General features: G+C 59.5%; 43 protein-coding genes, 1 riboswitch and 1 other annotated feature (2 of these 45 cut by a window edge). Of the genes, 5 read left to right on the plus strand and 38 right to left on the minus strand.

Annotation, left to right across the window (positions count from 1 at the left end; genetic code table 11):
• From CBW65_RS22730 to CBW65_RS22820, 20 genes are all read right to left on the minus strand, one after another.
• Positions 1-378, minus strand: the 5' end (the start) of a protein-coding gene (locus CBW65_RS22730; RefSeq protein WP_087458835.1) for a DUF4129 domain-containing protein. It extends 906 nt beyond the left edge of the window; the window shows 378 of its 1284 coding nt (coding positions 1-378); the start codon lies at positions 376-378; its stop codon lies beyond the left edge, outside the window.
• A complete protein-coding gene (locus CBW65_RS22735) occupies positions 375-1532 on the minus strand; it encodes a DUF58 domain-containing protein (RefSeq protein WP_087458836.1) in 1158 nt (385 codons plus the stop codon). Before CBW65_RS22735 ends, CBW65_RS22730 begins: the two co-directional genes overlap by 4 nt.
• Positions 1529-2497 (minus strand): AAA family ATPase, encoded by a 969-nt coding sequence (locus tag CBW65_RS22740; RefSeq protein WP_087458837.1) that lies wholly within the window; start codon positions 2495-2497, stop codon positions 1529-1531. Before CBW65_RS22740 ends, CBW65_RS22735 begins: the two co-directional genes overlap by 4 nt.
• Positions 2498-2642: 145 nt before the next feature.
• Positions 2643-3524 carry an NAD(P)-dependent oxidoreductase gene (locus CBW65_RS22745; protein WP_087458838.1) on the minus strand — a complete coding sequence of 294 codons (882 nt, stop codon included), beginning with the start codon at positions 3522-3524 and terminating at the stop codon, positions 2643-2645.
• Between the two features lies 1 nt (position 3525).
• Positions 3526-4347, minus strand: a complete 822-nt coding sequence (gene nadE, locus CBW65_RS22750) for an NAD(+) synthase (protein ID WP_157722139.1) — start codon at positions 4345-4347, stop codon at positions 3526-3528.
• 74 nt (positions 4348-4421) lie between these two features.
• The gene (locus tag CBW65_RS22755) at positions 4422-5282 is read right to left on the minus strand and encodes a metal ABC transporter permease (RefSeq protein ID WP_087458840.1); all 861 of its coding nucleotides are present in this window, start codon (positions 5280-5282) and stop codon (positions 4422-4424) included.
• Positions 5279-6565 (minus strand): metal ABC transporter permease, encoded by a 1287-nt coding sequence (locus CBW65_RS22760; RefSeq protein WP_087458841.1) that lies wholly within the window; start codon positions 6563-6565, stop codon positions 5279-5281. The genes CBW65_RS22755 and CBW65_RS22760 overlap by 4 nt, the downstream gene beginning before the upstream one ends.
• Positions 6534-7331 (minus strand): metal ABC transporter ATP-binding protein, encoded by a 798-nt coding sequence (locus CBW65_RS22765; protein ID WP_087458842.1) that lies wholly within the window; start codon positions 7329-7331, stop codon positions 6534-6536. Before CBW65_RS22765 ends, CBW65_RS22760 begins: the two co-directional genes overlap by 32 nt.
• A 29-nt stretch (positions 7332-7360) precedes the next feature.
• Positions 7361-8293, minus strand: a complete 933-nt coding sequence (locus CBW65_RS22770) for a metal ABC transporter solute-binding protein, Zn/Mn family (protein WP_087458843.1) — start codon at positions 8291-8293, stop codon at positions 7361-7363.
• A gap of 202 nt (positions 8294-8495) precedes the next feature.
• Positions 8496-8711: a ferredoxin gene (locus tag CBW65_RS22775; protein WP_087458844.1), complete on the minus strand. Its 216-nt coding sequence runs from the start codon at positions 8709-8711 to the stop codon at positions 8496-8498.
• Positions 8712-8973: 262 nt separating this feature from the next.
• A complete protein-coding gene (locus CBW65_RS22780; RefSeq protein WP_087458845.1) occupies positions 8974-9576 on the minus strand; it encodes a hypothetical protein in 603 nt (200 codons plus the stop codon).
• A gap of 121 nt (positions 9577-9697) precedes the next feature.
• Positions 9698-9856, minus strand: a complete 159-nt coding sequence (locus tag CBW65_RS24460; protein WP_157722140.1) for a hypothetical protein — start codon at positions 9854-9856, stop codon at positions 9698-9700.
• 47 nt (positions 9857-9903) lie between these two features.
• The gene (locus CBW65_RS22785) at positions 9904-11274 is read right to left on the minus strand and encodes an anti-sigma factor family protein (protein WP_087458846.1); all 1371 of its coding nucleotides are present in this window, start codon (positions 11272-11274) and stop codon (positions 9904-9906) included.
• On the minus strand, positions 11271-11801 hold the full coding sequence (locus CBW65_RS22790) for an RNA polymerase sigma factor (RefSeq protein WP_087458847.1): 531 nt from the start codon (positions 11799-11801) through the stop codon (positions 11271-11273). Before CBW65_RS22790 ends, CBW65_RS22785 begins: the two co-directional genes overlap by 4 nt.
• A gap of 150 nt (positions 11802-11951) precedes the next feature.
• Complete coding sequence (locus CBW65_RS22795) at positions 11952-12170, minus strand: hypothetical protein (RefSeq protein ID WP_087458848.1); 219 nt, start codon at positions 12168-12170, stop codon at positions 11952-11954.
• Positions 12167-12673, minus strand: a complete 507-nt coding sequence (locus CBW65_RS22800; RefSeq protein WP_087458849.1) for a hypothetical protein — start codon at positions 12671-12673, stop codon at positions 12167-12169. Before CBW65_RS22800 ends, CBW65_RS22795 begins: the two co-directional genes overlap by 4 nt.
• Before the next feature lie 104 nt (positions 12674-12777).
• Positions 12778-13035: a hypothetical protein gene (locus CBW65_RS22805; protein WP_087458850.1), complete on the minus strand. Its 258-nt coding sequence runs from the start codon at positions 13033-13035 to the stop codon at positions 12778-12780.
• 107 nt (positions 13036-13142) lie between these two features.
• Positions 13143-13394, minus strand: coding sequence for an alpha/beta-type small acid-soluble spore protein (locus tag CBW65_RS22810; protein WP_087458851.1), 252 nt, complete (start codon positions 13392-13394; stop codon positions 13143-13145).
• On the minus strand, positions 13394-15835 hold the full coding sequence (locus CBW65_RS22815) for a ComEC/Rec2 family competence protein (protein WP_198299700.1): 2442 nt from the start codon (positions 15833-15835) through the stop codon (positions 13394-13396). The genes CBW65_RS22810 and CBW65_RS22815 overlap by 1 nt, the downstream gene beginning before the upstream one ends.
• Positions 15836-15856: 21 nt before the next feature.
• Positions 15857-16438 (minus strand): helix-hairpin-helix domain-containing protein, encoded by a 582-nt coding sequence (locus CBW65_RS22820; protein WP_232463570.1) that lies wholly within the window; start codon positions 16436-16438, stop codon positions 15857-15859.
• A 178-nt stretch (positions 16439-16616) separates the two neighbouring features.
• On the opposite strand from CBW65_RS22820, the gene CBW65_RS22825 reads away from it, so the two are divergent.
• From CBW65_RS22825 to CBW65_RS22835, 3 genes are all read left to right on the plus strand, one after another.
• Positions 16617-17141, plus strand: coding sequence for a YqeG family HAD IIIA-type phosphatase (locus CBW65_RS22825; RefSeq protein WP_332457826.1), 525 nt, complete (start codon positions 16617-16619; stop codon positions 17139-17141).
• A gap of 71 nt (positions 17142-17212) precedes the next feature.
• A complete protein-coding gene (mntR, locus tag CBW65_RS22830) occupies positions 17213-17659 on the plus strand; it encodes a transcriptional regulator MntR (RefSeq protein ID WP_087458854.1) in 447 nt (148 codons plus the stop codon).
• Positions 17660-17746: 87 nt separating this feature from the next.
• The gene (locus tag CBW65_RS22835) at positions 17747-18841 is read left to right on the plus strand and encodes a D-alanine--D-alanine ligase (protein ID WP_087458855.1); all 1095 of its coding nucleotides are present in this window, start codon (positions 17747-17749) and stop codon (positions 18839-18841) included.
• Positions 18842-18978: 137 nt separating this feature from the next.
• Here the strand turns inward: CBW65_RS22835 and CBW65_RS22840 are convergent, their stop codons facing one another.
• The 14 genes from CBW65_RS22840 to CBW65_RS22905 all read right to left on the minus strand — a co-directional run bounded on the left by CBW65_RS22840 (position 18979) and on the right by CBW65_RS22905 (position 31799).
• Positions 18979-20016 (minus strand): hypothetical protein, encoded by a 1038-nt coding sequence (locus CBW65_RS22840; RefSeq protein WP_087458856.1) that lies wholly within the window; start codon positions 20014-20016, stop codon positions 18979-18981.
• Between the two features lie 138 nt (positions 20017-20154).
• Complete coding sequence (gene leuS / locus CBW65_RS22845) at positions 20155-22614, minus strand: leucine--tRNA ligase (protein ID WP_087458857.1); 2460 nt, start codon at positions 22612-22614, stop codon at positions 20155-20157.
• Between the two features lie 83 nt (positions 22615-22697).
• Positions 22698-22945: a binding site (T-box leader), on the minus strand.
• Positions 22946-23033: 88 nt separating this feature from the next.
• On the minus strand, positions 23034-24320 hold the full coding sequence (locus CBW65_RS22850) for a LysM peptidoglycan-binding domain-containing protein (protein ID WP_087458858.1): 1287 nt from the start codon (positions 24318-24320) through the stop codon (positions 23034-23036).
• A 124-nt stretch (positions 24321-24444) separates the two neighbouring features.
• Positions 24445-25206 (minus strand): class I SAM-dependent DNA methyltransferase, encoded by a 762-nt coding sequence (locus CBW65_RS22855; protein ID WP_087458859.1) that lies wholly within the window; start codon positions 25204-25206, stop codon positions 24445-24447.
• Positions 25207-25221: 15 nt separating this feature from the next.
• Positions 25222-25569, minus strand: a complete 348-nt coding sequence (gene rsfS, locus CBW65_RS22860; RefSeq protein WP_087458860.1) for a ribosome silencing factor — start codon at positions 25567-25569, stop codon at positions 25222-25224.
• Positions 25570-25629: 60 nt separating this feature from the next.
• Positions 25630-26205 carry a bis(5'-nucleosyl)-tetraphosphatase (symmetrical) YqeK gene (gene yqeK / locus CBW65_RS22865; protein WP_087458861.1) on the minus strand — a complete coding sequence of 192 codons (576 nt, stop codon included), beginning with the start codon at positions 26203-26205 and terminating at the stop codon, positions 25630-25632.
• Positions 26186-26797: a nicotinate-nucleotide adenylyltransferase gene (nadD, locus tag CBW65_RS22870; protein WP_157722141.1), complete on the minus strand. Its 612-nt coding sequence runs from the start codon at positions 26795-26797 to the stop codon at positions 26186-26188. Before nadD ends, yqeK begins: the two co-directional genes overlap by 20 nt.
• 38 nt (positions 26798-26835) lie before the next feature.
• Positions 26836-27129, minus strand: a complete 294-nt coding sequence (gene yhbY, locus CBW65_RS22875) for a ribosome assembly RNA-binding protein YhbY (RefSeq protein ID WP_087458863.1) — start codon at positions 27127-27129, stop codon at positions 26836-26838.
• A gap of 55 nt (positions 27130-27184) precedes the next feature.
• Positions 27185-28024, minus strand: a complete 840-nt coding sequence (locus tag CBW65_RS22880) for a shikimate dehydrogenase (RefSeq protein WP_087458864.1) — start codon at positions 28022-28024, stop codon at positions 27185-27187.
• Between the two features lie 65 nt (positions 28025-28089).
• Positions 28090-28311 (minus strand): hypothetical protein, encoded by a 222-nt coding sequence (locus tag CBW65_RS22885; RefSeq protein ID WP_087458865.1) that lies wholly within the window; start codon positions 28309-28311, stop codon positions 28090-28092.
• A gap of 115 nt (positions 28312-28426) precedes the next feature.
• Positions 28427-29548 carry a ribosome biogenesis GTPase YqeH gene (gene yqeH, locus CBW65_RS22890; RefSeq protein ID WP_087458866.1) on the minus strand — a complete coding sequence of 374 codons (1122 nt, stop codon included), beginning with the start codon at positions 29546-29548 and terminating at the stop codon, positions 28427-28429.
• Between the two features lie 7 nt (positions 29549-29555).
• On the minus strand, positions 29556-30071 hold the full coding sequence (locus CBW65_RS22895) for a YqeG family HAD IIIA-type phosphatase (RefSeq protein ID WP_087458867.1): 516 nt from the start codon (positions 30069-30071) through the stop codon (positions 29556-29558).
• Positions 30072-30303: 232 nt separating this feature from the next.
• Complete coding sequence (locus CBW65_RS22900) at positions 30304-31056, minus strand: alpha/beta fold hydrolase (RefSeq protein WP_087458868.1); 753 nt, start codon at positions 31054-31056, stop codon at positions 30304-30306.
• 65 nt (positions 31057-31121) lie between these two features.
• Positions 31122-31799, minus strand: a complete 678-nt coding sequence (locus CBW65_RS22905; RefSeq protein WP_198299701.1) for a C40 family peptidase — start codon at positions 31797-31799, stop codon at positions 31122-31124.
• A gap of 7 nt (positions 31800-31806) precedes the next feature.
• Positions 31807-31941: riboswitch (cyclic di-AMP (ydaO/yuaA leader) on the minus strand.
• A 119-nt stretch (positions 31942-32060) separates the two neighbouring features.
• On the opposite strand from CBW65_RS22905, the gene CBW65_RS22910 reads away from it, so the two are divergent.
• On the plus strand, positions 32061-32609 hold the full coding sequence (locus tag CBW65_RS22910; RefSeq protein WP_087458870.1) for a DUF3231 family protein: 549 nt from the start codon (positions 32061-32063) through the stop codon (positions 32607-32609).
• 14 nt (positions 32610-32623) lie between these two features.
• On the opposite strand, the gene CBW65_RS22915 is transcribed toward CBW65_RS22910, so the two are convergent.
• Entirely contained in the window at positions 32624-33439 is an 816-nt protein-coding gene (locus CBW65_RS22915; RefSeq protein WP_087458871.1) for a serine hydrolase, read from the minus strand.
• Positions 33440-33567: 128 nt separating this feature from the next.
• Here CBW65_RS22915 and CBW65_RS24465 point away from each other — a divergent pair, with 128 nt between their 5' ends.
• Complete coding sequence (locus CBW65_RS24465; protein WP_157722142.1) at positions 33568-33729, plus strand: hypothetical protein; 162 nt, start codon at positions 33568-33570, stop codon at positions 33727-33729.
• A 45-nt stretch (positions 33730-33774) separates the two neighbouring features.
• Here CBW65_RS24465 and CBW65_RS22920 read toward each other — a convergent pair whose 3' ends face one another.
• The 3 genes from CBW65_RS22920 to CBW65_RS22930 all read right to left on the minus strand — a co-directional run.
• The gene (locus CBW65_RS22920) at positions 33775-34992 is read right to left on the minus strand and encodes a threonine synthase (RefSeq protein WP_087458872.1); all 1218 of its coding nucleotides are present in this window, start codon (positions 34990-34992) and stop codon (positions 33775-33777) included.
• A gap of 93 nt (positions 34993-35085) precedes the next feature.
• On the minus strand, positions 35086-49455 hold the full coding sequence (locus CBW65_RS22925; protein ID WP_087458873.1) for a hybrid non-ribosomal peptide synthetase/type I polyketide synthase: 14370 nt from the start codon (positions 49453-49455) through the stop codon (positions 35086-35088).
• Positions 49456-49655: 200 nt separating this feature from the next.
• Positions 49656-57671, minus strand: partial view of a hybrid non-ribosomal peptide synthetase/type I polyketide synthase gene (locus CBW65_RS22930; protein WP_087458874.1) — the 3' portion only. Its footprint extends 1485 nt past the window's final position; only the last 8016 of its 9501 coding nucleotides appear in the window; its start codon lies off the right edge, out of view — the gene reads right to left on this strand; the stop codon is at positions 49656-49658.

Consider the following 57671-nt stretch of genomic DNA (forward strand, 5'->3'; position numbering starts at 1 on the left):
GTATTGGCTGAGCAGGGCCTGACGGATGTAGCGCATGTCGTCGATCGTCTGGCTCATCCGCAGGAGCAGGAACACGCCCAAGCCGCCAAAGATCAACAACGGCACCAGCATCTGTGACGGATCGATCCACACCATCGCCGCCACGCCAAGCGCCAGCACCACCGTGCCGCCGATCATGAACTTGCGGCGTTCGGCGAGCTCGTTGCGGCGGTAGATGAACAGAGCGACCGCCAGCAGCGCCGCCGCCATGCCCGCAAAGGCCGGGAGATAGCGGGTACCGGTTGGGACTAGGCCGATCAAAATGGTAAACATCGTCGTGACAGCCAAGGCCTGGCTGGCCAGTCCGAAGAGGATCACTTTGCGGTACTGCTTGTTCATGCCGGCACCTCCTCGCCGCCGGCGAGCTCTTCGAGCTGCTCGACTTTGGCGTGTTCAACGTGAAGAGGCAGTACTGGAATCGCCGGTGACAAGCCGTGCAGGGAGTCGGCGATCGTATCCATCGCGATCAGGAGCAGCTGATGCCCTTCAGAACGCAGCATTTCGATCTCCATCGCGATGTTCTCATCCCAATACGGGGTGATCACGACCAGCGTCGAGCGGTTGTGCAGGCGACCGCGCAAGTTGCGCAGAACGTCTTCGAACGGCGCGTTTGGCTTGTAGGACAGGTCGCCAAGCGCCATGAGCATCGCGTCCATCTGGCAGGGCAGGTTCTGGAGCGGAACGTTAAGCGATCCGGCGCCCGACCAGGAAGCGTTGGTGTAGAGGCCAAACGGAAAGCTCTGCGCTTCGGCGTCCTGGAACATCTTCGCCGTGATCCGGCACTGCTGTTCGACAACTTCGCGGATCGTGCCCCACCAGTAGGTGGCGAAAAACTGCACGTTCATCACGACGTAAAAATCGGTCTCAGACGTGGTGTCGAACTGCTTGATCATCAACTCCCCCGTCCGGGCGGTCGCCCGCCAGTGGATCGCTTTGTACGGGTCGCCTTGGATGTAGGAGCGGATGCCGATCAAGCGCGAGGCGTCTTCCTGGTACCAGCGCACGACCGAGCGTTCGCCGACCAACTCCTGCAGGCGCAGGTTGACTTCAAAATCCTCGGCGATGCGCGGGCGGACCAGAATGCGGCCGAAGATGTGCATCTGCTCAAACAGCCCCTTCAGGCCGATGCCGTCGCCATACTGGATCTCCGCTTTGTTCAGGCGGTGCATGCCGCGCTTGACGCGGATCTTGTGCATGCGCTGGACACGCTGTCTCGGGAGCAGGAAGGTGCGATAGGCAACTTCTGTCCTTTCCTCGTCGCCTTCGAGGACGCGCAAGGCGGAAGGCAGTCCCATCACCAGCTCCAGCCAGGGGATCGGCAGCCAGGACTCATTTTCCAGCACCGTCCAGACTTCGACCTCTTCCCCGTCGTAGATGTTTTCTTCTGCGATGCGGATCGTCAGCTTGATTTTGCCTGCCGTGTAGCGCTCCCACAGTTTGGAGTAGCCGAAAACGACGAGGGCGAGGGCGACGACCCAGATCAGCGCGCTCATCTGGCCGCAGCCGGCGCTGCATCATCTTCGACCGGCACGGAAGCGTCGTTCAAAATGTCGTTCAGCACATCGTACGCTGTCTTTTGCTTCATCCGCATGGAGGAATCCAAGACGAGGCGATGCGCGAGGACTTTCGGAGCCAGGTATTTGATATCGTCCGGAATCACGTAGTCGCGGCCGCGGATGACGGCCAGCGCCTGTGCCGCAGCGCCGAGCGCGATCAGGCCGCGCGGGGAAACGCCAAGCGCGACGCCGTCCCAGCTGCGCGTTTTGCGGACCAGCGAGATCAGGTAGTCTTCCACCTCTTGGGTCATGTTGACGAGGCGGACTTCATCCTGCACTCCAATCACGTCTTCCGGCGACACGACCGCTTCGATCGCCGCGCGGGTCGCCTCTTGGCGCGACAGGCGGAAGATCGTGCGCTCTTCTTCGTGGGTCGGATAGCCAAGCGAAATGCGCATCAGGAAGCGGTCGAGCTGTGCTTCCGGGAGCGGGAACGTGCCGTGCGACTCGATTGGGTTCTGCGTTGCGATCACAAAAAACGGCCGGTCCAGCTTGCGCGATACTCCGTCCGAAGTGATCTGCCCTTCTGCCATCGCTTCGAGCAGTGCGGACTGGGTGCGCGGGATGGCGCGGTTGATCTCATCGGCCAGCACGAGCTGGGAGAACAAGGGGCCTTCGCGGAATTCGAACTCGCCCGTCTTTTGGTTAAACACGGTGGTGCCGACCACATCGGACGGCAACAGGTCGGGCGTGCATTGGATGCGGGTGAATTTGGAGCCGATGCTGGCGGCCAGCGCCTTGGCCAGCACCGTTTTGCCGACGCCCGGCACGTCTTCGAGCAGCATGTGGCCGCCCGAGAACAGGCCGACGAGCAAGAGATCAAGCGTTTCTTCCTGGCCGACGATCACTTTGCCAACCTCGGCGCGAATTTTTTGCGCCACTTCATTGATTTTTTTTGTCATGACGAAATCTCCCCCATTGCTTTGAATTGCGGTGAACTACTTTCCTGTTTGGATTATATAAAATTTATCGAATATTCTGCTAGTGGTTTTCCAATTTGTTACTTAATCGTTATCTTTGTGTAATCTTGTCGATAAAAAAGCGGCCTTAACGCAGGCCGCTCATCTTTTCCAATTGCACGAGGATTGCTGCGATATCATCGTCACCGTGTCCGTTCGCTTTCGCCGCCACAAAAGTCTGGTGCGCCGCTGCGGTCGCCGGCAAGGATGCTTCCGCCTGTTTCGCCGCATCGAGCGCGAGGCCGAAGTCTTTTTCCATGTGCTTGAGCGCAAACGCTGCTGCGAAGTTGTCGTCTAGGATGTTTGGAGTTTTCATCGCGATGATCGGCGACGCGCAGGCGGTGGCGCCCACCATCTCGAGCAGGGTCGCACGGTCAAGCCCGGTCTTCGCGCCGAGCACCAGCGCTTCGGACAGGCCTTGCATGGTGATGCCAAGCAGCATGTTGATCACGAGCTTGGCATTGGCGCCTTGCCCGTTCTCGCCGAAGTAAAACGTCTTTTTGCCAAGCACGTCGAAGATCGGCAGGTGCTGTTCATACAGGTCGCGCGGTCCGCCGACGAGGATGACCAGCGTGCCGTCGGTGGCCGGCTTGACCGAGCCGGAGACGGGTGCGTCGAGGAAGCCTGCCCCTTTTTCCTGCAGCCGGGCTGCCGCTTGCCGGGACGCTTCCGGAGCGATGGTGCTCATGTCGATCACCGACTGCCCGGCGCGGACGCCGTTCAAGAGCCCGTTCTCGCCTTCCAGCACCGCTTGGAGCGCGGCGGAGTCGGACACCATCGTGATCACGACATCGACCGTCTCCGCCAGCGACTTCGGCGAGTCGGCGAGCTTGGCCCCTTTTTCCACAAAAGGAGCTGCGGCAGACGCCGTGCGGTTGTAGACGGTGACGTCGTAGCCTGCCGCGAGCAGGTTGGATACCATCGGACGGCCCATGTTGCCAAGGCCGATCCAGCCGATTGTTGGCTTCATCTTAGTTCACGCCTCCTTCGCCCGGATACTTCGGTGGGGACACCAAAGGCATCGGGTTGCGCTTGTGTGCGCTGAGCTGGTACAGGCGGTCGATCTTGGCGATCGTCTCCGCGTCGCCCTCGCCCGTGCAGAGGTAGGTGTCGAGATCCTTGTAGGAGATGCCGATCTCCGCTTCGTCGGTGTGGCCTTCCCAGAGGTCGGCGCTTGGCGCTTTCGTCACCAACTGCTCCGGCATGCCGAGGTGCTTGGCGAGCAGGTAGATCTCCGCCTTGACGAGGTCGCCGAGCACGGAGAAGTCGCCGGCCGCATCGCCGTATTTGGTCTCATAGCCGATCGCCGTTTCCGACCAGTTGCAGGTGTTCGCCACGCGGTAGCCGAGCAGGGCGGCCATCCAGTATTCGGCGTTTTTGCGGAAACGCGGCTTGAGGTTGCCTTTGACCAGCGGGTTGTCCTGCCCCACGCGCAGCTCGGCAGGCAACGCTTCTGCGCTCTGCGCCATCACGCCGTGGAACTGGTTGACGATCTCGCTGAAGTCAACTTCGATAAAACGAAATCCATATGTATCGGCGACGAGCTTGGCATCGCGGTGATGCACGGAGCTCGATTCGGCACCCATCCAGAGCGCAACGACTTTGTCAGGACCAAGCGCGCGGGCAGCCAGCGCGGCCGTCACCGCCGAGTCGATGCCGCCCGACAGGCCAAGCACGACGCCTTGGCCGCCTGTGCCCAGCACCTGGTCGCGGATAAACGCTTCGCGTTTCGCAATCTCTTCGTCCATTCTCGCTTCGAACCCACGCAAATGCTCTTCCATGCGCAAACTCATGTTGTTCTGTCTCCTTTTGCCATCAAAGTATTGGCTACATTGTAACATAGCGCAACAAAAAAGGCTGTCGCATTTCACGACAGCCTTCTTCTGGCGAGCAGTCCATATCTTGGCGAAAAACAGAACACGAGCAGGAACAGAAGCCCGGCCACCGAGGTCATCGCCCCGGCGATGGAAGCGTTCAGCGCCGCCGCCGCAAAATAGCCGAGGACGGCCGACAGCACGCCAAACAGCATCGACAAGAGCAGCATCACGCCCAGCCGGTCGGTCAACAGATACGCCGTCGCCCCCGGCACGATCAGCATCGCGACGACGAGGATCGCCCCGACGCTTTCAAACGCGGCCACGGTGGTCAAGGAGACCAGGCCCATCAACACATAGTGCAGCAGAAGCACCGGAATGCCAAGCGCAGCAGCCATCGCCGGGTCGAAGGAGGTCAGCTTGAACTCTTTGTACAGCCCGCCGATCACGACCAAGGCCAGCAGGAACGTTCCGCCGACCATCCAGACGGCGCGCGGCCCCCACTCCACTCCACCGATGATCAGCTGATTCCACGGCACATAAGCGATCTCGCCGTACAGCACGTGCTGCAGGTCGATGTGCACGTCGCGGGCGAACAGGGAGATCAGCACCACCCCTACTGCAAACAGGGAGGTAAAAGTCACCCCGATCGCCGCATCCGACTGCACCCCGCTCTGATGCAGGGTCTGCACCAGAAAGGCGGTGAGCAGTCCAAACACTGCCGCTCCGATCAGCATCGGAAAGGAGTCGAGCGTCCCGGAGACGAGAAAGGCGCAGGCGATCCCGGGCAAGGCGGTGTGCGAGATGGCGTCTCCCAGCATCGCCATCCGCCGCAGGATCAGAAAACTGCCGACAAACGCGCACGAGGCGGCAACCAGCGCCCCCGTGATCAAAATCCACGCAACGTGGCTCATTCGATTCGCCCTCCCGGTGTGAGTGTGGGCTCCAGATCATGCAGGCGCAGCAGGTGTTTGATCTCCAGTTTCAGATCCTGGGGCAACTGCGCGTCGAGATCGCCGGCGTCGCGGTCGATGCGCACCGCGCCCCATTTTGCTTCGTACATCAGGAAAATCTCCCACATCCGCTGCTCCAAGGTCAGACGGTACGCCTTTTTCACGCCTCGATCGGTCAGGTAAAATTGCACTTCGCTGCGTTCGACCAATCCTTGCTGTTCGAGGCGGCGGAGCGTCTTTTGCACGGTGCGCAGCGCCTGCGGGCGGCGTCTTTGAATCTGCTCAGGTGTGAACAGGCGGGAGACGCCGTCTTTTTCGGTCAGGTCGTAGAGCGACTGCAGCACATTTTCTTCCGCCACTCGGGTGCGCAGTTTCAACAGCCGCAGCCCTTTCGCCAACAATCCCCGGCGCGGCGCGAACAGGAGCGAGAGCAGGAACAAGGACGTGCCGGACAAAACGATCACCGGCCCCGTCGGCAAATTGGCAGCCATCGCCGACACAAACGTGCCGATCGCTCCGGCCAGCGCCCCAAATCCTCCGGCGAGCAGCATCATCCGGTCGAGGCGCTCCGTCCAGTAGCGGGCAGCGAGCGCAGGCAGGATCAGCATCGCCGCCATCAGCACAACGCCGACCGCCTGCAGGCCGATCACGACGGCGAGCACGATCAGGCTCATCAGCAGCAGATTGAACAGCCCCATCGGCATGCCGAGCCCGCGCCCGAAGCCGGGGTCGAAGGACAAGAGCTTGAACTCTTTAAACAGCAGCGCACAGAGCAGCACCAGCACGGCGGCCGCGCCCATCATCACCTGCACGTCAACGTCGGACAGAGACGCCGCTTTCCCAAACAGGAAGCTGTCCAGACCGCTCTGGTTGCCGAGCGGGCTGTGCTGAATCCGGGTCAGCAGGACGATGCCGACGCCGAAGAACACCGATAAGACCAGCCCCAGCGCCGTGTCTTCCTTGATCCGCGAATACCGGGTGACCGCCGTGATGCAAAAGGCGGCCAAGACGCCTGCGACCGCCGCTCCGATCAGGAACAGGCCGATCGATTTGCTGCCAGAGAGCATAAAGGCGATGCAGATGCCAGGCAGTGCGGCATGCGCCACCGCGTCGCCCATCAGGCTGTGGCGGCGCAAAACGGCAAAGCAGCCGAGCACGCCGCTGGCCAGCCCGAGCAGCATGCAGGCGGCGAGCACCCAGCGCGTGTTGGGGTCAGAGAGAAGCGTCGAGAACAGGTCCGCCATGGGCAGCACGCTCCTCCCGCAGTGGTGTGATCACGTCCGGCTGCTGCAGGTGAGACAGGCGTCCGCCGTACGTCTTTTGCAGGTTCTCCGCCGTAAACACTTCAGAGGTCGGGCCAAAAGCGATCTTGCGCATGTTGATCAAGAGCAACCAGTCAAAATACTCGGTCACCGTCTGCAGATCATGGTGGACAACGATCACCGTCTTGCCGCCCTCTTTCAGTTCGGTGAGCAGCGCGATGATCGCTTTTTCGGTGGCGGCGTCAACCCCGGCGAACGGTTCATCCATGAAGTAGACGGCCGCATCCTGTGCCAAAGCCCGGGCGAGGAACACGCGCTGCTGCTGGCCGCCGGAGAGCTGGGAGATCTGGCGGTGGGCGAAGTTCGCCATGCCGACTTTGTCCAGACAGCTCATCGCGATCTCGCGGTCTTCCTTTTTCGGGCGGCGGAACAGCCCGACATGGCCGTAGCGCCCCATCAGCACCACGTCGAGCGCATCGGTCGGGAAATCCCAGTCCACCGACTCGCGCTGCGGCACATAGCCGATCAGTTTGCGCTGCGCCCCGTACGGCTTGCCGAAGATTGACACCTCACCCGACGCACGCGGCACGAGGCCAAGAATGCTTTTGATCAACGTTGATTTGCCCGCTCCGTTTGGCCCGACGATGCCGATCAATTTCCCGCCGGGCGCTTCAAATTCCACTTCGCGCAACACCGGTTTGCCGTGGTAGGCCACGGTCAGATTCTCCACTCGCACCGGATGATTCATGTTGGTCGCCTCCTTCTGGTATACAAGCTCTATTTCAGCGCTTTGACGATCGTGTCCACGTTGTGGCGCACCATGCCCGGATAGGTGCCTTCAGGCGTTCCGGCGCTGCCCATGGCGTCGGAGAACAGCTCGCCGCCGATTTTGACGTCGTGCCCTTTCGCTTTGGCGCCTTTGACCACCGATTCGATCGCTTTTTTCGGCACGCTCGATTCGACGAACACCGCTTTGATCTTGCGTTCGACAAGCAGGTTGACGAGGTTCTGCACATCTTTCAAACCGTATTCAGAGTCGGTGGACAGCCCTTGGAGCCCGACGACTTCCAGGTCGTACGCTTTGCCGAAGTAGCCAAATGCATCATGCGCCGTAACCAGCACACGCCCTTCACGCGGAATCTGTGCCAGTTGTTCGCGGGCGTACTGATCGAGCTCTGCCAGCTCTTCGCGGTAGGCGTCCGCATTTTTTTCAAAATCGGCTTGGTGCGCTGCGTCGTTTTTGATCAGCTCCGCCTCGATGCGGTCTAACGCGCCGCTCCACAGCTTGACGTCAAACCAGACGTGCGGGTCGTGTGTCCCGCCGCCGACGCCCGATGCGATCAGGCTGCTTTCGGCAAATTGGTCGGTCACCGCCACGACCGGCTTTTGCTTGCCGATCTGCTCAAACACTTCCTGCATCTTGCCTTCAAGGTGCAAGCCGTTGTACAGCACGATATCAGCTTGCTGCAGCTTCTGAATGTCGCCTTGCGACGCTTTGTACAGGTGCGGGTCGATGCCGGGCCCCATCAAGGCGCTCACCTCCACATGTTCGCCGCCGACCCGCTGGGCGAGATCGGCGATCATGCCCGTCGTCGCCGTCACTTGCAGTTTGCCGCTGTCATTCGCGGCCGGCTCTGTTCCACACCCGGTCAACACGACCGAGATCATCAGCACAAACAGAGTCGTTATGTGTAAAAATCGTTTGGTCATAAACGAATTTTCCCTCCCGAAACTATTTTTCTCTAGGGAAACTTTTTTGGTAAAAAAAAGTTTTGTTGTGTCCAGCTAAAAAAGTTTCCCTCGCACAACTTCAGTATATGAGCAAGTGCGGATGTTGTCACTCTTTATTTTGGAAAATGAAAAAAACCGCCGACCCGGTGACGGATCGGCGGTTTTATTGGTTACTGATTGATTAGTCTTCCCACTTGATGGATTCAGTCGGGCAGCCATCTTTCGCGTCAAGCGCGTCAGACAGGAGCTCTTCCGGAATTTCCACGAAGCCTTCGAGGCCGCCTTCAAGCTTTACGAATGCGTAGCCGTCGTCGTCGGACTCATATACATCCGGTGCAGTGCTGTAGCAAGCACCGCAAGCGATGCAGGTATCTTTGTCAACAAAAGTTTTAGCCATGACAATACACACTCCTTCTTATCTTCTGTGGTAGATTATAAACCAAATTCGGGCAACGTGCAATGATAAGAAACGCAGAAATCCCCTGTCCTATTGTGTCACAAATGGGAAGGAGTGAAACCTAAGAACGAGTAGGTCGTTCATTCTGCTATTTTCAGCACTTTTTGCCTGTATTGGAGTGTGTAGTTGTAGTATAACACAATCCATAGAGATTGAGAATCATTTTCAACGAAAATTTCTCCCCAATCTCTGTCAGTTGTTGTTATTGAAATTTGTTGGTCCACGCGTTCAAGCGGTAGGTGCCGTCTTTCAGCACTTCCACTTCATAGGTCGAGATGTGCGGGCCGTGCAGCATGTTCTCGTTGTGCTCCTGCTCGATCACCCACGTCCATTTGCCCTTCTTGGTAAACGTGGCTTCCTTATCCGGTTCAAACACGCCAGGGTAGCCGTCACGGGCGATGATGATCACCTGTGTGGAGCCGCCTTGGGTCTTTTCTTTAAAGAATTCTTCGGTCAAGGTCTCGGCGAGCGGCAGCGAATAGCCTTTTTTGCGGAGCTTTTCGGTGACTTCGGCAAGCGTGGTGACATCTTGGACCACACCGTTGTTGTTGGGCAAGACGTAGCCGCTCTTGGCGTCGGTCATCCGGGTCAGCTTCGCGCCGATCTCCGTCTTGATCTGTTCTTCCGACTTCTCCGCCACCGGCGCCGGATCGGTCGTGCCGCCGTTTGGATCTGGCGTGTTCCCGCCCGTACCGCCGTTGTTTGACGGCGGCGGGGTCGTCTGCGGCGGCGGACTTTCGGTCTTTTGCGAGCACCCGACGAGCAGCAGTGCAGCTGCGGTCAAGGCGAGCATCGTTTTGCGCATCGTACAGCCCCCTCTTCTTTTTGTACATACCTATGCAGGGAATGTCCAAAAAAGAGTAGCTGCCGGGCAAAAAGAGACCACTGCAGCAGCCTGCAGTGGTCTCTTGGGAACGTTATGCGAATTAGTTGCGAGCTTGCAAACGTTTGATCGTCTGCCATTGGTCAAAATTGTGGTGCTTGCCGGTCGTCTGATCTTCATTTTTACTGTCAGACGCCAGGGCGGGCGTAGCAAGGGACAAGAGGAGCGCAAAGGCTGTCAGTTGGAGCAGAAATTTTTTCATTGGTGTTTTCCTCCATTGCTTTCTGCCCCTAGCATGCCCCAAACTCATCACTCTTCATGCACGGTGATCAGATCTCCGAGGCGCACTTCGCCCGTTGCGGTCTGCTCGACTTGGAACTCGTAGTCCATTTCGCTGACGTTGATCACGCCGTCCGATCCCTGCTGCTCGACAGCAACCGATACGCTGATCTTGTTGGCGGTGCGCTCGTTCAGGTAGATGTCGCCAAATCCGAAGATCGCGCCGCTCGCCTTTTGCGCAGCAAAATAAGCGATCACCTTTTGGCCGATCTTGCTCGTTGTATGCGGATGGATCAGGCGCGAGATCTGCACCGGGTGCCACTCGCCTTGGCGTGACTCGATCAGGCGGACGCGGTAGGTCGCGTCGCCTTGCATGACGGTGACGATGCTCAGCTCATTGGATTGGGAAACCATCGCCTCGGCGGAGAAGCCAAGGTCGGTCAGATGGCGGTAGACGACCTGGTACGGGTCTTTCGCCCAGGCGTTTTGCTCCGGGTCGGCCTTGTAGGTGTTGGCGATGGAGCGGTTCAGGGCCGAATCGGACGGGATTGCGCCGGAATCCGGCCCCAGCGTTACGTGGGTCGTGTTGATCACGTTGCCGTCTTTGTCGGTAAAGGTGATCGTCTTCTCCCCGCTCTCGCCTTCTTCGATCCCCGCGATGCCCCAGATGCTGACATTGCTGGTGTCGTCCGGCGACTCCTCATCCGGGGCGACGGTGACGGTGACGTTGTCGCCGTCCACCGTGACGTCGGTCGGCTTGGAGTCGACCGTCACGACTACAACGCCGCCGCGTGCCGCTTCGGACGGCGGTGTGGCCGCATCGACCTTCTGCTGCTCCACAACGACGCCGGTCTGATCCTTCACTTTGCCAAGGTCGTTCTTGGACACGGCGGCGACCTGCACGGCCGGTTTCTCCTTGACGGTCTCCTGCTGGATCAGTTGCGGCGCGGTGTGCTTGGCAGCGTCCTGCTGCTGGATCAGCGTATCGGCAGGGCCTGACGGAGCCGGATTGTCGTGAACAGCAAACGGTTGCACGACCTGATCGGGCTGCGCGTCCGGCGAGACGGTGGTCTTCGGCGTGAAGATGCCAAACGCATCGGACAGTCCGACCGTGAGCACCAGCGCTGCGGCAGCGGTCAGCCCCGGCCAGAAGTAGGCGGGCAGACGGCGCTGCTTTTTCAGCACTTTCGGGAGCTCCGGCTCCATCATCGTCACGAAGCTTCTCTCCGGCATCATCTTCGGCAGGGAGCCAAAGGCGGCTGCGAGCTTGCTATAGTCATCCCGTTCCCGGCGGCAATCGTCACATGATGCGGTATGCGCCTCTAAAAGCTGCAGCTCTTGAGGAGTTGCGTCCCCGTCCAGCTCGCGTTGAATCAGTTCGCGATATCTGTCATGTGTCATCCTTGATCACCTCCATAGAACAGCGTTTTCAATTTCTCTCGTCCGCGAAACAATCGGGTCTTGACCTGTGCTTCGGTCAGCTCCAGCACCTCGCCGATCTCCTGATAGGACATCTCATGCACATGGCGGAGCACGATCACTTCGCGGTAATTCTCGGGGAGCGCGGCGATGGCCTCGTGCAGGCGCTCCTCTGTCATCTTCATTTCCACTTGCTGCTCGACGGACGATTCGCTCGACTGCAGTCCTTCATCAAGCTCGACGACCGCCACCCGCTTCTTGCGGAGCTGTTCGCGGAACGTGTTGACCACCACGCGGTGAATCCAGCCGCGCAGCGATCCCTGTCCCTGGTACTGCCCGAGTGAACGGCAGACTTTCCAAAGGCTCTCTTGTGTGATGTCTTCTGCGTCCGCCTTTTTGCCGGTCAGGTAGTATGCCGTTTGATAAATAAACGGTTCGACCGTACGCAAAAATCGGGACAGCGCATCCGGACTGCGCAGCGCGTCTGCCACGATCTCCTTATCTTGCATACGTCTTCCTCCTTATGTATAACGATGATGAGATCGTGATAAAAGTTTCATGTGTACCTAACAATTCCGCACAAAAATTCGTTCTCCTGCAAATCAAGAACACGACAAAAAACAAACCCTCCGGAGTCGAAACCTCGGGAGGGTCTGTGTTCAATGCAGGTGTTTGTCATGTTTTTCGGTATGTGCGAGCAGTTCCTGAATGCGCCGGGTCTCCGCGTCCACCGGGTTGAAATCGGCAGGGCGGATCACTTCCCAGCGCGGAAAGAGATCGCGGCGCACCATTTGCGAATGGGTCAAATTGTTGTCCGGCTGCATCCGAAACAGCTGTTGGATGGCAGCTTCGTCTAATTTGGGGTGCTGCTGTCTCATTCTTCGCCCCAGACGACGAGGTCGTCCGCTTCCTTGTCGCTAGCGTCTTCATGGCTGTAGCCGCCAACTTTCATCAAGGAGACGAGCAGGTCGGCCATGTCGTGCGTCGCGGAGTTCGGATTGTCATACGGGTGATCGAGCGGCACTTGGATGCTGCCTTTGATCACATAGGTGTCCTGGCCGATGTGCCCGACCGGGGTCAAAAGCGAGATCGTCTGCGTGCCGGCGATCGACTTGACGTTGAGCACGATCTCTTCGTCGGTGCGCTTGTTCAGGCTCGGCACATGAATCATGTAGGCGACATGCACTTCGTCTTCCGCCTGCTGGCAGTCGAGATCGCACCATGGGCTGTTTTCATCGAGCAGGTCGAGCCGGGCCCGGATAAACGTGCTGAGTTCGCCTGTCACCGAGCCAAGCGGCAGTTCGAGGCGGGAACGGACGATGGTCACGGGGGCCATCTCGTCGAGAATATCGATAAACATCTTGATCCACGTTTCGTACATAAAAGAAAGACCCCTCCCTTTCGGTCATAGATGGGTACAGGCTAAGTATCTTTCCTGAGCACCCCCTCTATGCAGAGAAAAGGACGGGACTTTCTGGTTGTGATCTATTTTCTGCTGTGAACGAGTTTGAGATGTTCTTTGCGAAGTTTGCGCTCGGTGTCTTCCGGGCGGCTCAAAAGGTGATCGGCGCGGCCGCGCATCATTTCCCGGGTGCAGTCGATCTGCTCGATGGCGACCGTCAAGTCCACAAAAGAGCGAATGAACTTGCTAGTGTCAAGTTTCAGAATTTCGTTGCGCTGCTCGGTGATCTGTTTTGAGAGTTCACACAGCTGCGCGATTTTTTGTTCTAAGCTCTGTGTCATCGCGGTATCCTTCCCCAGTTTGTTCTTACTATTAAGGTACGATGTTTTGGCTTGGGGAATCAATCATCTAATATTTCCAGAGCCGCTCGGACATGAAAAAGACGGCGCTACGAAGCGCCGCCCTGATCAGGTTGTGACATGTCGATCTGACCGTTTCTCGCGGCCATTTCGGCTTCTGCAAAGCGAATCATCTTGCGTACCATTCCCCCGCCGATCTTGCCGACTTCGCGGGTGGTCATCTCACCCCAGCCTTTTTGCTGAATGTCGTCGTCAAGCCCGAGTTCTTGTGCCACCTCGTATTTCAGGTGTTCAAGCGCCTCTTGCGCGTTAGGATTCAGTACCCGTCGACGATTGCTCATCAGACGTCACCCCCCTGTGGCGTAGCGTGTGCGGGAAGCCAGGTTTTGATGCGCAGACCTTGGCGGGTGGATGTGATTTCGACAGCTCCGTGCTGGTCGGTGCGCCAGATTGCGGCGTTTTGCAGCAGCAGGTCGCGGACGGTCGAGGGGGCGGGATGGCCGTAGCGGTTTGTCGCGCCGACGGAGAGGATGGCGTGATCGAGGGTGAAAGTTGGCGCGGCGGCGTTTTTGCTGCCGTGGTGGGGGACTTTGAGCACGTCGACGTGTTGGAGCTGTGCTGTTGGCTGCTCGGCGTCGCCGGTGAAGAGGAAGGTGTGGGACGGCGTGTGCAGGGAGAAGACGAGCGAGTTGGCGTTGGTGTCGGTCAGATCGGATGTGCCGGGTGAAGAGTCTGGTGATGAGCCGGTTGATGAGCTGTGCGATGGGATCGGAGATGTTCCAGATGCAGTGCTCGGTTCATGACGAGAGGTGGTCGCAGGGTTCCAGAAGCGGATCTTGAGGTTCTCTTCTAGCATGACAGTTTGACCCGCCCGGGGTTCAAGGATGGGGATTTGCTTTTTGTTGATCGCTTGGAGGATCTCTTGGAAAAAAGGGCTGGGGTCGCGGGCGTTAGAGACGAGGACTTGGCCGACCGTGAAGGAGTTCAGAACTGCAGAGGCGCCGCGGATGTGGTCTTCGTCGGCGTGGGTGAGCAGGAGGACATCGATGTGGTCGATGCCGTAGGAAGCGAGCGCGGGGACGACGACGCGTTGGCCGACATCGTAGTCGCTTTTGATGAAACCGGGGATGCCGCCTGTATCAACGAGCCAGACTTGCCCCTGTGGCGTTTGAATCAGCGCCGAGTCGCCTTGGCCGACATCGAGGAAGGTGACACGCAAGGGCTGGTCGCGCAGGAGCAGCGGGATGACGAGGCAGACGGCGAGGACGGCGAGGACGGCGAGGCCATTTTTGCGTTGGGAAAACAGCCACCACCAGGCGTAGTAGCCAAACTGCCACAGGATCGGCGGCGCTTGGTAGTTGCGCACCAGCCAGCGCGCTTGTCCTGAGTACTGCAGGGGTTGGATCAAAACATCAAGCAGCAGCCTCGCCACACAGGCAGGCAAAAACGCAGCGAGCGGGTGCAACAGACCAAGCAGGATCGTGAGGACGGCGAGCGGGACTAACAGGGTCAGCAAGGGAACGATCAGAAGGTTGGCGAGCAGAGAGAGCGGCGTAAACGCAGGAGAAAAGGTGAGGACGAGCGGAATGGACATCAGCTCGGCAGCCAGGGTGACCGCGAGGAGTGTGGAGAGGCGACCGGGGAGCTTTTTGAACAAAAAGCGCAGGCGGTCCGGGAGCAGCAAGAGTCCCATCGTGAGGATCATCGTCAGTTGAAAGCCGGGGTCGTACAGCGTCTGCGGGTTGATCAGCAAGGCAATCCAGCCTGCCAGCGCCCAAGAGGTCAGCAGATCGGTCTCGCGCGAGACGAGCCGCGCAGCCAGCCAGACGATCGCCATCGTGCAGGCGCGCACGACAGAAGGTCCGCCGCCGGTGATGCCGCCGTAGAGGAGCACAAGCAGGATGCCGAGCAGATAGCGATTGCGGTCGGATGTTTTCAGGCGTTTGAGCAGCGCCAGAAACGGCAGCAGGATCATCGCCACATTCGCTCCAGACACTGCGAGGATGTGTACAACGCCCATCACGCGAAACGAATCCATCGTCGCTTCGTCGATCTCCGATGTGATACCAAGCACCAGCCCTGCAACGACAGCGCCCCCAACACCTGGAAACTGTTCGTTCACCACTTGCAGCAGCTGTTGGCGGATCGGGATGAAGAAGCGACCTTGTACACCACGGTCATCGTGACCAAGCAAGCGGTAGGTGTCTGTGTTGAGCGCATAGTGAATTCCCTGCCGCGCATAATAAGACTTCGCGTCAAATGCGCCCGGATTGCGCGCCGGGGACGGTTGTTCCAGCATAGCAGAGATCTTCAGCAGGTCGCCGTAGCGGATCGTCCGGTCGCGGCTCTGTTTGACCTTCACCACAAGACTTTCGCCGCCGGTGCTGTCAAGTCGAAAGCGCCAAGCCCCATTTTTCCAAACGGGCTCTTCTGCCACTTTCCCCTGCACGGTGACGTCTTGTCCAACATAAGCCTCCAGCATGGGGCGATGTCCCCACTGGTAGCTGGCCGCGTAGAAAAGCCCTGCTGCGAAGGCGAGCACAAGGATTGGCTTGGTTAGCCAGGCGATACGGACATGCAACACATGCGCTGTGTCACGCGCTGCTCTACGCATGAAGCGCGGTACGAATTTGCCAAGCGTCCTGCCAAGCGATTTGCTAAGCGATCCGGCAAGCAAGAGAGCAAGCATCAGAGCAAGGAGCCCTGCTAGTAGCCATATCCCCCGATGCTTCTCCAGAACAGGCGCACAGCCGATGCCTGCCGCAAACGCCAGTCCAAGCATGAGGAGCGGTCTCCACATGAGTTACTCTACATAGACTTTGTCGCGGAATTGGTCGATCAGTTTGACGGTGAGGCCGGAGACTTCCTGAAGGTCGTCGACTCCAAAGAATCGTCCGTGGCTCTGGCGGTGATCGAGGATGGCTTGGGCACGGATCGTGCCGATGCCGGGGAGGGTGTCGAGCTGGTCGAGCGTGGCGGTGTTGAGGTTGATTTTGCCGGCGCGCTCTGCCTCTTGCGCTTGGAGGGTCTGTTTGGCCTCTGCTTCGGTCTGCTGAGCCGGCACGGTGACTTGCCCGCCGTCTTCGAGCGCCTGGGCGAGGTTGACCGCGTCGAGATCGGCGCCCGTCTTGGAACCGCCTGCCGCTTCGATCGCGTCGATCACGCGGGAATCGGACGGGAGCTGATAGACGCCAGGCGTGTTCACTGCGCCTTTGACATGCACTTTGATCTTCCCTTTCGGAGCGGCCGGCTGAGCGGATTCCTGCTCCAGCACTACGCCTCGCGCAGCCTGCAGGTCCTCTTTGCCTCCGTAGAGATAGACGCTGCCCGCAAGCAGAATGCCGAACAGAAACACGAGCAGCAGCGTGCGTTCTTTCTTTTGCATTTGCAAAGGTTTTCTCCTCCTTTCGAGACTTCCAGCCCATCAATTCGCCTCCCGAGAAATGATTTCCTGCCGCCTGTCAAAGGTAGTCAGCGTCTGACAAAATATTACCTGCATCCTCCTCCCCCATCCCGCCAACCCTAACGCTAACACACCTTTGCCAAAGGGGGTCGTCACGGTCATGATGCTGGAAAAATTTATTCCGAGCCTACATCTGCACACGATCTATGACATAGATTTAGACAAGTTGCGGCGCAAAGGGATTCGCGGCGTCATCACCAACCTCGACAACACGCTCGTCGAACAGGACAGTTCGTACACGAACGAAAAGCTGACCTCCTGGCTGCAAAAAATCCGCGACCACGAGATGAAAGTGGTGATCGTCTCGAACAACAAAGAGCTCCGCGTCTCCTCGTTCGCCCGTCCGCTTGGCATCCCGTTCGTCTACGAAGCGCGCAAACCGTGGGGGCATCCGTTCTCCCGCGCCTTGAAGCTCTTGCACACCACATCCCGCGATACGGTGGTGATCGGGGATCAGCTCCTGACCGATATTGTCGGCGGCAACCGCTGGGGCTTTTTTACGATCTGGGTCGATCCGATCTCCGAAACTGAAGGCTGGCCGACGAAAGTAAATCGCTTTATAGAGCGCCAAATATACAGCTATTTGAAGAAAAAAGGGTATATGCCGTGGGACGATCACCTCTAGTCGCTTGTAAGTCCCACCCGTATGGGTTACAATGGTACGTGCCATTTTGATACGGAAAGAGAGGACTGCAAATGCTCACATCAAGCATGGAGGATTACTTGGAAAAGATTTATGAGCTGATGAAAGAGAAAGGGTACGCCCGGGTCTCGGACATCGCCTCCTCGCTGTCTGTGCAGCCGTCCTCAGTCACCAAGATGATTCAGAAGCTGGACGAGAAGAAGCTCGTCACTTATGAAAAATACCGCGGGATCGTCCTCACCCCGCGCGGTGAGCAGCTCGGCAAGCTGATGAAGCAACGCCACAAGAGGCTGGAAGAGTTTTTGCGCATGTTGGGCGTTTCGGAGGAGACGATTCAAAACGATGTCGAGGGCATTGAACATCATGTTTCGCCGACGACGATGGATGCGCTGAACAACCTGGTGCTGTTTTTCGATCAGAATCAGGAGTGCCTCGGTGAGTTTAACGAGTTCTGCAAAGAACTGGACGATTTGAAAGAGGTAGACCGCGATAAACAGTGACCCCGGACGATACCGGGGTTTTTTTTCGTCTGGACACACGCCTAGACGTTTTGCATAATAAGATGGTTAGCAGAAAGGAGTGAGCGGATGAATCGGAAAATCAGAGTTGGCATCGTCTTTGGCGGCAAGTCAGGCGAACACGAAGTCTCCATCAATTCTGCTCGATCAGTCATCGAGAATCTTGACCCAAACAAATTTGAAATCCTCCCGATTGGCATCGACAAGGCCGGCACTTGGCATGTCGGGATTGGCGCTTATAACGCACTGGGGGCCCCGATCCCGCCGCAACTGCTCGCCGATGGTGTGCAGGCTGAGCAGGCGGCAGAGCTTATGCCGCTCGCGCAAGGCGCTGTCATGCCGATGCAGTCGGTCGGTGACATAGATGTGGTGCTTCCGATCCTGCACGGACCGTTTGGCGAAGACGGCACGGTGCAAGGGCTGTTCGAACTGCTCAACCTGCCGTATGTAGGAGCTGGCGTGCTGGCGTCTGCAGTCGGTATGGATAAGGCGATGATGAAGAAGGTTTTCGCGGAAGAAGGGCTGAAGCAGGCGCGCTATGAAGTGGTGCTGCGTTCGGCGTTTGAACGCGAGCCGGGGATTGTCGTGGAGCAGGTGGAAGCCGCGCTTGGGTATCCGTGCTTTATCAAGCCGGCGAATCTGGGGTCTTCCGTTGGGATTTCCAAGGCGAAGAACCGCGAAGAGCTGTATGAATCGCTGCGCTTGGCAGCGAAGTATGACCGCAAGCTGATCATCGAAGAAGCGGTCGACGGCCGCGAGATCGAAGTGGCGGTGCTGGGCAACGAAGAGCCGGCCGCTTCGGTGGCGGGGGAGATCGTGTCTTCCGGCGAAGAGTTTTATGATTACAACGCCAAGTATATCGACGGCGACTCGGTGATGATCATCCCGGCAGAACTGACGCCGGAGCAGTCGGACGACGTGCGCGCGCTGGCGCTCAAGGCGTTTCAGGCGATCGACGGGTCGGGGCTGTCCCGCGTGGACTTCTTCCTGTGCCGCAAGACGGGCGAGTTTTTGATCAACGAGATCAATACGTTCCCGGGCTTCACGATCTTCTCGATGTATCCGAAGCTGTGGGAAGTGACGGGGCTGCCGTATGATCAGTTGCTTGAGAAGCTGATTGAGCTGGCGATTGAGAGACACGAAGACAAAAACCGAGTACGTTAATACAAGAAAAGCCATGCCTGACGGCGTGGCTTTTTGTTATGAAGTGACGTGAGTTGTCAGATCGCAGCGTGGTTACTTGTTGTTCTTTCGATATGAAAAAGGGCTGGGATTTCTCCCAGCCCTTTTTGCTACGTATTTTACAGACCCAAGAAGTGTTGTACGACTTTGCCTTCTGCGGTGTACAGGGTGCCGTCGGTGCCGAGGATGTGGTGGCCGCGGGCGCCTTGGAGCTCGATCGCATGGTACGGGTGCGGGAGCTTGGACTCGCCGCGGTAGAAGACCTTTTGCACGGTCGGGATCTGGATGGACGCGTAGTTGCCTGCGCGCACCAGGGACTCGGCCAGCTTGATCACTTTCGCATAGCGGGTCGAAGCTGCGCCTGCTGCTGCCGCTTCGGTGGCAGCAGCATCCACCGCTGCGTTGCCGCCTGCGGTGATGTAGTTGTGGATCTCCGCCTGCAGCAGAGACAGGTCTTCCGTGGCCAGCAATGCCGCCGGGAAGGTGCCAACCTTGCCGTCTTCGATCACCAGACGCAGGTCGGCGCGCTCTTCGAGCAAGATGACCGCCTTGGTCAGCTCATCGGCCAGCTTCGCGTTTACTGCCGGAGCAGCCTTCGCAGCCGAAACCGCTTTCGAAGCGGAAGCCGTTGCTTTGGCCGTTGCGCCCTTCGCTGCGGGAGCTGCTTGCTCAGCCGGAGCTTTTTTGCTTGCCGGAGCCGCCTTTTCTGCCTTCGGAGCTGCCGCCGGAGCTTGTCCTGCGCGCTCGTTCAGCAGAGCTGCGAGCTGCTCATAGGCAGCCGCTTCAATTTCGTACAAACCGCCCTTCACTTGCGGGGCAAACTTCTGCCCGGTCAGCTCTTGCAGTTCGTCACGGGAAATCCCGTTCTGTTTCGATTCCAGCACAACGTCATACGTAAACGGTACATGATATGAAAACTCACCCGTCTGTCCCGGGTAAGTCATCTCTTCAGCAATGACAACCGGCTCGGTTACATGACCAATCGCAAATACGGCATTGGAGCCGCTGTTGGCCTTTGTTTCCAGCAACAGAACAGGACGAGTCGTCTGGCTGAGTTCCTGTGCTTTGTTCAGTTCCTTGAACGAGATACGGTCGAACAAAGCGTCCCCCTTCTGACGCCAGACTTGTTTGATGTAGTAAGTATTCGATTCACTCATCTCTGCGTATTCCTCCCGGATTAACTAATTCCATAGCGTGACTAATTCTGCATCCAACAACAAATTCCTTCAGGTAAATTCCACCGCGCGAAAAGAAAAGCCCGTGCAGATGCGCTCTGCAGGGGCTTTTCCCATGACTTACGCGATAACCAGGTTGACCAGTTTGTTCGGAACCACGATGACTTTCTTGATCGTTTTGCCTTCGATCAGGGCGTGAACTTTCTCCGAGTTCATCACCGCTGCCTCCACCTCTTCGCGGGTGGCAGCAGCCGGGAAGACCAGCTTGTCGCGGACTTTGCCGTTGATCTGCACGACATATTCGATCTCGTCGAGCACCAGCGCCGACTCGTCAAATTGCGGCCAGTCGACTTCGATCAGGGACTCCTGCTTGCCCATCATCTCCCACAGCTCGGACGTGATGTGCGGGGCAGCCGGGTACAGCAGGCGGACGGCCGTCTCGATTGCCTGGGCCTTCAGCGCCGCATCCCCGTCTTCCGGGTACGCGTAGATCGCGTTGACCAGCTCCATGATCGCCGAGATTGCCGTGTTGAACTGATAGCGCTCGCCAATGTCTTCGCTGACTTTCTTGATCGCCGCATGCATCGCCATGCGCATCTTTTTCTCTGCTTCACCTGCGATGTTCGGCGTGCCGCCCGCTTGGATGATCTCGACGTGCGACTCGACCAGACGCCACACGCGGCTCAGGAAGCGGTGCGCCCCTTCGATGCCGGTGTCGCTCCACTCCAGATCGCGGTCCGGCGGTGCAGCGAACAGCATGAACACGCGGGCGGTGTCAGCGCCGTATTTCTCGATGATCTCTTCCGGCGAGACGACGTTGCCTTTCGACTTCGACATCTTCGCGCCGTTCAGGACGACCATGCCTTGGGTGAGCAGGCTTTCGAACGGCTCTTCGAAGTTGACCAGCCCGGCATCGTACAGCACCTTGGTGAAGAAGCGGGAGTACAGCAGGTGCAGGACCGCATGCTCGATGCCGCCGATGTATTTGTCAACCGGAAGCCACTTGTTGACCGCTTCGGTGTCAAAGACCTGCGTGTCATCTTGCGCGGAGATGTAGCGCAGGTAGTACCACGAGGAGTCGATAAACGTATCCATCGTGTCGGTCTCACGCTTTGCCGCACCGCCGCAGGACGGGCAGGTCGTGTTGACAAATTCCTCATTGGTCGCCAGCGGCGACTTGCCTTTCACGCCGAAGTCGACGTGTTCCGGCAGGAGCACCGGCAACTGATCCTTCGGTACCGGAACGGTTCCGCAGGAATCGCAGGAGATCATCGGGATCGGCGCGCCCCAGTAGCGTTGGCGCGAGATCAGCCAGTCGCGCAGGCGGAACGAGGTGGTCATCTTGCCCACGCCCATGCCTTCCAGCTTCTCGACGATCTTGACCAGAGCTTCGCGGTTGTTCAAGCCGTTGAAGTCGCCGGAGTTGATGATGGTGCCGTCCTCGGTGATCGCAGCGGTCTGCGTTTCCGGCAGGCCCCCTTCCGGCTCGATGACGATCAGGATCGGCAGCTCGTATTTCGTCGCGAACTCGAAGTCGCGCTCATCGTGCGCCGGAACGCCCATTACAGCGCCTGTGCCGTAGTCGGGCAGCACGTAGTTGGCGATCAGGATCGGCAGTTTCTCGCCGGTCAGCGGATGGATCGCCGACGCGCCGATGTGGATGCCCTTTTTCTCGGCGTCGGTCGAGGTGCGCTCGATCTCCGATGCTTTGCGCACTTCGTCGATAAACGCCTTGACGTCCGCTTCGTTCGGCTGGCCTGCGACCAGTTTGCCGACCAGTTCACTTTCCGGCGCCAGCACCAGGTAGGAAACGCCAAACAGCGTGTCCGGGCGGGTGGTGAAGACGGTGACTCTCTCCTCGGTGCCGTCGATCTTAAAGGTGATATCAGCACCGGTGCTCTTGCCGATCCAGTTCTTCTGCATCGTCTTGACTTTATCCGGCCAGCCCGGCAGGTTGTCCAGATCGTTCAGCAGGCGGTCTGCGTATTCGGTGATGCGGAAGAACCATTGCTCAAGGTCCTTCTTGACCACTTCGGTGCCGCAGCGCCAGCAACCGCCGTTTTCCACCTGTTCGTTCGCCAGTACGGTGGAGCACTCCGGGCACCAGTTGACCGCCGCTTTTTTCTTGTACGCCAGATCGCGCTCATAGAACAGCTGGAACAGCCACTGTGTCCACTTGTAGTAATCCGGCGAGCAGGTGGCCAGCTCCCGGGACCAGTCGTAGGACGTGCCGAGTTCCTTTTGCTGCTGCTTCATGAACTCGATGTTTTCGTACGTGGAGACGTTCGGATGCACGCCGTGCTTGATCGCGTAGTTCTCCGCCGGCATCCCGAAAGCATCCCAGCCCATCGGGTGCAGCACGTTGAAGCCTTGCTGCTTCTTGAAGCGGGCGACCACGTCGCCGATCGTGTAGACGCGGACATGGCCCATGTGCAGGCGGCCCGACGGGTACGGGAATTGCTCCAGTGTGTAGTAATACGGTTTGTTCGGATCGCTTTCGGTCGCAAAAGCCTTGGTTGCTTCCCAATGAGTTTGCCATTTTTGTTCAATGTCTGCAGGTGCATAGCGTCGTTCGCTCATGAGGTTGACCTCCTTTAAGAATGGCTGTTTGCGCAAAAGGGACGTGAAATACAAATAAAACCTCCCGCCCCCAGCGCTGGTTCGCTAGGGACGAGAGGTTAGGATTAACATTCCCGTGGTACCACCCTAATTCAGTGCCCGATGCCGCCGGTAAAAAAACGGAGGAGCACTCTCATTAAAAGTCCTGTAACGCGGACGAGACGGCACCGGGTACTGAAAATTCCCCGCTGCAGCTCCGAGGCGAGTTCATTCTCCGAAACGTACCGACTCACACCACCCGTCGGCTCTCTGAAAAGTTCGTCAAACTACTATTCCCCATCAACGCCATTGTTTCGACATAATGTTTCACTTGTTGCTTGTAGTATACGCATTCCCAATTCGTTTTGTCAACAAAGTACAAAAGTTGATTTTGTATTTTCTCAGGAGACATTTGTCTTCGAAATATGGAAAGCGTCGCGGAGCAGCCCCCAGTTCGATTCCAGCGTGCTGCCGTGCACGAGGCAGGAGATGCCCGCCAGACCCAGCTCGGAGACGAGATTCAGCTTCGCCGCCACGCTGCGTGCGTCTTCATACCATACTTCCCGCGTTTCGCCGTCTTCATTCCTGTACGTGAACATCGGCGCCATCGCCCGGTCATCCCAATGGATCTGCTTGGGCATCAGCACCTCTTCATCGCAGTGCCCGTGCAAAATCAGCGTCGGCAACTGCTCCGGCTGGAACGGCGTCGCCCAGTCATACCCGAAAAAGGGCAGCCCCAGCAGCAGTTTGCGCCGCGGCACCAGCGTCAGCGCGTGGTGCAGCGTGCGTCTGATCAGATGCAGCGGAGCCAGCGCCATCGGCGGGCCTTCCAGCCGGCCGAATTCCTCATCGGCATTCCAGACCAGGCGGTCGACATGCTGGCTCAAGTACTGCACGTCATACACCCCGCTGCGCGGATGCTCCGGGTCGTCTGCCGCATGTGCCGGCACGCCGAGATACAGCATGCAGCCGGAGCGCCGCACGCGCAGCCCAAGCTCGCGGACGAAGCCGTTGAACAGCGGGCGCAGCTTGGGGCTCATCGGCGGCATCTCCAGATGCAAACCCCGGAACCCATGCTCCTGCAAGGCCGAGCGCAGTTCCGAAAAGAAGGCGCGGCGGCTCGGCAGATGGCTCAACAGCCGCTCTGCCACGTCCCCGTCGGCCAGCGTGATCAAGAGCAGGGTCTCTGCCTTGGCCCGTCTCGTCTCGGCCAGCAGACGGCGCGAGAGCAGGGGCGGCATGCGCAGCGACCCGTCGCTCTCCGCCAATCCGTAAGCGACGGAGACGGTGGAGACGCTGTCTTGCGCCTCTTCCATCGTCAGCAGATCGAGGTCTTCTTCTTGCACCTCCCAGCGCATGTTGACCTCGATCGTTTTTTTCTCCAATACTGGCAGAGGCAAAGTCAGATGAGTGCCCGGCTGCAGCGTCTCGCCGGTGACGAGATTGGCGGCGAGCAGCATCCGCTCCGGCATATGAAAGCGGTTGGCGATCTTTTTCACCGTATCCCCCGCCTGCACCTGATAGGTAAGCAGCGTAGTCGGAACGCTGGTTGGCACGAGGAGCGAGCAGCCCGGCACCAAGGCGTCGTCGACCATCCCGTTCACATATTGAAGCTCTTCAACGCTCACCTCGTAGTCGTGACCGATGCCGGATAAGGTATCCCCTTTTTTGACCAGGTGGACAAACATGCCAGGCGTTCACCCTCTCTCCTTGGGAGTACCCATAAGGTATTCGCCCAGAGAACAAAGCGTGAAGGCTCAGAGCAGGTTCGAAAACGCAGAAAAACGCCCCGATAACATCAGGGCGCATTCCCTATTTTGCGACAAAAAAGTAACGTTCTGTGGAATCTGTTGGCACGTCCCACCGAAAGTCCGCATATACTTCTACTGTTTGAAAACCTGCGTCTTTCAGCAGCCGCTCCACCGTTGAGATGTCATAGGCGCGTTGTACGTGGTATTCGTGAAACCTCCGATACAACTGCTCTGCTTCATCCTCCAAAGCAAAAAACGTGATGTCATACTCGACAGTCGCCGTCGCTTCGTCGAACCGGCTCTGCCACAGATACGTCACTTCCTCGCCGACTTCGTAAAACACATTTTGCCCAAGCTTCTCGCGTAACTTAAAAATGCTGTGCAGATCAAACAGGAACATCCCGTTTGGGCGCAGCTGTGTTTTGACGCGTTTGAAGATCTGGCCGAGGTCGTCCGCGTCCGTGATGTAGTTCAAGGAGTCGCAAAAGGACACGGCCAGGTCGCAAGTTTCCGGGAGGTACAGCTCCCGCAGGTCCTGACAGAGAAAACGAAGCCGTGAAGAGTGGGAGGATAGCTTCGCTTCCGCTTGCGCCAGCATGTCCTCAGACAGGTCGACGCCGGTCACCTTGTATCCCTGCTCATAAAGAGCGATCGCGATCGTGCCCGTGCCGCAGCCCAAATCGGCGATATGGCGCGGCATGAAGTCATACCGCGCCATCGCCTCTTGCAAAAAAGCCATCCAGGATTCATACGGGGCATCCTGCATCAATTGATCGTAAAAATATGCAAATTCCCCGTAGCTGCCTTGATCGTGTTCGCTCACCTGAATGTCCCCTTGTTACACAATGCTCAGCTGTTTCGCGTCCCCCCAGACGCGCTCCAGGTTGTAGAATTCGCGTTCCTCTTGGCGGAACACATGAACCACGACATCACCAAAGTCAAGCAAAACCCACCGCGCCTCATCATAACCTTCCATCGATTTGATGATCATTCCTCGTTTGGCAAGTTTTTCGCGCACGCCATTTGCGATTGCTTGCACTTGAGTGTTGGAATTCCCGCTGCAGATTACAAAATAATCAGCGATCACCGACAGCCCTTGTATATCAAGAACCACCACCTCATTCGCTTTCTTATCTGCGACAGCGTCAGCCGCATAACGCGCCAATTCCAATACTCGATCGCTCATTTGCATGCCTCCTAAATAAGATTGGGACTACAGGTAGTACAGTATATTCGAGGTATGGCTTTAAAGTGTCCGCCTGTCCTTCAGCGCACGCCACAAATCATTGCGCGCCACGATGGTTAACGGAAAAATGGGCTTGTTTTTGTCGAGCAAAAACCGAATCGTGTTGTCAAACGCGGAAGCCAGGGCCAGGTCGAGGTCCGCTTCCGCTTGTTTGCGCAGGTCGTGAACAGCCGGATAATCGCGGCCGGCTTCTATGTAGTCTGCCAAACACACCACTTTTTCAAGCGGTGTCATCCCTGCGCGCCCGGAGGTGTGATAGCGCACCGCGCCTGCGATCTCTTCGTCCTGCAGACCAAAGACATCCTCAAGCATCGAAGCTGCGATCGGTCCGTGCAACATCTCCGCCACTTCAAAGAAAGCAGGATCCACCCCCCGTTCCTTTGCCGTCTCGTACCACTTGTCGACCGGCCATTCCCGCGCATAGTCGTGAATCCACGCGGCCAGGCGCGCTTTTTCCACGTCTACGCCAAAGCGTTTGGCGAGGAGGTCCGCTGCATCGACAACGCCGCAGACGTGCTGGAAGCGGCGCGGACTTAATGTTTGAGCAATGATTGCTTTAATCTGGGATTCGTTCATACAACTTGTTCTCCTCACTATACCCTATGACCTTTTGGGGAACGAGATGCTCAACCGAAAGATTCTTTACGAGACGCTCACGGATCCATGTGGAGGAGATGTTCAGTCCCGGGATCTCCACATACTGGACGCGTTTGGCCACTTCCGGATAAAGCGCGAGCGCCGTGCAGGCGCTGGTCTTCAGGTCAAAGCCCGGCCGGGTGACGGCGAGGACGGTCGCCAGTTCCATGATGCGATCGACCGCGCGCCACTTGGGCAGGATGTGCAGGTTGTCCGCTCCGATGATGAAAAACAGCTCCGCCTCCGGGTGAACGCTATGAAAATGCTCCAGCGTGTCGACGGTAAACGAAGGACCGGGACGATGCAGTTCCCAGTCGCTGACCGCAAACTGCGGCGAGCTTTCCACCGCCAGTTCCACCATCCGCAGCCGATGAGCGCCCGCTGAGATCGTTTTGCCGACTTTCAGCGGGTTGACTCCGGCCGGAACAAACAGCACCTTGTCCAAACCGGCCTGCTCCAGCGCCACTTGCGCGGCGACGAGATGGCCGATGTGCACCGGGTCGAAGGTGCCGCCAAAGATGCCAAGACGCACCGTCAGCACCTCCTCTGCTCTTCGTGCTGCTGCATGGGTTAGCGCGGCAGTTCGATCTGTTTGTTTTCTTGCGATTCCTTGTAGAGCACAACCGTCTTGCCGATCAGTTGCACCAGCTCGGCGCCGGAGCGCTCCGCCAGGTCGCGCGCCACAACGTCCTTGTCCTCTTCGCAGTTCTGCAGGATCGAGATCTTGATCAGCTCTTTCGATTCCAGAGCCATGTTCACCTGGGTAATCATGTTGTCAGAAACGCCGCCTTTGCCCACTTGGGTCACCGGAGTTACGTGGTGAGCGAGGGAGCGCAGATGGCGCTTTTGTTTTCCAGTCAGCATATGTTCATACTCCTTTTGTTCTGTCGCTTTGTATCAAAGATTGAGTATAGCACTTCTACAAGCAGGATTCCACCGTTTGCCGCATAACATCCACCGGCGCCTCGACACCTGTCCACAGACGAAAGGCGTGCGCGCCTTGGTGCACGAACATCCCAAGCCCGCCCGACACAACGCAGCCACGCGCTTTTGCTTCCTGCAATAAGCGGGTGAGACGCGGGTTGTAGATCAGGTCGCTGACCAGTTGCCCGGCCTGCAGGCGGTCGGTGGGCAGCGGCACGGCGTCCGGATGCGGGTGCATGCCGACCGGGGTGGTGTTGATGATCAGGTCGTACGCGTCAAGCCCGGCCACCGCCGCTTCCAGCGTGATGCCGTCCGCCGCTGCATGGGCGCGCAGGCGTGCGGCCAACTCTTCCGCTTTTTCCTGCTGGCGGGCGGCGATGACGAGGCGCTCCGCTCCGTTCAAAGCCATCTGCGCCGCCACCGCTCTGGCCGCGCCGCCCGCGCCCAGCAGCAGCACCCGTTTGCCGCGAATGTCGATGTCGGTCTCTTCCTGCAGCGCGGACAGGTAGCCGATCCCGTCGGTGTTATAGCCGGTCAGCACGCCGCCGTCATTGACGATCGTGTTGACCGCCCCGATCAGTTCCGCCTCCGGGGAGATCTCATCCAGAAACGGCAGCACGGCGACTTTATGCGGAATCGTCACGTTGACGCCGCGCAGCCCCAAGGCGCGGATGCCTTCCACCGCTGCCTGCAGCCGCTCCGGCTCGACAGCAAACGCCAGATAGGCGAAGTTCAGACCGAGATGGGCAAACGCTGCATTGTGCATCTGCGGGGACTTGGAATGCGCGACCGGATACCCAAACAATCCCACGCACGTAGTCGTACTGGCAAGCATGTCCATCTCCCCTTTTTCTTCAGTGTAAAGCAAAGAAAAAAGACCCGCAACCGCGGGTCTTGGGATTATAATCGGAATTCCATCTGCACCATCATCCCGTTCTCGTGGAACGAGAAGGTCAGATCGTACAGCTGATAGTCGGACAGCTCCGGCTGCTCTTCGCGCACCACCTGCACCTCTTGGCGCAGATTGTTCATCAGTTCTTCAATGCGCAGTTCCTCACTGCCAGACCCATTCACGACAAAGCGTTTAATAAATCGACGGCGCTCTTTTGTCATCGTTTCCAAACAGATCCCCTCCGCCCTTTTAAGGTGTGTATCTAAGGTGTATGGGGACTTTTGTTGAAATATGACAAAGAACGCCGCGTGCTAGATATGCGATTCGATCAAGGCTAAATCAAAGCTAGATCAAGGCGCGGCGCGTGTGCACTTCGACGCCTTTCGGAGCGTGTACGACAACGCTGGTGTAATGCATGCCGCGCACGGTGATCCAGCCGAGGCCGGAGATCACGATGTCCTGCGGATGGCCGGACTTCAGCGTGATGCGGTGCGGCACCAGGCTGCGCAGCGTATCCGGGCAGTCCTCGCACGGCGGTAAGAGCAGTGTGCCGAGGTGGTTGGCGTACAGCTCGTCCGCCCGCTCCAGCTTCGTGCGGTGCACGTTGAGCTGGTTGGCCGCATAGACGGAGAAGCCCTGCTTCGGCCCTTCCACGTAGTCAAAGCGCGCAAGACCGCCGAGGAACAAGGTCTGCTGGTCGTTCAGCTGGTACGTCTTCGGGTTTATGTAACCGTCCGGCGTGATGTCACGCAGGGATTTCGCGCAGACCAGGTCGGTCAGCCGGTGTTTGGTCATGATCCCCGGCGTGTCGATCAGGTCGCCGCTGTGCTCCGGCAGATCCATGCGGATCGTGGAGAGCGTGGTGCCCGGATAGCGCGAGGTGGTGATCTCCGCGCCTTCCTCATGGCCGTAGAGGTTGAGCAGGCCGTTGATCAAGGTCGATTTGCCAACGTTGGCGGTGCCGACGACATAGACGTCTTTGTTGCCGATGCGGGCGTCGATCGCTTCTTTGACAAAATCGATGTTGATCCGCTTTTTCGCCGAGATCAGGATGATGTCGTCGACGCGGACGCCTTGTTTCTCGACCTCTTTTTTCAGCCAGAACTCGACCCGTTCGAAATTGGTCACTTTCGGCAGCAGGTCTGCTTTGTTAGCGACGAGGATGATCGGGTTCTTGCCTACGTATTTGTTGATCTCTTTGACCCACGAACCGGCGAAGTCGAACAGGTCGACCACTTTGACGACCAGCGCCGGACGCTTGCCGATGTCGCGGAGAATTTTTTGAAACCCTTCGTTGTCGAGGGTGACCGGCGCCACATCGCTGTAGTGTTTGATGCGGTAACAGCGCTGGCAGACCGGATATTCCCGTTCGACCACCGAGTTGAGCGGCGCGTAACCCGGCTGGTCTTTTTCCTCGGTCTGGATGTTAATGCCGCAGCCGGTGCAAGTCAGATCAAATTCGGACATTCGTTGTTCACTCCCAAGGAATCATTCCGCGGCGGCGCAGGATCGCAAACGCGACGCGTTCCATCGCCCGCAGCACTTTGGTGCCGATCCATTCTTTGTCGGCCACCGGCATGACGAGGATCGTATACATGTTCATGCGGTTGCCGCCAAGCACGTCGGTAAACAGCTGGTCGCCGATGACGACCGTCTCTTCGCGCTTGGTGCCGAGCACCTCCAAGGCGCGCACGAACGGAGAGCGCTTCGGCTTGCGGGCGCGGCCGATGAACGGGATGTTCAGCGGTGCGGAGAACTGCTCGACGCGGTGGTTATTGTTGTTGGAGACGACGCAGACTTTGATGCCGCGGGTGTCGCGCACATGATCGAGCCATTCGATCAGCTTCGGCGTCGCGTCCGGCTCATCCCAGCGCACCAGCGTGTTGTCCAGGTCGGTGATGATGCCTTTGACCCCGCGCTTTTGCAATTCATCAAGGTCAATGTGAAAAACCGACTCTACATAGAGATCGGGAATCAGTTGTTTTAACATTCTTGTTTTCACCTCAAAAGGGAATCCCGTTGTAGTAGCATTCCATCCACCTGTAGAGAATATCACACAAGAGAAGATTCTGCCAATAAATCGCCGCACGCGAAAAAGCCTCTGCTCCCGGCTCGAGGGAAGGACAGAGGCTTTTTCGTTTGTTTCTTTACTGTTGTATTGTTTGTATTAGACAAAAGAACAATGAAATCCTTTTCGACATGAATGGTAATTTTTTGCCGAATTATCTTGGATTGGCAATGTGTTTCTTTAGCCAATTGACGGTTTCTTCCAGCATGCCAAGTGTGATGAAATGGTCGAGACGCGCCGAAGTTTCGAAGTGCAACAGCTCCGGCTGCTCAGCGTAATAAGGCTTCAGCGCGGCGTGCAGCGTTTCTCCGACCGGCAGCGGCACCTGCGTGTCGGCGTCGCCGTGCAGGAACAACACCGGACGCGGGGCGATCTGTTCAGCAAACCGCACCGGGTCCAATTCCCGCAGCGGCTGCAGCTCCGCATCGGTCGCTGCCGAGCGTCCGTCAACCTTGCGCCACATCACTTCGGCAAATTCATAGGCGGACGCGCCGTTGATCGTGACCAGCGCCGCCGCCTCGCTATGGGCAAACAAACCGCTGGCGATCCCGCCGCCCAGCGAATGGCCGACGATGCCAAGCCGCTTCGGATCGACCATACCGCTCGCAGTCAGTTCCCCGATCAGCTCTTTCCCTTCGTGAACGCCTTTGCAGATCACTTCCCAGAAGCGGGCGAATCCTTCCGGCGAATAATAGTTCGCCAGCGCGCCGCGCTCCCCGTGCAGCGGAATCTCCGGCACGATCACCTGAAATCCAAACTGGGACAGCATCGTCCCGAAAAAGCGGTAGTGTTCCACCGTTCCGCCCCAGCCGTGATACAGCAAGACGGTCGGAAGCTTGGTTTCAGTTCCCTCCGGCGTGAAGTGTAACACCGGGATGCCTGCGATGGTGCGAGTGTCTGCCGTCATGTTAGTCCCTCCAATTGGTAAAACGACCGTCCACAGGACGGCCGTTCGAGATATACGATATAAGATTAGATGTAGGAACGAGCACCGAGATAACGTGCGCCCCAGTAGCCGCCGTTGAGCGTATCTACTTTGACGCCGTGCGAAGAGGTAGCGGAGACGAATTGGCCATTGCCGATGAAAATGCCAACATGAGTTGCGCCCGGACCGTAGGTGGAGAAGAAGACGAGGTCGCCCGGCTGCGGCGCTGCTGTGGAGGTGCCGCCTGCGTACATGTCGGCGGCGATGCGCGGGACTTGCACGCCGTATTGCGCCATCACGTAGGTGACATAGCCGGAGCAGTCAAATCCGCTCGGGGTGTTGCCTGCCCATTGGTACGGAACGCCGACGTATTTCATCGCCGTGTCCACCACTTTCGGAGTGGCCGGACGAAGCTTGGCTGCTTGCGCTTCGATCAAAGGACCTGTCGTCGCGCCGACTTTGCCGTTTTGCTCCAGGCCATTGGCCGCTTGGAACTTCTTGACCGCCGTCGCGGTGATTTCGCCGTAGTAGCCGGTGTTCTCCGGGTAGCTGAAGAACCCGAGCAAGCGCAGATCCTGCTGGAGTTTCGTGACGTCAGCGCCGGAAGAACCGACCTGCAGCATCTGCGGTCCATACGGAGCAGGCGCTGCCAGCGCGTCCGTTACCGCAAGCGGTGACAAGGTGACGAGGGTTGCCAGCAACAGAGTTTGCACAAAACGCTTCATAAACATGTAGACCTCCCGTAAGGCCTCCGAGGTTAGTTGACGGGTTCGGGTCGAGAGCAACCCTCCGCCCGCAGGCGGTTCACCCCAAAAATCCAGAATCTCCCCCGTACTGAAAATGTTTCAGATTCGGCCAATTATCGACATGGAAAAGTCTATCATACAAATTGTCAGATTTCAATGCAATCACTAGATTTAAGTCGATTTGCATGTGCCAGAGTGTCCTTACACAGAATAAAAGGGACAGGTAAGCGAGGTGAACCGATGAATATTTTAGAGACGTTAGCAGGCATGTTGAAACATACGGTCGGTGAAGATCCGCCCGCTCCTTTGCACGTCGGCGAAGTGATGTACCTCTGGACCTATTTGGCGATGGTCGATGAAGTGGTCAGCTATCTGGATTCTGCCATGCACATGACAACCGATCAGGACCTGATCCAAAACATGCAAGATTGCAAATCGAACTGCCACGATCAGCACAATCGGCTGACAGCGTTTATGTTAAAGGAAGGCGTCCCGCTCCCGCCCACGTCTGAGGAGAAGCCGAAATCCAACCCCAATGCGGTGCCGCTTGGCGTCAAACTGACCGACGACGAGATCGCCAACGGTCTCGCCGCCAAGACGGCCGCTTCGATCATGACCTGCGCGGCCGGCATCACCACCTCCGTGCGCATCGATGTCGGCATCATGTGGACGACGTGTCAAGTGGAAAAGATGGAATACGGCTCAAAACTCCGCATGATGATGCAAAAGCGGGGCTGGCTGAAAGTCCCTCCCTACTACTATCCGCCCGGCATGCCGGAGCGGCGATAAAAAAAGCCGCGGCATTATGCCCGGCTTTTTTCGCAGTGGTCGTACAGCAGTCGTCCGATCTGGCCCATCAGATGGTGTGCGTCTTTGCGGTCGGTGATGTTTTTGCCAAAGACGGAGACGGCAAATGTGTGATGCGGAAAATAGAGCAGCCCCATGTCGTGGTCGGTGCCGTTCACCCAGCCGGTCTTGTGTGCGCATTCCCAGAGCTTGAGCTCCCCGACCGGGCCGTCTTGTTGCGGGAGCAGGCTGGGCAGGCCTTCGTTGTATTTCTGCTGTTTCATGATCTTGACCATCTCCGCGCAGGCGCGCCAGGAGACAACTTTGCCGTCGGCGATCAACTTCAGCAGGCGGGTCATGTCGCGCGGGGTGATCGTGTTGAAGTTTTCAATCTTAGCCGGAATGACTGAGATCTTGTTGTAAAAACCGCTCCCGGTCAGGCCCCATTCGGCCATGGCGTCTTGAATCGCCTGGGTGCCGATGCGGTCGATCAGGATGTTGGTCGCCGTGTTGTCGCTGTCGATGATCATCAGCATCGTGTAGTCGTAGATCGACAGTTCGAGGCCGGGGCTGAGATTTTGCAGGAGCCCGGAGCCGGTGACCATGTCTTCGGCGCGCAAGGCGATCTTTTCTTCAAAGCTCAACTTGCCTTTAAACGCCTGATCGAACACGGCCGCCATGATCGGGACTTTGATGATGCTTGCGGCGTAAAACCATTCGTCCGCCTGGTAGGAAAACTCGCTTTGCGATTCCAGATGATAGATCGACACCCCGTAGGTGCCGCGCGCTGCTTCGATCAAATTTTGCAAAGCGGGTATGAGTTCTGCCAACATGTCAGTTGCTCCTCTCGTTCTTGCTTGCGTTCTTGCTTACGTTCTTCGCTCTCCTACTCTTTTTCTGCAATCATCCAACCTATCCCTGCTCCTATCGTTTATACTGATAGAAACGGAGGTGTTTGTTAATGGACGTTTCCAGTGTGCAACAGGCGGTCAACCTCTGGGCGTTGAAACAGGCGATGTCAATGGGGCAATCCCAAGCAACCGCGCCGGCTCAGCTGCAGATCGTCAACCAGTTGGCTTCGCTTGACCCGATGCGCGGGCAATCGGTCGACATCCGGATTTAATTTTTGAAAAAAAGCCTGCTGCTCATCTTGAGCAGCAGGCTTTTTTTATTGGAGCAAGTCGTCGCCCGGCTGGAGCAGGGGCGGGTTGATCTGCACGGTGTTGGGATATTTCAGGCCGGCGCCGGTGTTCAGCATGAGCACTTTTTCCTCCGCTTTCAGCCAGCCCTGCCTTTTCAGCTGTTCGACCGCCGCATACAAGGATGCGCCTTCCGGGCAGATGAACGCGCCGTCGAGGTTGGCCAGCGTCTGCTGGGCGCGCAAGGTGTCTGCGTCGTCGATGGCGATCGCACAGCCGTTGGTGCTGTAGACCGCTTCGAGGACGAGAAAGTCGCCCAGCGCTTTCGGCACGTTGACGCCAAAGGCGATCGTCTCGGAGTCCGGCCAGAACTCCGATTCTTTTTTGCCTTCCTGCCAGGCTTTGACGATCGGTGCGCAGCCGCTGGCCTGCACGGAGACGAGGCGCGGCATCTTGTCGCCGATCCAGCCCATCTCCTGCAGTTCGAGGAGCGCTTTGTAAATGGCGATCAGGCCAACGCCGCCGCCGGTCGGGTAGAGGATCACGTCCGGCACGTCCCAGTTAAACTGCTCGGCGATCTCGTAGCCCATCGTCTTTTTGCCTTCGATGCGGTACGGCTCTTTCAAGGTCGACGCGTCATACCAGCCGTTTTCCGCGACCGCCTTGCCGACGATTTTGCCCGCATCGGAGATCACGCCATTGACGAGGAAAAGATCCGCGCCGGAGATCGCCGTTTCGTTGCGGGTGATCGTCGGCGCGTTTTCCGGCATCACGATGTAAGACTGGATGCCGGCCCGGGCCGCGTACAGCGCCCACGCGCCGCCTGCGTTGCCGTTCGTCGGCATGCCAAGCGTCTTCACGCCGACTTCCAATGCCTTCGAAACGCCAACCGCAGCGCCGCGCGCCTTGAAGGTGCCGGTCGGCAGGATGCCTTCGTCTTTGATATACAAGTTCGGCACACCCGCTTGAGCTCCCGAGCGGGGTGCGGTATAGATCGGCGTCATGCCTTCGCCAAAGGAGACGATGTTTTGCTCTTCGCGCACCGGCAAAAGTTCTTTGTAGCGCCAGAGGCTGGCCGGGCGGGTGAGCAGGTCTTCTTTTTTCAAGTGGGCGGCTGCCGCTTGCAGGTCATAGCGGACGAGCAGCGGTGCGGCGCATTCCCGGCAGAGCTGCTGGAGCGTGTCTGCATCATGGACAGTGCCGCATTTGGAGCATTCCAGATGGGTCATGTAACTGTTCGTCGTCATTCAAAACTCCCCCTTACCAATACCCTTATTGTAAAACAAGAAAACCCAGTAGGATATACTGGGTTTTCTTTGTTTGCTTATTTTCTCGTTTGCTTATTTTTTTCGCGTGCGCTCGCGGCGCTTGATGACCGTTTCTTCCACCACGACTTTCTCGGCGGCGTCGACAGCCTGCGCGAGTTCGGCGATGGTGGTTTTTTCAAAGAGGTCGCGCAGGTTCAGGCTGACCTGGAAATCGGTCTGCACACGGGACACCAGCTGCGTGGCGAGCAGCGAATGTCCGCCGAGATGGAAGAAGTTGTCGTGCACAGAGATCTTGTCGAGCTTGAGCAGCTCCGACCAGATCTGCACGAGTTGTTCTTCTGTCGGCGTGGACGGTGCGACATACTCCGCTTCGCGCTGCCCGCGCTCCGGCATCGGCAGGGCTTTGCGGTCGACTTTGCCGTTCGGAGACAACGGCAGTTGGTCGAGCTGCAGGTAGTAGCCCGGCACCATGTGGCCCGGCAGACGCTCTTTGAGGTAGCGGCGCAGTTCGGCGGCCGTCACATCGTCGCCGGTGAAGTACGCGGCGAGGTCGTTCTCCCAGACGCTGACCACGGAGCGGGTGACAGACGGATGGTCGTTCAGCACCGCTTCGATCTCGCTCAGCTCGATGCGGAAGCCGCGCAGCTTGACCTGATGGTCGAGGCGGCCGAGGTATTGCACGATGCGGTCGGGCAGCCAGCGCGCCAGGTCGCCGGTGCGGTAGAGGCGCTCACCCGGCACAAAGGGGCTCTGCAGGAAGCTCTCTTGGGTCGCATCCGGGCGGTTGTAGTACCCGCGTCCCACGCCGGAGCCGCCGATGTACAGTTCTCCGGCGATGCCGATCGGCACCGGCTTCATGTTGCGGTCGAGGATGTACATCCGCGTGTTGTCGATCGGGCGGCCGATCGGCACGATGCCTGACCAGCGCGGATCGTACTCGCCGTGTTTGGCTTCGAAGTTGGAGGAGTCGATCGTCGTCTCGGTGATGCCGTAGCAGTTGGCGATGCGGATGCGGTCGCCAAAGCGTTCGAGCAGCGTGAGATAATCGGCCGACGCAAACGCATCGGAGCCGACGAGCACCAGTTTCAGGTCGCCCAGCGGCAGTTGGTTCTGCCAGATGTGCTCCATCAGCGGCACGACCAGGCCCGGCGTCGCGTTGAGCAGGTCGACATGTTCCTCCTGGATCACTCGGTACAAGCCGTCGAGATCCAGTCGGGTCTCATTCGGGCAGATCACCAGCGCACCGCCGGTCAGCAGCGAGAGGATCATGTCACAGACGAAGACGTCAAACGACATCGACGCCACCTGCAGGCTGCGCGGGTTGAACGCTTCCATGCCGAACTGTCCGAACCAGCTCTCACTGACGGTGTGCAGCGTATCGTGCTGGATCATCACGCCTTTAGGCACGCCGGTCGTGCCGGACGTGAAGATGATGTAGGCGAGGTTGTGCGGCTGCACGCTGCTCGGCGGGCAATCTGCCGGCTCGGCTGCGATCTCGCCAGCCACATCTGCGATCGGCAGGACGCGGGCATGAGTCTCCCACTCCATATCCTGATCGGTGAGCAAGAGCGGCGGGGTGCAGACGCCAAGCATCGTGGCGATGCGCTCCGGCGGATAGGTCGGGTCGATCGGCACGTAAGCGCCGCCCGCTTTCAGCACGGCGAGGACCGATGTGACCATCCACGAGGTGCGTTCCAGGCAGAGCGCAACCAAGGATTCCGGGCCAACGCCCTGCTTCTGCAGGTAATGCGCCAGTCTGTTGGCGCGCTCGTCGAGTTCGCGGTAGGTCAGGCGCTCGCTTGACGTGATCACCGCTTCTGCGTCCGGCGTGCGGGCCGCTTGTTCAGCAAAGAGCTGATGGAAGCATTTCAGTTCGGCCGGCGGCGCTTTGATTTCTGTCCACTCGTGGAGCAATTGCTGCTCCTCGGCTGCCGTGATCATCTGCAGATCGGTCAGTCTGGCGTCCGGACGGGCCACGATGTCGCTGAGCAGGGCTTCCAGATGCCCGGCCATGCGTTCGATGGTGTCGGCGGCGAACAGATCGGTGTTGTACTCGAGCATCGCCGTCAAGCCGTCTTGAGTTTCGATCATCGTCAAGCTCAGTTCGAACTTCGCCGTCGCGCTGTCGATCGGCTCCGGCGTCAGGCGCAGGCCCTGTGCCTCCAGCGTGCCGCGCGGCGCGTTTTGCAGCGTGAACATCGCCTGGAACAGCGGCGAGTAGTTCATGTTGCGCTCCGGCTGCAGCTCTTCGACCAGCTTCTCGAACGGAACTTCCTGATGCGCATACGCTTCCAGCGCCGTCTGACGGACGCGGGCGAGCAGGCTGCGGAAGCTCGGCATGCCGCTCAAGTTGGTGCGCAGCACCAAGGTGTTAACGAAAAATCCGATCAGCGGTTCGACTTCTTCCCGGCCCCGCACAGAGATCGGCGAGCCGACGAGGATGTCTTCCTGGCCGGTGTAACGGTGCAGCAAGGTGTTAAACGCGGTGAGCAGCGTCATGTACAGCGTCGCGCCTTCCTGACGGCTGAGCAGGCTCAGCTGCTCCGACAAGGATTGGCTCAAGGAGAAGGAGATGCTCGCGCCGTTGTTGGTCAGCACCGCCGGGCGCGGATAGTCGGTCGGCAGCTGCAGGACGGCACGGTCGCCGCCGAGCTGCTGTTTCCAGTATCCAAGCTCCTGTTGCATGTACTCCCCTTGCAGGCGTTCGCGCTGCCATGCCGAGTAGTCGGCATACTGGATCGGCAGTTCCATCGGGAACGGCGTTTTGCCTGCCGCATAGTCGCGGTAGAAAGCTGCCATCTCGTCGATCAGGATGCTCATCGACCACTCGTCGGTGATGATGTGGTGCAAGGTGACGAGGAGCAGATGATCTTCCGCGTCGATGCGCAGCAGCTTCACGCGCAAGAGCGGGCCATGGAGCAGATCGAACGGCGCTTGGGCCTCTTCCTGCGCCGCTTGGCGGGCTGCTTCAACGCTTGCAACTTCCAGCACCGGAAGCGTAATGGCAAGCGATTCTACGATCACCTGCTGGGGCTGGCCCTGTGCGTTGTGGAACGTTGTGCGCAGCGCTTCGTGACGCTGGACCAGCGCCTGGAAGCTCTGCAGGAGCGCGTCTTCATCAAGCGTCCCTTGCAGGCGCAAGGCGACCGGAATGTTGTACGACGAAGTGCCCGGCTCCAACTGGTCGAGGAACCAGAGGCGCTCCTGCGCAAACGACAGCGGCAGATGCCCGTCGCGCGCCACCGGCAGGATCGGAGCCAGCTCCGGCGCCCCGCTGACGCTCACGCCTCCCTCGATCAGTTTGGCGAGTCCGGCGATCGTCGGCGTTTCGAACAGCGCACGCAGCGGCAGTCGCACGTCAAACTGCTGATTGATGCGCGAGATGGCGCGGGTCGCCAGCAGCGAGTGGCCGCCAAGCTCAAAGAAGTCATCCTGCACCCCGATCTTCTCAAACCCAAAGACACTTTGGAAAATCTGCGTCAGTTCTGTTTCCAGCGGCGTGCGCGGCGCGAGGAAGGCCGGCTGGACATCCTGCTGACGCGGCTGTGCTTGCGGCAGATGGATCAGACGCTTCGAGAACAGGCGGTCCGCTTCGCCGCCGGTGAACGGATGCAGGTGGGTGATTTTCGCGTGCGGCGCTTCGACGATGTGCTCGAGCAGAAGCTGGAAGTGCTCCGCCATGCGGACGATCGTCGCTTCGTCGAACAGCTCGGAGCTGTATTCGAACTCGGCGCGCAGACCGTCTTCGCCGTCCGCCATGAGCAGTTGCAGGTCGAACTGGGCCGTTTTCTTTTCGACGCCAAGACGGGTCAGCTTGAGGCCGGCCGCTTCCATCGACATGCCCGGCATCTGCAAGCTTTGCTTGCCGCCCCGGTTCGGATTTTGCAAGGTGAACATGGTCTGGAAGATCGGCGTGTGGCTGAGGCTGCGCTTCGGGGCCAGCTTCTCGACCAGCTTTTCAAACGGCACGTCCGGGTTGGCATAGGCGTCGAGCGCCATGCTGCGCACGCGCTGCAACAGTTCGCGGAAGGTCAGCTCCGAGTTGATCTCGGTGCGCATGACCAGCGTGTTGACGAAGAAGCCGATCAGCTCTTCCAGTTCTTTTTTCTGACGGTTGGCGATCGGCGAGCCGACAAGGATGTCGGTCTGCCCCGAGTACAGGTGCAACAGCGTCTTGTACGCCGTGAGCAGCATCATGTACATCGTTGTGCCTTCCTGCTGGCAGAAGCGGTGCAGCTTGTGCGTCAACTCCATCGGCAGGTGCAGCGAGTGGTGGCTGCCTTCGTAAGTCCGATCTTGCGGACGCGGGCGGTCGGAAGGCAACTGCAGCACAGGCAGATCGCCTTTGAGCTGCTCTTGCCAGTACGCCAGCTGCGCCTGCAGGCTCTCCCCGGCCAGCCAGTCGCGGTGCCAGACCGCGTAGTCGGAGAATTGCAGGACCGGCTCTGGCAGGTCGAGCTCTTCCCCTTGCGTGATCGCTTCGTAATGCATCTGCAGCTCTTGGAAGAAGACGCCCATCGACCAGGCATCGGTGATGATGTGGTGGAAGACCGGAGCCGCCACATAGTCGTCGTCGCTGATTTTGACCAATTTCAAGTGCACGAGCAGGTCGCGGCTCAAGTCGAACGGCGTGTTGGTCACCTCTTCGGCGATGCGCTCCGCTGCGGCGTAGCGCTCTTCCTGCGGCAGATGGGTCAGGTCGACCAGATTCAGGTGATACGTAAACTCGTCGGCCGGCTTGATCTGCTGCACCGCCTGTCCGTCGCGGTCGACGAAGTTCGAACGCAGGATGTCATGGCGGCGGAACATCGTCTGCAGGCTTTTTTCAACGGCAGCGAGGTCGAGCGTGCCTTGGATGCGCAGGATCTCCGGCACGTTGTGCGCCACCGTGTCCGGCTCCAGCTGTTCGAGGAACCAGAGGCGCTGCTGCGAGTAGGATGCTTCACGCTCACGTTCGCGGGAGCCCGGCAGCACCGGCGCGAGTTCGGCCGGCTGGCCTTCCGTTTGATTTTGCAACAGGCGCGCCATGTCGCGGATCGTCGGCTTGTTAAACACGTCGCGCAAGGTGATCGTCATGCCCAGATCGGAAATGATCCGCGAGACGAGCTGCGTCGCCAGAAGCGAGTGGCCGCCGCGGGCAAAGAAGTCATCGTTGACGCCGACTTTGTCGGTGCGCAGGACTTCGCTCCAGATCGTGGTCAAGGCGAACTCAAGCGTCGTGGACGGCGGGACGTACGCTTGCTCGGCGCTGATGCTCAGGCCGTCCGGCGCAGGCAATGCTTTGCGGTCGACTTTGCCGTTTGGCGTGAGCGGCATCGCTTCCAGATGCACAAACGCCGACGGCACCATGTAGTCGGGCAAGGTCTCACGCAGCAGTTCGCGCAAGAGCGCCGTCTGCGGTTCGTGGCCGTTTTCGGTGACCACGTAGGCGATCAGGTTGTTGTCGCGGGCGATGACGACCGCTTCGCGGATCGTCTCATGCTCGGCGAGGCGGGTTTCGATCTCGCCCAGCTCAATGCGGTAGCCGCGCAGCTTGACCTGGTGGTCGAGGCGGCCGAGGAACTTGACCGACCCGTCCGGGAGGTACGAGGCGAGGTCGCCCGTTTTGTAGAGCAGTCCTGTGCCAAACGGATTCTGAATGAAGCGCTCCGCCGTCAGTTCCGGGCGGCCGAGATAGCCGCGCGTGACGCCGGCGCCGCCGATGTGCAGCTCGCCGCCAACGCCGACCGGCACCGGTTGCAGTTGTTCATCCAGAATGTACAGCGTGTAGCCGGTGATCGGACGACCCAGCGGGATCGTCGTCAACGCTTCCGGCGCGGTCACTTCGTACACGGTAGCCCAGACGGTCGCTTCGGTCGGGCCGTACATGTTGAACAGGCGCGCGTCCGTCTCCTGTTTTAACAGACGGGCCAGCGCAAGCGGCATCGCTTCGCCGCCGAGCAGGATCTTTTGCAGACCGTGCAAAGCGTTGATGCCTTCTGCCGTCGCAGTGATCATGCCCATCAGCGACGGGGTGCACTGGAGCATCGTCGCGTTGTGGCGGACGAGTTGGTTTTTCAGCGAATAGTCGCTGAACGACACGCCCGCTTCGATGACTTCCTGTTCGGTCATCAGCACAACTTTTGCGCCCCGGGTCAGCGTCCAGAACAGTTCCAGGACGGAGATGTCAAAGCCGATCGAGGTGACGGCGAGCATCGCGTCCCCTGCCCCGCAGCCGATCGTGCCGTCCATGCCGAGGAAGAAACGGTACGCGTTGCGGTGCTCGACCATGACGCCTTTCGGTTTGCCTGTGGAGCCGGAGGTATAGATGATGTAGGCGAGATGCTCCGGCTGGGTGTTGCTGGTCGGGTTCGGCAGTTCGCTTGCCGGTGTTTCTTCTGTAACGGTCAGCACTTGCGCTCCATGCGGCGGCAGTTGATCGGAGAGCGCGTCTTGGGTCAACAGCACTTTCGGCGCTGCGTCTTCGATCATGAACGCCAGCCGGTCCTGCGGATAGCTCGGGTCGAGCGGCAGGTAACCGCCGCCTGCCTTGTGCACGGCAAGCAGAGCGGTGATCATTTCCAGCGAACGCTCCATATAGATGCCGACGAGATCATCCGATCCGACGCCCATTGCCTGCAGGCGGGCGGCGACATGGTTGGCGCGGTTGTTCAGTTCGCGGAAGGAAAGTTCGCGATCTTCAAAAACAAGCGCGGTCGCATCCGGCGTGCGCTCCACCTGCGCTTCGAAGAGCTGGTGGATGCAGAGTTCCGGTCCTTCTGCCGCTCCTGTGTCGTTCCAGTCGCGAAGCATCTTTTGCTGCTCCGCTTCGCCCAGCAGCGGCAAGGCGGCAAGTGTCTGCTCCGGATTCGCGGCGATGCCTGCGAGCAGGGTCTGGAAGTGGTCGATCATGCGGGTGATCGTTTCGGCATCAAAGAGATCGGTGTTGTACTCCCACTCGCCGTAAAGACCTTTTTCCGTCTCGCGCATGGTCAAGGTGATGTCAAATTTCGCCGTGCCCGCATTCAACTCTTTCGATTCCAGGGTCAAGCCCGGCATGCTCAGCGCGAGCGGCGCATTCAGCATGTTGAACATCGCCTGGAACAGCGGCGAGTAGGCGGTGTTGCGCTCCGGCTGGAGCTCTTCGACCAATTTTTCAAACGGCAGTTCGCTGTGCGCCATCGCGTCGAGGGTGGTCTGACGCACGTTTTGCAGGAACTCGCGGAACGTCGTTTGCCCTTCGGCCTGGCTGCGCAGCACAAGCGTGTTGATGAAGACGCCGATCAGCTCTTCGACTTCGCGCTGGTTGCGGTTGGCGACCGGCGAGCCGATCAGGATGTCGGTCTGCCCCGTATAGCGGGCGAGCATTGTTTTGTACGCGGCGAGCAGCGTCATGAAGAGCGTGGTGCCTTCTTGCTTGCTCAGGTCTTGCAGCGCGGACGTCAGCTCTTCGGAGACATAGAACGACTCGGTCGCGCCGGTGAACGTCTGGTTGACCGGACGCGGACGGTCGGTCGGCAGGGCGAGCGGTTCGATCGAGCCGCTGAGCTGCTCCGTCCAGTACGCCAGATGATCATCGAGCGCCGCCTGCTGCTCGGGCGTCTTTTGCCAATGCGCGAAGTCGCTGTATTGGATGGCGAGTTCGGCGAGCGGCGAAGTCTGTCCTTGGGAGAACGCGGCGTAAAGCGCGGCGATCTCGCGGATCAGCACGCCCAGCGACCAGCCGTCGGCGATGATGTGATGGATGATCAGCACCAGCACATGGCGGTCTTCCGCCGTGCGGATCGCCGTGGCACGCAGGAGCGGGCCTTGCTGCAGGTCGAACGGCTGGCGGGCCAGATCGAATGCGAGCTGGTTCTCAGCCGCTGTGATTTCAGATGCGGCGAGGCCGGTCAGATCTTCGAGGCCAACTTCGATCGTCAGCTCGGACGTGAATTCGACGACCGGCTTGCCTCCTGCCGTCTTGAAGGTGGTGCGCAACGTCTCGTGACGGGAGATGACTTCGTTGATGCAGCGGGCCAAGACAGTCAGGTCGAGCTGCCCGTTCATCTCCACGGCGAGCGGGATGTTGTACGCGGCACCGCCCGGTTCGAGCTGTTCCATCACCCAGATGCGCTCTTGGGCGAACGTCAGCGGCACTGCGCCTTCAGGACGGCGCGGGATCTGCAGTTCGGCAGGCACGGTGGCGGCAGCAGTTCCGCTGATCACGCCGCCTTTGGCTTGGACGGCGGCGGCGAGTTCGGCTGCCGTTTCCGCTTCGAACAGCGTGCGCAGCGGCACATCGACGCCAAACACGCTGCGCAGGCGCGAGACGAGCTGCGTGCCGAGCAGGGAGTTGCCGCCGAGCTGGAAGAAGCTGTCGTGGATGCCGACGCCTTCGATGCCGAGCAGGTGCTGGTAGATCGCGATGACCGCTCGTTCAAAATCGTTTGTCGCTTCAACGTACGCGGTCGCCAGCTGCGGACGGGCGTGGACCGCTTGGCTGGTCTGATTTTGTTGAACAGCCGTTTCACCGCTCTGGTGCAGCGCGGGTTGAGCTGTCGGCGCGGCGGCATGCTGCGGCTTGGCGTCGATCCAGTAGCGTTTGCGCTCAAACGGATAGGTCGGGAGCGGCAGGCGCAGGCGCTTTTCATGCGCATACAGGCCTTGCCAGTCGAGCTGGACGCCGGAGAGCCAGAGCTGACCGGCGGTGCCGAGCAGGAACTGCAGGTCGCTGCGCTTTTCGTAAGACGGGCGCAAGGTCGGCAGCACGAGGCGGTCGGCCAGTTGCTGGAGGGCAAACGAGGTCAGAGTCTGACCGGGGCCGATCTCCAGCAGCACCAGGTTCGGGTCTTGGCGCAGTTCGTTGATGCCGTCAGCAAAGCGCACCGTCTGGCACATGTGGCGCGCCCAGTAGGACGGATCGGTCGCTTCTTCTGCCGTGATCCAGGTGCCGGTGACGTTAGAGACGAACGGCGTGTGCGGCGCTTGCGGCGCAAAGCTTGCGACCAGTTCGGTAAATTCTCCGGCGATCGGCGACAGCATCTGCGAGTGGAACGCATGGGACGATTGCACGCGCAGGCAGGCGATCTGGCGTCCAAGCAAAGTCTGTTCCAGTTCGGCGATCGCTTCGGTCGGGCCGGAGACGACGCAGTGGTTCGGCGTGTTGATCGTCGCCAAGGACAAGGAGTCGCCAAGCATTGGTTCGATATCGGCCGGGCTCAGCGGCACGGCGAGCATCGAGCCGTTCGGAAGCGCTTGGATCAGCTTGGCGCGCTTGGCGACGAGGGTCAGCGCGTCTTCCAGCGAGAAGACGCCGGCGACACAGGCTGCCACGTATTCGCCCAGAGAGTAGCCGATCAGGGACTGCGGACGGATGCCCCACTCTTGCAGGAGTTGGGTCAAGGCATACTCGATCACGAAGAGCGCCGGGTGGGCGTACTCGGTGCGGTTGAGCTTGTCCGCCTGCGGGTTGGACTCACTGTCGCGGCGCAACATTTTGCGCAGGTCGAACGCCGGTGCGCTGTCAGCCGTTGCCAACTTGTCGGAATCGCTGTTCGTCTGCGCGGTTTCAGGGTACAAGATGTCGCGCAAGTCTAAGCCCAAGTGCGGTTTTAACAGCTCACTGCACTCGTCGACAATCTTCTTAAAAGTCGGCTCCGACTTATACAGCTCTGCCGCCATGTTCACATAGTGGTCGCCAGTGCCTGCAAAGAGGAACGCGACCGGACGGGCCGGCGCCTTCGGATTGCGGTAGCCGTTCAGGAGACGGCGCGGATGGAGCGTGTCGAGCACCTCCAGCGCATCTTCACGCCCGCTGACAACGATGGCGCGGCGGTGCTCAAACGCACGGCGGCCGGCCTGCATGGTGTAGATCACATCTGCAAAATTCTGCTCAGGGTGCTGCAGCAAATGCGCCTTCAGGTTGGCGGTCGCAGCTTCCAAGGCACCTTCCGTCTTCGCGGACAGCACCAGCAGGTGCGCGGCACGGCCGGACGGGTCGCTCACTTGCAGCGGCGCTTCTTCCAGCACAGCATGGGCGTTGTTGCCGCCCAGACCAAACGAAGACACGCCCGCGCGGCGCGGCTCTTCCCCGCGGCTCCATTCGCGGAGCTCGGCGTTGACGAAGAACGGGGTACGCTCCCAGTCGATCTTCGGGTTGGGCGTCTCAAAATGCAGGCTCGGCGGCAGCGCTTCATTGTACAAAGACAACACCGTTTTGATAAAACCAGCCGCACCTGCCCCCGCATCGAGGTGGCCGATGTTGCTCTTCACCGAACCGATCGCGCAGTAGTTCGCCGCTTCGGTGTGCTTGCGGTAAGCCTGGGTCAGCGCGGTCATCTCGATCGGATCGCCGAGCGGCGTTGCCGTCCCGTGCGCTTCGATGTAAGAAACCGTCTCCGGATGCACATCTGCCATCGCCAAGGCTTCCGAGATGACGGCCGACTGGCCTTCCACGCTCGGCGCGGTATAGCCGACTTTTTGCGATCCGTCGTTGTTGACCGCCGAGCCTTTGACGACCGCCATGATGTGGTCGCCGTCGCGCAGCGCATCGTCGAGGCGCTTCAGCACCACAACGCCTGCCCCGCTGCCCGGCACCGTGCCTTGCGCGTTGGCATCAAACGCGCGGCAATGCCCGTCCGGCGACGAAATGCCGCCTTCGACGTGGAAATACCCGTTCTTCTGCGGCACCGCCACCGACACGCCGCCGGCCATCGCCATATCGCATTCGCCGTTCAGCAAGCTCTGGCAGGCCAGATGGATCGACACCAAAGCGGTCGAGCACGCGGTGGAAACGCCAAGCGAGGCCCCTTTCAGGTTCAGCTTGTACGCCACCCGTGCCGCCAGATGATCGGTCCCGTTGCCGATCAGCACCGGCAGTTGGCCGATCGAAGCGAGAATCTCCTTGTTTGGCATCAGGTTGAACAGCAGATAGTGGCTCAGCCCTGTGCCCGCATAGACGGAGATCGCCCCGTCATACGCTTCCGAGTCATACCCGGCCGTCTCCAAGGCCTCCCACGCCGTCTCCAAAAAGATGCGGTGCTGCGGGTCCATGATCTCCGCCTCGCGCGGGTTGATGCCAAAGAAATCCGCATCAAACCACTCGATGTCGTTGAGCACCCCGGCAGCTTTTACATAGTTGGGCGCCTGCAGCATCTGCGGGTCGTGCCCTTCCGCGATCAGCTCTTCATCGGTGAAATGCGTGATCGACTCCACGCCGTCGCGCAGGTTCTCCCAGAACTCCGCCACATCATTGGCGCCCGGAAAACGCCCGGCCACCCCGATGACGGCGATGTCGTTGCGCCCGGCGCTCCGTGCCGCCTTGCGTAGTTCGGCGCGGTCCGGCTGTGCCGAGTCCTGCTCGTTCTGCTGGCTGAGGAAGTCGGCCAGCATGCTCACCGTCGGATACTGGAACATCTGCACCACGGTGATGTCGAAGTCATACTCTTCCTGCAGGCGGCGATGCACCTGCATGATCAGCAGCGAATGCCCGCCGAGGTCAAAGAAGTTGTCATACAGCCCGACGCGCTCGACGCCCAGCACATCCTGCCAGATCGCCGCGATCTGCTGCTCCAGCTCGCTTTGCGGCTGCACATACTCCTGCTCGGGGCGTTTCTCCGCCTGCACGAGGTCGAGCAGCGCCTTGCGGTCGGCCTTGCCGTTTGGCGTGACCGGCAGTTCCGGCAAGAAGGTAAAGGTGTTCGGCACCATATACCCCGGCAGCTGTTCTTGCAAAAAGCGGCGCAGATCTTGTGCCGTCAACGACTCCTCAGCCACAACAAACGCAGCCAAGGTGTCGCCTTTGGCCATCACGACCGCCTCGCGCACGCTTTCCTGCTGGGCGAGCAGAGCTTCGATCTCGCCGAGCTCAATGCGGAACCCGCGAATTTTTACTTGGTGATCCAGACGGCCCAGATACTCGATCACGCCGTCCGACATGAAGCGCACCAAGTCGCCTGTTTTATAAAGCTTGCCTGCGCCAAACGGATTCTCAATAAACTTCTCCGCCGTCAGCTCCGGGCGGTTGTGATAGCCGCGCGCCAGTTGCACGCCGCCGATGTGCAGCTCGCCGGCCACACCGATCGGCACCGGACGCAAACCTGCATCCAGCACGTACAGCTGCGTGTTCGCCACCGGACGGCCGATCGGCACGGTCAGGCGGGTCGTGTCTTTTTCACAAGCCCAATACGAAACGTCGATCGACGCTTCGGTCGGCCCGTACAAGTTGTGCAGCTCCACATGCGGCAGGCGCGTGAAGGAGCGCTTTTGCAGATCGAACGGCAATGCTTCGCCGCTGCAGAAGATGCGGCGCAGCGAGGTGCAGGCTTCCAGCCCTTTTTCCTCAACAAAAATCTGGAACATCGACGGCACAAAATGCAGCGTGGTGATCCCCTGCTCCTTGATCAGATCGCGCAGGTAGGCGCTGTCTTTGTGCCCTTCCGGACGCGCCACCACCATCCGCGCGCCGAACAGGAGCGGCCAGAAGAACTCCCAGACCGATACGTCAAACGACATCGGCGTCTTTTGCAAAATGCGGTCTGCTGCGGTCAGGCCGTACTCTTCCTGCATCCACAGCAGGCGGTTGACGACGCCTTTGTGCGGGATCATCGCGCCTTTCGGTTTGCCTGTCGAGCCCGAGGTGTAGATCATATACGCCAAATGATCACGTGTGATCGCCACGCCCGGATTGGCTGTGCTCTCCTGCGACCAGTCTTCCGCATCGACGGAGATCAGCAAGGCGCCTTCGACCACCGGCAGCTCCCCGGCCAATTTTTGCTGGGTCAACACGACATTGACCTGCGAATCTTCCATCAGATAGGCCACGCGCTCCGCCGGCAGGGTCGGGTCGACCGGCACGTACGCCGCGCCCGCCTTCAACACCCCGTACAGCGACACGACCAACTCCAGCGACCGCTCCATGCAGACGCCAACAAACGTGTCCGGCTGCACACCAAGCTTGAGCAAGCGCGAAGCCAGTGCGTTGGCGCGCTCGTTCAGCTCGCGATAGGTCAGCGTCTCGTCTGCAAAGACCAGCGCGACCGCATCAGGCGTTTTGGCAGCCTGCTCTTCAAACAGCTGATGCAACAACAGATCTTGCTGCGGATACGGCAGCTCGGTCGAATTCCACATCTCGACGACCTGGAGCTTCTCCGCTCCGGTCATCAACGGCAAGTCGGCGATTTTTGTTGCCGGATCGGCCGCGATGCCTTCGAGCAGCACGGTGAAGTTCGCCGCCATTCGCTCGATCGTCTGCGCGTCGAACAGATCGGATTTATACTCCCAGATGCAGAGCAGGCCGTCCGCCTCTTCGACCATCTCGAGGAGCAGGTCAAATTTGACCCCCGGACTCTCCTGCTCCAAACGGGTCATCGTCAGGCCCGGCAAGGAAATTTCAGCCAAGGGCGTGTTCAAAGCAAACATCGTCTGGAACAGCGGAGTCGTGCTCATGTTGCGCTCCGGCTGCAGCTCTTTGACCAGCATCTCAAATGGTACTTTTTCATGAGTAAAGGCATCGAGTGCCGTCTGGCGCACTTGGGCCAGGAACTCGGCAAATGTTGGCGTGCCGGACAGATCGGCACGCAGGACGAGGTTGTTGACGAAGAAGCCGATCAGCCCTTCCACCTCTTCCAGATAGCGACCGGCTGTCGGCGAACCGACCAGAATATCCTCCTGCCCCGTATAGCGGTGTAAAAACACCTGATATGCGGCGAGCAAGGTCATAAAGAGCGTCGCGCGTTCCCCGCGCCCCGCTTCTTTGAGCTGTTCAGTCAGCTCTTTGGACAAACGCGTCTTCAGCGCCGCCCCTTTGTCGGTCGGCTGCGACGGGCGCGGACGGTCGGTCGGCAGTTGCAGCACCGACAAGTTGCCAGACAGCTTGTCCCGCCAGTAGGCGAGATCTCCATCCAAAAAGTCGCCTTGCAGCACTTCCTGCTGCCAGTCGGAGAACTCCGCATATTGAAATTCCAACTCGGGAAGCGGTGAAGCTTCTCCGTTCGCAAACGCTGTATAGAGCACCTTCAGTTCGTTGACCAGAATCGCTGTCGACCAGCCGTCCGAAATGATATGGTGCATCGTGATCAGGAGCACATGCTCCCGCTCATTCACTTTCAAAAGCGTGGTGCGCAACAGCGGCCCCGTCTGCAGATCGAACGGGCGCAACGCTTCCTCCGCCATCAGTTTCTCCGCTTCTGCACGGCGCGCCGTTTCCGGCAGTGCCTGCAGGTCGATCAGCGGAAGTTCCTGCTCGCGCTCGGCAAAGATCTTCTGCACCGGCTGCCCGTCTTCCAGGCCAAACACGGTACGCAGGGACTCGTGGCGGTTGACGATCTCGGCCAGCGTCCGCTCCAGCGCCTCCGCATTCAATTCGCCTTCCATCCGGAGCGCAGCCGAGATGTTATACGCCGGGCTCCCGGGCATCAGTTGATCCATAAACCACAGCCGTTGCTGTGAAAATGAAACAGGAAACACATAGAATTCTGCCATCTCGTCTCGCCTCTCTCCTCATCAGGTTAAAACAAAGCCTCATTGTGAGGTCTTATCTCTCTGAATTTCAATACATATGATTTCATTTTATTATTTTACCAGCAATCCGACAATGCAAAATAAATTATCTTAACCCTTTAACTCCATGAAAAAGGCAACCAGACCGCATCCAACAAGGAGCGGAGGTTGCCTTTCCAAAATTATCTTTTGCGAGACGAACGCACACGTTCTTGGCGCATGATCTGCGCTTCGTGGTGCGAATCAGCCTGCTCCACCGCCTGTGCCAGTTCGGCGATGGTGGTTTTTTCGAACAGGTCACGCAGCGGCAGCGCCACCCCAAACTCTTTTTGTACGCGGGCGATCAGCTGTGTCGCCATCAGCGAGTGTCCGCCGATGTGGAAGAAGTTGTCGTGGACGGAGAGAACCTCCGGCTCCAACTGCAGCAGTTCAGCCCACATCGCGGTCAGCAGCCGCTCCGTCGGCGTTTGCGGCGCGACGTATTCGCGCTGCGGCGCTGCGGCAAACGGTGCGGGCAATGCCCGGCGGTCGATTTTGCCGTTCGGAGTGCGCGGCAGGCGGTCGAGCGGCACGATGTGCCCCGGCACCATGTAGGCGGGCAGGGTTGCGCGCAGGAAGCTGTGCAACGCCTCAGTTTCGGGCAGGATGCCCCCAACTGCAACCACATAAGCGAGCAGTGTGTTGTCGCGGGCGATGACGACCGCCTCGCGGATGCTGTCGTGCGCAAGCAGGGCAGCTTCCACTTCACCCGGCTCGATGCGGTAGCCGCGCACTTTCAGCTGCTGGTCGAGGCGTCCCTGGCCAAGCACCGTGCCGTCGGGGAGGAAGCTGGCCAGGTCGCCCGTTTTGTAGAGCGTACCTTGGCCAAACGGATGCGGGATAAAACGCTCCCCGGTCAGCTCCTCGCGCCCCAGGTAGCCTTTTGTCACCCCGATGCCGCCGATGTGCAGTTCGCCGGCGACGCCGATCGGCACCGGCTGCAGGTGACGGTCGAGGATGTACAGCTCGCAGTTGGCGAGCGGACGGCCAAGCGGAACGGTGGTCAAGCCGCTCTCCCGCACTTCATAGCCGGTGGCGTAGACGGTCGCTTCGGTCGGGCCGTAGAGGTTGAAGACGCGGGCGGTCGTCTGCGTGTGCAAACGGTCGGCCAATGCGGAGGGCAATGCTTCGCCGCCGAGCAGAATTTTTTGCAGGTTCTGAACGGCAGCCAGTCCTTCGGCGTTAGAAGTAAACGACCAGAGGAAGGACGGCGTGCTTTGCAGCATCGTCGCGCGGTGGCGTTCGAGCTGGGCGCGAAAGGAGTACGGGCTGTTGCTGACGCCCGCTTCGATGATTTCCCGTTCGGAGAGCAGCACCACTTTGGCGCCGCTGGCCATCGTCCAGAACAGCTCCGGGACGGAGATGTCGAAGCCGATCGAGGTCACGGCCAGCATCACATCGTCTGCCGTGCAACCGACCATTTGATCCATGCCGGTGAAGTGGTTGACGGCGTTGCGGTGCGTGACCATGACGCCTTTGGGCAGACCGGTGGAGCCGGAGGTGTAGATGATGTAGGCGAGATGATCCGGCTGCACGGGGCTGGTAACGTTGGGATGGAGCGCGTGCCCGTGCCGCTCCTCGCTGGTCACAGCCAGCACGTGCGCGTCTTGGGACGGCAATTGGTTGGCAAGAGCGGGCTGGGTCAGGATCGCTTTCGGCTTGGCATCGGCGATCATGAAGGCCAGCCGCTCCGGCGGGTAGTTCGGGTCGAGCGGGAGGTACGCGCCGCCCGCTTTGTGCGCGGCGAGCAGGGCGATGACCATTTCCGGCGACCGCTCCATGCAGATGCCGACGAGATCATCCGGGCCGACGCCCATTGCTTGCAGCTGTGCGGCAAGCGCGTTGGCGCGGCTGTTCAGCTGGGCGAAGGTGATTTCTTGATCCTCAAAAACAAGCGCTATCGCAGTCGGCGTCCGCTCGGCCTGCTCTTCGAAGAGCTGATGAAGGCAGGCATCTTCGCGGTACACGGCTTCGGTGTTGTTCCAGTCGCGAAGCATCATCTGCTGCTCCGCTGGCGAAAGGAGCGGAATCTCTTGCAAAAGTTGCTCCGGGCGCTGAACGACACTCTCCAGCAGCGTTTGGAAATGCGTGATCATCCGGGTGATCGTGGCGGCGTCAAAGAGATCGGTGTTGTACTCCCACTCTCCGATCAGGCCATGCTCCCGTTCGCTCATCGCCAAGGTGATGTCGAACTTGGCCGTGCCGGAATTCAGCTCGACCGTCTCCAAGGTCAATCCGCCCGGCACGGTCAGCTTCATCGGCGCGTTGAGCATATTGAACATGACTTGGAACAAGGGCGACACGCCCATGTTGCGTTCCGGCTGGAGCTCGGCGACCAGTTTTTCGAACGGCAGATCTTGATGCGCAAAAGCATCGATCGAAGTCTGGCGCACTTGTTGCAGCAGGTCTTGGAAGGTCAGGCCGTCCTCGACGCGCCCTCTCAGCACCAAGGTGTTGACGAAGACGCCAATCAGCTCTTCCGTCTCGCGCAGGCTGCGTCCGGCGATCGGCGAGCCGACGAGGATGTCGGTCTGTCCCGAGTAGCGGGCGAGCAGGGACTGGAAGGCGGCGAGCAGCGTCATGTAGAGCGTTGTGCCTTCACGGGCGCTCAACTGCTGCAGAGCGTCGGAGAGCCCTTTGGACAAGGTGAAGCTTTGACGTGCGCCGCGATAGGTCTGCATGGCAGGACGCGGACGGTCGGTCGGCAAGGCGAGCGGTTCGTGTGCGTCGCCGAGCTGCTGTTTCCAGTAGGCCAGATGGCGGTGGAGTTCGGCCTGCTGCCCGGGCAGCTTTTGCCAATGGGCGAAGTCGCCGTATTGGAGGGGGAGCTCGGGCAGCGGACTTGCTGTGCCTTGCGAGAACGCGGCGTAGAGCTTGGCGATCTCGGAGATCAGCACGCCAAGCGACCAGCCGTCAGCGATGATGTGGTGAATGACGAGCACCAGAATGTGCCGGTCGTCCGCCATGCGCATCGCGGTGGCGCGGAGCAGCGGGCCTTGCTGCAAGTCGAAAGGCTGACGAGCCAGTTCGTCTGCGAGGCGGGCTGCTTCCGTACGGCGCTCTTCGTCGGGCAGGGCGCGGAGGTCCTGCTGGCCAAGCGTGAGAGACAGCTCCGGAGCGTAGCCGACGTAAGGCTCGCCGTCTGCCAGACGGAACGTGCTGCGCAGCGTTTCGTGGCGCGAGATCACCTCGTTGATGCTCTCTGTCAGGAGGTCGAGATCGAGCGGGCCGGTCATCTCCAAGGCGGCCGGGATGTTGTAGACCGCCCCATGGGGTGCCAGCTGTTCCATGACCCAGATGCGCTCCTGCGAGAAGGACAGCGGGGAGTTGGCTTCCGGGCGGCGCGGGATCTGGGACGTTTGGGTGCTGGCAGAGGTTGCAGCCGGTGCGGTCTGCTTCGCGATGATTGCTGCCAGTTCGGCTGCCGTCTCCCGTTCGAACAAGGTGCGCAGGGGCAGGTCGATGCCAAATGCGCTGCGCAGGCGCGACATCAGTTGCGTGCCAAGCAGCGAGTTGCCGCCGAGCTGGAAAAAGTTGTCGTGGATGCCGACGCCTTGAATGCCGAGCAGCTCTTGGAAGATACCGATGATCGCCTGCTCTTCGCGATTGGTCGCCCCGGCATACGCGGTGGACAGATGCGGGCGGGCATGGCCGGTGTCGAGCATTTGGGTGCTGGTGTCTTCCTCTTCCCGGATCAGATGTGCGCCGGAAGAGGGCTGGGCAGCCGCGCCTTTTTTCGCTTGAATCCAGTAGCGTTTGCGCTCGAACGGATAGGTCGGGAGCGGCACGCGCAGGCGTTGTTCATGCGTGTACAGACCCGGCCATTTGACCGCGACGCCGGACAGCCAGAGCTGGCCGATCGTGCTGAGCAGGAAGGAGGTGTCGCTGCGCTTTTCGTAGGCCGGACGCAAGGTCGGGAGGACGATGCGTTCGCCGTTTGTTTGCAGCTGCAGGGCAAAACTGGTCAGGGTCTGCCCCGGCCCGATCTCCAGCAGGAGCAGATTGGGATCTTGGCATAGTTCGCGCACCCCGTCTGCGAAACGCACGGTCTGACAGAGGTGGCGTGCCCAGTACGCCGGGTCGGTCGCCTCTTCTGCGGTGATCCAGGTGCCGGTGACATTGGAGACAAACGGCGTTTTGGGTGCCTGCGGTTGGAAGCTGCGCACCAGTTCTGCAAACGGCTCTGCGATCGCTTCCATCATGTGCGAGTGGAAGGCGTGTGACGACTTCACCGGCAGGCAGGCGATGCCTTGGGCGAGCAAGGTTTGTTCCAAGCGGGCAACCGCTTCTTTGGTGCCGGATACCACGCAGTGCTGCTGCGTGTTTACCGTTGCCAGCGACAAGTCGCTGTTCAAGAGCGGGCGAAGCTCCGCCTCGCCCATCGGCACCGCCAGCATCGCCCCTTGGGGCAGTTCTTGAATCATCTTCGCGCGTTGCGCCACCAAGACGAGCGCGTCCTCCAGCGAAAACACGCCTGCCACGCAAGCGGCGACATATTCTCCAAGCGAGTAGCCGAGCAATGCCTGCGGACGAATGCCCCATTCCAGCAAAAGTTGGGTCAGCGCATACTCGATCACAAACAGCGCCGGATGGGCATATTCGGTCTGGTTCAACTGCCCCAAGTCCGCTCCTTCCTCGCGTCGCAGCATCTTGCGCAGGTCAAAGGCTGGTGTTTCCTGGCCTGTCGGCCGTTGGGTTTCGCCCACCCCATTGGGGTATAGTACTTCTTTCAACTGAACATTTAAGTGCGTCTCTAAAATCTCGCAACACTGGTCGACCACACGCTTGAAAACAGGCTCCGTCTCATACAGCTCGGACGCCATTTCCACATAGTGATCGCCTGTGCCTGCAAACAGGAATGCTACCGGACGCGCATGATCGGTCAGGTCGGCATGCCCTTGCATCAGGCGACGCGGATGCAGGGTATCCAGCACCTCCAGCGCATCTTCGTGGCCGGTCACGACCAGCGCCAGGCGGTGTGCGAACGGGCGGCGTCCCAACTGCAGTGTGAAGGCCACGTCGGCCAGCTTTTGCTCAGGATGCTGCGCCAAGTGCTGCTTCAGATTCGCGGTCGCCGCTTCCAGCGCCGTTTCCGTTTTTGCTGACAGCACCAGCAGGTGCGCCGGACGCAAAGACTCACTGCTCTCCTGCAGCGGAGCCTCTTCCAGGATCGCATGCGAGTTCATCCCGCCGAGTCCAAACGAAGACACCCCCGCCCGGCGCGGCAGCTCGCCGCGGCTCCAGTCGCGCAGCTCTGTGTTGACAAAAAACGGCGAACGCTCCCAGTTGATCTTGGGATTCGGATTGCGGAAATGCAGGCTCGGCGGCAACTGCCCGTGATGCAGCGCCAGCACCGTCTTGATAAATCCGGCCGCCCCGGCCGCCGCATCCAGATGCCCGATGTTGCTCTTCACCGAACCGATCGCGATAAACCGCTCCTTCTTCGTAAGTGTCCGATACGCCTGCGTCAACGCGGTCAGCTCGATCGGATCGCCGAGCGGCGTCGCCGTCCCGTGCGCTTCAATATAAGCCACGCTCTCCGGCTCCACGTCCGCTTTTTCCAGCGCCTTTAAAATCGCCGCTTTCTGCCCGTCTACGCTCGGCGCGGTATAGCCGACTTTGCGCGACCCGTCATTGGTGACCGCCGAGCCTTTCAGCACCGCCATCACCCGGTCCCCGTCGCGCAGCGCATCCTCCAGCCGCTTCAGCACGACGATCCCGGCCCCGCTGCCCGGCACGGTGCCCTGCGCATCCGCATCAAACGTCCGGCAATGCCCGTCCGGCGACGAGATCCCGCCTTCGACATGGAAATACCCGTTCTTCTGCGGCACCGCAAGGCCCACCGCGCCGGCCAGCGCCATGTCGCAATCGCCATTGCGCAGACTCTGCGCCGCCTGATGAATCGCCACCATCCCCGTCGAGCAGGTCGCCGACACCGCATGGCTCATCCCGGTCAGGTTCAGCTTGTACGCCACCCGTCCGACCATATGGTCCGGCCCGTTCCCGATCATCACCGTATGCTCGCCGACCGACGCCGCCAGATGGCGATTGGGCACCAGATTGACCAGCAGATAACGGCTTAAGCCCGCCCCGCCAAACACCGAGATGTCCCCGTCAAACGCTTCCGAGTCATACCCGGCCGTCTCCAGCGCCTGCCAAGCCGTCTCCAAAAAGATGCGGTGCTGCGGGTCCATCACTTCCGCCTCACGCGGATTGATGCCAAAAAAGTCGGCGTCAAAATACTCGATATCGCCCAAATACCCGCCGGCCTTTACATAGTTGGGAGCCTGCAGCACATGCGGGTCATGCCCCTCCGCCAGCAATTCCTCATCGGAAAACTGCCGGATCGACTCCACCCCATCCTGCAGATTGCGCCAGAACGACTCCACATCGGCCGCCCCCGGAAACCGCCCGGCCATCCCGATCACCGCGATATCCTGCTTTTCCCCGGTGCGCTGTGCATCCTGTTTCTTGCTGCCCCCATCGTTCGCGTCCGCCTCTGCCTGCACCGCCTCCGGTCGCTGTGCCGCAAAATGCTCAGCCAGCTCTTTGACCGTCGGATACTGGAACAGCTGCACGACGCTGATCTCAAACTCATATTTCTCCTGCAGCCTGCGATGCACGCGCATGATCGCCAGCGAATGCCCGCCGAGCTCAAAGAAATTGTCATACAGCCCGACCTGCTCCACCTCCAGCACTTCCTGCCAGATCGCGGCGATGCCTTGCTCCAGCTCGCTTTGCGGCGGCACATACAGAGCGTCCGACACCGGGCTTGTCGTCTCCAGCGCCACCAGCTTCTGCCGATCTGTTTTGCCGTTGGGCGTCAGCGGCAATTTTTCCAAAAACGCAAATGAGCCCGGCACCATATACACCGGCAGCGCCTCCTGCAGATAGCGCCGCAACTCCTGTGCGTCCACCGCGTCGCCGGAACTATCGGCCACCACATAGGCGGCCAACCCGTCCCCTTTCGGCATCACCACCGCTTCCAAAATCTGCGGATGCTGCGTCAAGAGGGCCTCGATCTCGCCAAGTTCCACCCGGAACCCGCGAATCTTCACCTGATGATCCAAGCGGCCCAGATATTCAAACACCCCGTCCGGCTGCAATCGCACCAAGTCGCCCGACTTGTACAGCTTCCCAGCGCCAAACGGATTGGCGATAAACTTCTCTGCCGTCAGTTCCGGCCGGTTGTGATAGCCGTACGCCAGCTGCACGCCGCCGATATGCAGCTCTCCGGCCGCCCCAAGCGGCACCGGCTGCAGATGCTTGTCCAGCACATACAGCTTCGTATTGGCGATATGCCGGCCGATTGGAACGGTCTTGCGAGAACTCTCCCGCTCACAGAACCAATAAGTCACATCGACCGCCGCTTCGGTCGGCCCGTAGAGGTTGTGCAGCTCCACATGTGGCAGCCGCGCAAACACCCGCGCCTGCAAGTCGGCCGGCAGCGCTTCCCCGCCGCACAAGATCCGCCGCAAGGACGTGCATTCCTCAATCCCTTTCTCCTCCGCAAACATCTGCAGCATCGACGGCACAAAATGCAAGGTCGTCACACCCTGCTCCTTGATCACCTCGCGCAGGTACGCGCTGTCCTTATGCCCTTCCGAGCGCGCCATGACGATCCGCGCCCCGACCATCAGCGCCCAGAACAGCTCCCAGACCGACGCGTCAAACGACACCGGCGTCTTTTGCAAAATCCGGTCCGACTCGGTCAAACGGTACGTCTCCTGCCGCCACAAGATCTGATTCACAATCGCTTTGTGCGGCACCATCGCCCCTTTGGGCTTGCCTGTCGAGCCGGAGGTGTAAATCATATAGGCCAGCCCGTCGGTCGGCACAGCAAGCGCCGGATTGGCCGCGCTCTCCCCAGAGAAATCCTCCCGATCCACACAGATCACCTGCGTCCCGGCCAAGTCGGGCAAGCGTTCCAGCAAATATTCCTGGGTCAGCAGTACATTCACCTGCGCATCTGCTAAAATGTACGCCACCCGCTCCGGCGGATTGGTCGGGTCGATCGGCACATACGCCCCGCCCGCTTTGACCACCGCGTACACCGCGACCAGCATCTCGATCGAACGCTCCATGCTGACCCCGACAAACTCATTCGCCTGCACGCCGAGCTTCAGCAAGCGCGACGCGAGGCGATTCGCCCGCTCGTT

This window comes from Tumebacillus avium, from assembly GCF_002162355.1.
GTDB classification, from domain to species: domain Bacteria; phylum Bacillota; class Bacilli; order Tumebacillales; family Tumebacillaceae; genus Tumebacillus_A; species Tumebacillus_A avium.

Coding starts and splice junctions, on each gene's coding strand:
- CBW65_RS22880 (WP_087458864.1), bottom strand. CDS start 28,024: ATGCTTGCCAGTACGACTACGTGCGTGGGATTGTTTGGGTATCCGGTC.
- CBW65_RS22840 (WP_087458856.1), bottom strand. CDS start 20,016: ATGAGTGAATCGAATACTTACTACATCAAACAAGTCTGGCGTCAGAAG.
- CBW65_RS22915 (WP_087458871.1), bottom strand. CDS start 33,439: ATGTTGGCAGAACTCATACCCGCTTTGCAAAATTTGATCGAAGCAGCG.
- CBW65_RS22790 (WP_087458847.1), bottom strand. CDS start 11,801: ATGCAAGATAAGGAGATCGTGGCAGACGCGCTGCGCAGTCCGGATGCG.
- leuS (WP_087458857.1), bottom strand. CDS start 22,614: ATGAGCGAACGACGCTATGCACCTGCAGACATTGAACAAAAATGGCAA.
- CBW65_RS22905 (WP_198299701.1), bottom strand. CDS start 31,799: ATGAAGCGTTTTGTGCAAACTCTGTTGCTGGCAACCCTCGTCACCTTG.
- CBW65_RS22740 (WP_087458837.1), bottom strand. CDS start 2,497: ATGACAAAAAAAATCAATGAAGTGGCGCAAAAAATTCGCGCCGAGGTT.
- CBW65_RS22795 (WP_087458848.1), bottom strand. CDS start 12,170: ATGAGACAGCAGCACCCCAAATTAGACGAAGCTGCCATCCAACAGCTG.
- CBW65_RS22825 (WP_332457826.1), top strand. CDS start 16,617: ATGATGCTGGAAAAATTTATTCCGAGCCTACATCTGCACACGATCTAT.
- CBW65_RS22735 (WP_087458836.1), bottom strand. CDS start 1,532: ATGAGCGCGCTGATCTGGGTCGTCGCCCTCGCCCTCGTCGTTTTCGGC.
- CBW65_RS22895 (WP_087458867.1), bottom strand. CDS start 30,071: ATGTTAAAACAACTGATTCCCGATCTCTATGTAGAGTCGGTTTTTCAC.
- CBW65_RS22765 (WP_087458842.1), bottom strand. CDS start 7,331: ATGAATCATCCGGTGCGAGTGGAGAATCTGACCGTGGCCTACCACGGC.
- CBW65_RS24460 (WP_157722140.1), bottom strand. CDS start 9,856: ATGAAAAAATTTCTGCTCCAACTGACAGCCTTTGCGCTCCTCTTGTCC.
- mntR (WP_087458854.1), top strand. CDS start 17,213: ATGCTCACATCAAGCATGGAGGATTACTTGGAAAAGATTTATGAGCTG.
- CBW65_RS24465 (WP_157722142.1), top strand. CDS start 33,568: ATGGACGTTTCCAGTGTGCAACAGGCGGTCAACCTCTGGGCGTTGAAA.
- CBW65_RS22850 (WP_087458858.1), bottom strand. CDS start 24,320: ATGTTTGTCCACCTGGTCAAAAAAGGGGATACCTTATCCGGCATCGGT.
- yqeH (WP_087458866.1), bottom strand. CDS start 29,548: ATGTCCGAATTTGATCTGACTTGCACCGGCTGCGGCATTAACATCCAG.
- yhbY (WP_087458863.1), bottom strand. CDS start 27,129: ATGCTGACTGGAAAACAAAAGCGCCATCTGCGCTCCCTCGCTCACCAC.
- CBW65_RS22745 (WP_087458838.1), bottom strand. CDS start 3,524: ATGAAGCCAACAATCGGCTGGATCGGCCTTGGCAACATGGGCCGTCCG.
- rsfS (WP_087458860.1), bottom strand. CDS start 25,569: ATGAGCGATCGAGTATTGGAATTGGCGCGTTATGCGGCTGACGCTGTC.
- yqeK (WP_087458861.1), bottom strand. CDS start 26,205: ATGAACGAATCCCAGATTAAAGCAATCATTGCTCAAACATTAAGTCCG.
- CBW65_RS22910 (WP_087458870.1), top strand. CDS start 32,061: ATGAATATTTTAGAGACGTTAGCAGGCATGTTGAAACATACGGTCGGT.
- CBW65_RS22900 (WP_087458868.1), bottom strand. CDS start 31,056: ATGACGGCAGACACTCGCACCATCGCAGGCATCCCGGTGTTACACTTC.
- CBW65_RS22775 (WP_087458844.1), bottom strand. CDS start 8,711: ATGGCTAAAACTTTTGTTGACAAAGATACCTGCATCGCTTGCGGTGCT.
- CBW65_RS22810 (WP_087458851.1), bottom strand. CDS start 13,394: ATGAGCAATCGTCGACGGGTACTGAATCCTAACGCGCAAGAGGCGCTT.
- CBW65_RS22780 (WP_087458845.1), bottom strand. CDS start 9,576: ATGCGCAAAACGATGCTCGCCTTGACCGCAGCTGCACTGCTGCTCGTC.
- CBW65_RS22820 (WP_232463570.1), bottom strand. CDS start 16,438: ATGCAAAAGAAAGAACGCACGCTGCTGCTCGTGTTTCTGTTCGGCATT.
- CBW65_RS22815 (WP_198299700.1), bottom strand. CDS start 15,835: ATGCTTGGACTGGCGTTTGCGGCAGGCATCGGCTGTGCGCCTGTTCTG.
- nadE (WP_157722139.1), bottom strand. CDS start 4,347: ATGAGTTTGCGCATGGAAGAGCATTTGCGTGGGTTCGAAGCGAGAATG.
- CBW65_RS22925 (WP_087458873.1), bottom strand. CDS start 49,455: ATGGCAGAATTCTATGTGTTTCCTGTTTCATTTTCACAGCAACGGCTG.
- CBW65_RS22770 (WP_087458843.1), bottom strand. CDS start 8,293: ATGACCAAACGATTTTTACACATAACGACTCTGTTTGTGCTGATGATC.
- CBW65_RS22800 (WP_087458849.1), bottom strand. CDS start 12,673: ATGTACGAAACGTGGATCAAGATGTTTATCGATATTCTCGACGAGATG.
- CBW65_RS22760 (WP_087458841.1), bottom strand. CDS start 6,565: ATGGCGGACCTGTTCTCGACGCTTCTCTCTGACCCCAACACGCGCTGG.
- CBW65_RS22785 (WP_087458846.1), bottom strand. CDS start 11,274: ATGACACATGACAGATATCGCGAACTGATTCAACGCGAGCTGGACGGG.
- CBW65_RS22805 (WP_087458850.1), bottom strand. CDS start 13,035: ATGACACAGAGCTTAGAACAAAAAATCGCGCAGCTGTGTGAACTCTCA.
- CBW65_RS22755 (WP_087458840.1), bottom strand. CDS start 5,282: ATGAGCCACGTTGCGTGGATTTTGATCACGGGGGCGCTGGTTGCCGCC.
- CBW65_RS22835 (WP_087458855.1), top strand. CDS start 17,747: ATGAATCGGAAAATCAGAGTTGGCATCGTCTTTGGCGGCAAGTCAGGC.
- CBW65_RS22920 (WP_087458872.1), bottom strand. CDS start 34,992: ATGACGACGAACAGTTACATGACCCATCTGGAATGCTCCAAATGCGGC.